This window comes from Actinoplanes sp. NPDC023801 (assembly GCF_040639655.1).
Taxonomy (GTDB): domain Bacteria; phylum Actinomycetota; class Actinomycetes; order Mycobacteriales; family Micromonosporaceae; genus Actinoplanes.
Window position 1 is genome coordinate 167,380 of the sequence record NZ_JBFAAI010000017.1, and the last position, 49,993, is coordinate 217,372.

At 71.6% G+C, this 49,993-nt stretch carries 40 protein-coding genes and 1 riboswitch (1 of these 41 cut by a window edge); of the genes, 19 read left to right on the forward strand and 21 right to left on the reverse strand.

What is annotated here, in order from left to right; all coding sequences use genetic code 11:
• Nucleotides 1-434, forward strand: partial view of a DUF72 domain-containing protein gene (locus tag AB0G04_RS28080; protein WP_360988364.1) — the 3' portion only. The gene continues 340 nt to the left of window position 1, outside the view; the window shows 434 of its 774 coding nt (coding positions 341-774); its start codon lies beyond the left edge, outside the window; its stop codon occupies nt 432-434.
• Between the two features lie 109 nt (nt 435-543).
• Here the strand turns inward: AB0G04_RS28080 and AB0G04_RS28085 are convergent, their stop codons facing one another.
• From AB0G04_RS28085 to AB0G04_RS28110, 6 genes are all read right to left on the reverse strand, one after another.
• On the reverse strand, nt 544-966 hold the full coding sequence (locus AB0G04_RS28085) for a TraR/DksA C4-type zinc finger protein (protein ID WP_360988366.1): 423 nt from the start codon (nt 964-966) through the stop codon (nt 544-546).
• 198 nt (nt 967-1,164) lie between these two features.
• Complete coding sequence (locus AB0G04_RS28090; RefSeq protein WP_360988368.1) at nt 1,165-1,797, reverse strand: uridine kinase; 633 nt, start codon at nt 1,795-1,797, stop codon at nt 1,165-1,167.
• Nucleotides 1,798-1,995: 198 nt separating this feature from the next.
• The gene (locus AB0G04_RS28095; RefSeq protein WP_360988459.1) at nt 1,996-2,478 is read right to left on the reverse strand and encodes a winged helix-turn-helix domain-containing protein; all 483 of its coding nucleotides are present in this window, start codon (nt 2,476-2,478) and stop codon (nt 1,996-1,998) included.
• Nucleotides 2,479-2,846: 368 nt separating this feature from the next.
• Entirely contained in the window at nt 2,847-5,138 is a 2,292-nt protein-coding gene (secA2, locus tag AB0G04_RS28100; RefSeq protein ID WP_360988370.1) for an accessory Sec system translocase SecA2, read from the reverse strand.
• 57 nt (nt 5,139-5,195) lie between these two features.
• Nucleotides 5,196-6,281, reverse strand: coding sequence for a zinc-binding alcohol dehydrogenase (locus tag AB0G04_RS28105; protein ID WP_360988372.1), 1,086 nt, complete (start codon nt 6,279-6,281; stop codon nt 5,196-5,198).
• Nucleotides 6,274-7,248 (reverse strand): Gfo/Idh/MocA family oxidoreductase, encoded by a 975-nt coding sequence (locus AB0G04_RS28110; protein ID WP_360988374.1) that lies wholly within the window; start codon nt 7,246-7,248, stop codon nt 6,274-6,276. Before AB0G04_RS28110 ends, AB0G04_RS28105 begins: the two co-directional genes overlap by 8 nt.
• Nucleotides 7,249-7,404: 156 nt before the next feature.
• Between AB0G04_RS28110 and AB0G04_RS28115 the strand changes: the two genes are divergently transcribed.
• The 7 genes from AB0G04_RS28115 to AB0G04_RS28145 all read left to right on the forward strand — a co-directional run bounded on the left by AB0G04_RS28115 (nt 7,405) and on the right by AB0G04_RS28145 (nt 13,989).
• The gene (locus AB0G04_RS28115) at nt 7,405-8,403 is read left to right on the forward strand and encodes a glucosyl-3-phosphoglycerate synthase (RefSeq protein ID WP_360988376.1); all 999 of its coding nucleotides are present in this window, start codon (nt 7,405-7,407) and stop codon (nt 8,401-8,403) included.
• Complete coding sequence (locus tag AB0G04_RS28120) at nt 8,400-9,515, forward strand: glycosyltransferase (protein ID WP_360988378.1); 1,116 nt, start codon at nt 8,400-8,402, stop codon at nt 9,513-9,515. Before AB0G04_RS28115 ends, AB0G04_RS28120 begins: the two co-directional genes overlap by 4 nt.
• A 107-nt stretch (nt 9,516-9,622) precedes the next feature.
• Entirely contained in the window at nt 9,623-10,363 is a 741-nt protein-coding gene (locus tag AB0G04_RS28125) for an ATP-binding protein (RefSeq protein WP_360988380.1), read from the forward strand.
• A complete protein-coding gene (locus AB0G04_RS28130) occupies nt 10,360-11,019 on the forward strand; it encodes a chemotaxis protein CheB (RefSeq protein ID WP_360988381.1) in 660 nt (219 codons plus the stop codon). The genes AB0G04_RS28125 and AB0G04_RS28130 overlap by 4 nt, the downstream gene beginning before the upstream one ends.
• A complete protein-coding gene (locus AB0G04_RS28135) occupies nt 10,998-11,357 on the forward strand; it encodes a hypothetical protein (RefSeq protein WP_360988382.1) in 360 nt (119 codons plus the stop codon). Before AB0G04_RS28130 ends, AB0G04_RS28135 begins: the two co-directional genes overlap by 22 nt.
• Before the next feature lie 11 nt (nt 11,358-11,368).
• On the forward strand, nt 11,369-13,207 hold the full coding sequence (locus AB0G04_RS28140; protein WP_360988384.1) for a CheR family methyltransferase: 1,839 nt from the start codon (nt 11,369-11,371) through the stop codon (nt 13,205-13,207).
• A gap of 53 nt (nt 13,208-13,260) precedes the next feature.
• Nucleotides 13,261-13,989, forward strand: coding sequence for an ATP-binding protein (locus AB0G04_RS28145; protein ID WP_360988386.1), 729 nt, complete (start codon nt 13,261-13,263; stop codon nt 13,987-13,989).
• A gap of 31 nt (nt 13,990-14,020) precedes the next feature.
• On the opposite strand, the gene AB0G04_RS28150 is transcribed toward AB0G04_RS28145, so the two are convergent.
• Both AB0G04_RS28150 and AB0G04_RS28155 read right to left on the reverse strand, forming a co-directional pair.
• On the reverse strand, nt 14,021-15,157 hold the full coding sequence (locus AB0G04_RS28150; protein WP_360988388.1) for a SigB/SigF/SigG family RNA polymerase sigma factor: 1,137 nt from the start codon (nt 15,155-15,157) through the stop codon (nt 14,021-14,023).
• Nucleotides 15,158-15,524: 367 nt separating this feature from the next.
• The gene (locus tag AB0G04_RS28155; protein ID WP_360988390.1) at nt 15,525-16,640 is read right to left on the reverse strand and encodes a hypothetical protein; all 1,116 of its coding nucleotides are present in this window, start codon (nt 16,638-16,640) and stop codon (nt 15,525-15,527) included.
• Between the two features lie 2,686 nt (nt 16,641-19,326).
• On the opposite strand from AB0G04_RS28155, the gene AB0G04_RS28160 reads away from it, so the two are divergent.
• Both AB0G04_RS28160 and AB0G04_RS28165 read left to right on the forward strand, forming a co-directional pair.
• Entirely contained in the window at nt 19,327-19,848 is a 522-nt protein-coding gene (locus tag AB0G04_RS28160; RefSeq protein WP_360988392.1) for a hypothetical protein, read from the forward strand.
• Between the two features lie 180 nt (nt 19,849-20,028).
• A complete protein-coding gene (locus tag AB0G04_RS28165; RefSeq protein WP_360988394.1) occupies nt 20,029-21,513 on the forward strand; it encodes a glutamate--cysteine ligase in 1,485 nt (494 codons plus the stop codon).
• 76 nt (nt 21,514-21,589) lie between these two features.
• On the opposite strand, the gene AB0G04_RS28170 is transcribed toward AB0G04_RS28165, so the two are convergent.
• The 6 genes from AB0G04_RS28170 to AB0G04_RS28195 all read right to left on the reverse strand — a co-directional run bounded on the left by AB0G04_RS28170 (nt 21,590) and on the right by AB0G04_RS28195 (nt 29,596).
• Complete coding sequence (locus tag AB0G04_RS28170; protein WP_360988395.1) at nt 21,590-21,976, reverse strand: cobalamin biosynthesis protein; 387 nt, start codon at nt 21,974-21,976, stop codon at nt 21,590-21,592.
• Nucleotides 21,973-23,313 (reverse strand): cobyrinate a,c-diamide synthase, encoded by a 1,341-nt coding sequence (locus AB0G04_RS28175; RefSeq protein ID WP_360988397.1) that lies wholly within the window; start codon nt 23,311-23,313, stop codon nt 21,973-21,975. The genes AB0G04_RS28170 and AB0G04_RS28175 overlap by 4 nt, the downstream gene beginning before the upstream one ends.
• Complete coding sequence (gene cobO, locus AB0G04_RS28180) at nt 23,307-23,906, reverse strand: cob(I)yrinic acid a,c-diamide adenosyltransferase (RefSeq protein WP_360988399.1); 600 nt, start codon at nt 23,904-23,906, stop codon at nt 23,307-23,309. Before cobO ends, AB0G04_RS28175 begins: the two co-directional genes overlap by 7 nt.
• Before the next feature lie 208 nt (nt 23,907-24,114).
• The gene (locus tag AB0G04_RS28185; protein ID WP_360988401.1) at nt 24,115-26,292 is read right to left on the reverse strand and encodes a VWA domain-containing protein; all 2,178 of its coding nucleotides are present in this window, start codon (nt 26,290-26,292) and stop codon (nt 24,115-24,117) included.
• 33 nt (nt 26,293-26,325) lie between these two features.
• A riboswitch (cobalamin riboswitch) is annotated at nt 26,326-26,455 on the reverse strand.
• A gap of 169 nt (nt 26,456-26,624) precedes the next feature.
• Nucleotides 26,625-28,175: a gluconokinase gene (locus AB0G04_RS28190; RefSeq protein ID WP_360988403.1), complete on the reverse strand. Its 1,551-nt coding sequence runs from the start codon at nt 28,173-28,175 to the stop codon at nt 26,625-26,627.
• 137 nt (nt 28,176-28,312) lie between these two features.
• On the reverse strand, nt 28,313-29,596 hold the full coding sequence (locus tag AB0G04_RS28195) for a citrate synthase (RefSeq protein ID WP_360988405.1): 1,284 nt from the start codon (nt 29,594-29,596) through the stop codon (nt 28,313-28,315).
• 172 nt (nt 29,597-29,768) lie between these two features.
• Here AB0G04_RS28195 and AB0G04_RS28200 point away from each other — a divergent pair, with 172 nt between their 5' ends.
• Together AB0G04_RS28200 and AB0G04_RS28205 are read left to right on the forward strand one after the other, a co-directional pair.
• Nucleotides 29,769-30,578: a universal stress protein gene (locus AB0G04_RS28200; protein ID WP_360988407.1), complete on the forward strand. Its 810-nt coding sequence runs from the start codon at nt 29,769-29,771 to the stop codon at nt 30,576-30,578.
• Between the two features lie 29 nt (nt 30,579-30,607).
• Nucleotides 30,608-32,938 (forward strand): EAL domain-containing protein, encoded by a 2,331-nt coding sequence (locus AB0G04_RS28205; protein ID WP_360988409.1) that lies wholly within the window; start codon nt 30,608-30,610, stop codon nt 32,936-32,938.
• Between the two features lie 5 nt (nt 32,939-32,943).
• Here the strand turns inward: AB0G04_RS28205 and AB0G04_RS28210 are convergent, their stop codons facing one another.
• Nucleotides 32,944-33,576 (reverse strand): hypothetical protein, encoded by a 633-nt coding sequence (locus AB0G04_RS28210; protein ID WP_360988411.1) that lies wholly within the window; start codon nt 33,574-33,576, stop codon nt 32,944-32,946.
• Nucleotides 33,577-33,661: 85 nt separating this feature from the next.
• Between AB0G04_RS28210 and AB0G04_RS28215 the strand changes: the two genes are divergently transcribed.
• From AB0G04_RS28215 to AB0G04_RS28230, 4 genes are all read left to right on the forward strand, one after another.
• Nucleotides 33,662-34,435 (forward strand): exodeoxyribonuclease III, encoded by a 774-nt coding sequence (locus tag AB0G04_RS28215; protein WP_360988413.1) that lies wholly within the window; start codon nt 33,662-33,664, stop codon nt 34,433-34,435.
• A gap of 65 nt (nt 34,436-34,500) precedes the next feature.
• Nucleotides 34,501-36,174, forward strand: a complete 1,674-nt coding sequence (locus tag AB0G04_RS28220; RefSeq protein WP_360988415.1) for a PP2C family protein-serine/threonine phosphatase — start codon at nt 34,501-34,503, stop codon at nt 36,172-36,174.
• Nucleotides 36,171-37,226, forward strand: a complete 1,056-nt coding sequence (locus AB0G04_RS28225) for a cobalamin-dependent protein (RefSeq protein WP_360988417.1) — start codon at nt 36,171-36,173, stop codon at nt 37,224-37,226. The genes AB0G04_RS28220 and AB0G04_RS28225 overlap by 4 nt, the downstream gene beginning before the upstream one ends.
• Nucleotides 37,227-38,074: 848 nt before the next feature.
• Nucleotides 38,075-38,317 carry a hypothetical protein gene (locus tag AB0G04_RS28230; RefSeq protein ID WP_360988419.1) on the forward strand — a complete coding sequence of 81 codons (243 nt, stop codon included), beginning with the start codon at nt 38,075-38,077 and terminating at the stop codon, nt 38,315-38,317.
• Nucleotides 38,318-38,721: 404 nt separating this feature from the next.
• Here AB0G04_RS28230 and AB0G04_RS28235 read toward each other — a convergent pair whose 3' ends face one another.
• From AB0G04_RS28235 to hrpA, 3 genes are all read right to left on the reverse strand, one after another.
• The gene (locus tag AB0G04_RS28235; RefSeq protein ID WP_360988421.1) at nt 38,722-39,456 is read right to left on the reverse strand and encodes a LamG-like jellyroll fold domain-containing protein; all 735 of its coding nucleotides are present in this window, start codon (nt 39,454-39,456) and stop codon (nt 38,722-38,724) included.
• 57 nt (nt 39,457-39,513) lie between these two features.
• Nucleotides 39,514-39,900: a DUF6401 family natural product biosynthesis protein gene (locus AB0G04_RS28240; protein WP_360988423.1), complete on the reverse strand. Its 387-nt coding sequence runs from the start codon at nt 39,898-39,900 to the stop codon at nt 39,514-39,516.
• An 81-nt stretch (nt 39,901-39,981) separates the two neighbouring features.
• Nucleotides 39,982-43,896 carry an ATP-dependent RNA helicase HrpA gene (gene hrpA, locus AB0G04_RS28245; RefSeq protein WP_360988425.1) on the reverse strand — a complete coding sequence of 1,305 codons (3,915 nt, stop codon included), beginning with the start codon at nt 43,894-43,896 and terminating at the stop codon, nt 39,982-39,984.
• Nucleotides 43,897-44,024: 128 nt separating this feature from the next.
• Between hrpA and AB0G04_RS28250 the strand changes: the two genes are divergently transcribed.
• Nucleotides 44,025-44,396, forward strand: coding sequence for a response regulator (locus AB0G04_RS28250; RefSeq protein ID WP_360988427.1), 372 nt, complete (start codon nt 44,025-44,027; stop codon nt 44,394-44,396).
• Here the strand turns inward: AB0G04_RS28250 and AB0G04_RS28255 are convergent.
• Both AB0G04_RS28255 and gsmA read right to left on the reverse strand, forming a co-directional pair.
• Nucleotides 44,393-46,747 (reverse strand): ATP-binding protein, encoded by a 2,355-nt coding sequence (locus AB0G04_RS28255; RefSeq protein ID WP_360988429.1) that lies wholly within the window; start codon nt 46,745-46,747, stop codon nt 44,393-44,395. The two genes, AB0G04_RS28250 and AB0G04_RS28255, sit on opposite strands and share 4 nt — an antisense overlap.
• A gap of 19 nt (nt 46,748-46,766) precedes the next feature.
• Nucleotides 46,767-47,864, reverse strand: coding sequence for a sporangiospore maturation cell wall hydrolase GsmA (gene gsmA, locus AB0G04_RS28260; RefSeq protein ID WP_360988431.1), 1,098 nt, complete (start codon nt 47,862-47,864; stop codon nt 46,767-46,769).
• Between the two features lie 173 nt (nt 47,865-48,037).
• On the opposite strand from gsmA, the gene AB0G04_RS28265 reads away from it, so the two are divergent.
• Nucleotides 48,038-48,946, forward strand: coding sequence for a phosphatase PAP2 family protein (locus tag AB0G04_RS28265; RefSeq protein WP_360988433.1), 909 nt, complete (start codon nt 48,038-48,040; stop codon nt 48,944-48,946).
• A 263-nt stretch (nt 48,947-49,209) separates the two neighbouring features.
• Nucleotides 49,210-49,674, forward strand: coding sequence for a general stress protein (locus AB0G04_RS28270; protein WP_360988461.1), 465 nt, complete (start codon nt 49,210-49,212; stop codon nt 49,672-49,674).
• 190 nt (nt 49,675-49,864) lie between these two features.
• On the opposite strand, the gene AB0G04_RS28275 is transcribed toward AB0G04_RS28270, so the two are convergent.
• Nucleotides 49,865-49,993: sigma-70 family RNA polymerase sigma factor (locus AB0G04_RS28275; RefSeq protein ID WP_360988463.1), on the reverse strand; the 129-nt coding region annotated here is incomplete at its 5' end.

Consider the following 49,993-nt stretch of genomic DNA (forward strand, 5'->3'; position numbering starts at 1 on the left):
TGCTGCAGCTGCCGCCGACGATGCGTGCCGATCTGCCGGCGCTGGACGCGACCCTGCACGAGTTCCCGGCCGGGGTGCGGGTGGTGGTCGAACCTCGGCACAGCAGCTGGTTCACGCCGGAATGCGAGGAATTGCTGCGGCGGTACGGGGCGGCACTCTGCTGGGCGGATCGGTGCGGGCGGCCGGTGACCCCGTTGTGGCAGACCGCCGATTTCGGATACCTGCGACTGCACGAGGGAGCCGCAAACCCGTGGCCGCGTTACGGAACCGCCGCGTTGCGGTCGTGGCTCGATCGCATAGGCGTACCGGAAATGTTCGTGTTCTTCAACAATGACCCCGGCGGTGCCGCGGTCATCGACGCCGGTGTGATGGCGGCGGAAGCCGGCCGTCGTGGCATGAACGCCGGACCGGTCCCGCGGATTCGGCCGCGCTGATTAGCAGTCCGGCCCGACAATTCTTCAGTAAAGCAAGTTTTCTGCCGGCAATACACCGCGGAGCGAATTGCGATTACCGGGCCCGCCCGTCCGACGGGCCCGGACCGTGTCAGCTGGCCCGGCGCTCACGCACCTGCTTGCAGTTCACACAAGTGGTCGCCGACGGGAACACCTCGAGACGCTCCACCGGGATCGGGTTGGAGCAACCCTCGCAGTTGCCATACGTTCCCTCGTCGAGCCGGTGCAGCGCGTGTTCCGCCTGGGTGCGCCGGTCCAGCAGCGTCCTCAGCAGCGAGGTCGCGGCGTCCCGCTCGGCCGTCTTCGATCCGCTGTCGGCCTGGTCGTCGCCGGCGGCGTCGCCGATCTCCACCAGCCGCAGCCGGGTGTTCTGAGCGACGGCCTCCTCGTACTCGCGGTCGAGATCCTCGAACCGGCTCCGCAGGAGCACCCGGATCTGCTCGATCTCCTCGGTCGAGCGCCCCCTGGCCGTGCTCGCGCCCTTACCCGCAACAACCGCTCCGTTGACGAGCATGCAGTCCCCCTGCCCTTCACTCTGCCCCGACCGGTGGCCATCCCGGGTCACCCTCGTCCCGGTCCGGCTCGGCATGTGGAGCCGGACGATACCCACCGCCGGAGATCCCAAACGGGACCCCCGCAAAAAAGTAACCGGAGCATAACTGTCGGTGTTCGAATCCGCCACGGACTCGGCACGCGGGTCTTGTGCCGGACGTCACCAGGTGGACACCACGAGCGCCGGACGCCGTGGATCGTCCACACGAACGACCACGTCAGCGAAGGTTTCCGGGGCCACCTCGGCGGTGTAGCGGTGGTACGCCGGAAGTGTCCATGCGAGATCGGGCGGGGTTCTCCGGGCGAGCGCGGCCGCCGACAGCTCAAGGTGGACCGAGAAGTCGAACGGACACCCCGATCCGAGCAGCAGCGGGCCGCTGACCAGCACAATCGTGCCCGGCGGCAGTTGGCGGTACGGCACCCGGGCGGCCCGGTCCACGTCCGCGTCCCACAGCCGCTCCAGGATGCGGCCCGACCCGTCCGGGCCGGACGGGGACAGAACCTCGCGGATCAGGCCCGCCTCGTCGAACCAGCCGGTGTAGAAAGAGTCCGGATTGGTGCGCCCGAACTCCAGCCGCAACGAGGCGGGACGGAGGAAATGCCTGGTGTCCACCCGGACGGCGGGCCGGCCGCGGACCCGTAGCGGATCCACCAGCGCATCCGCCAGGCGACCCGGATCGGCCGCGTCGGCGCCGTCGACGGCCACCCGGAGGTGGCTGTCGGATTCCCGACTCGCCAGCCGTTCGGCGAGATCGTCGACGAGAAGAGGAAAGGAGACGGGACGGACCTGCATGGATCAATTGAACCCTTGCCGGCCCGGCATCGGGCCGACGCCTCCCGCCCGCCGGCCCACGCCCGGCAGACGGGCCTCGCGGTGAACTCGCCGGCCCACCCCCGGCGGACGGGACTCACCATGATGAACTCGCCGGCCCACGCCCCTTGTGGTGAACCCGTCGGCCCGGCAGGCGGGCCGTCGCCACGCCGGAAAGGGTCAGTCGTGCGGCAGGATGCTGATCCGCGCGTCGTCGGCCAGCCGGTAACCGACCCCGTAGACGGTCGTGATCAGCGGCAGGTGATTGCCGAGCTTGAGCCGCAGGCGGCGCACGTGGACGTCCACGGTGCGCTCCCCGGCCCGCTCGTAACCCCAGACCGCGGCGAGCAGCTGTGCGCGGGTGAACACCCGGCGCGGGCGCTCGGCGAGGTACTGCAGGAGGTCGAACTCCAACCGCGTCAGCGGCAGCGCCGCGCCGTCCAGAAGCGCCTGACGCGATGAGGTCAGCAGACGCACCTCCGGGCCCTCACAGGCGTCCTCAGCGGCCTCCACGGGCGTTTCCGGCTCGTTGCCGGCGAGCGCTGGGGCCTGTTCGACCGTCACCGTCCCCTTGCTCAGCTCGACCAGCTCCCGGACCGCGGCGAGGAGCCGGTGCGCCTGTGGAGACACCACGTCCCCGGTGAGCGGAATCGCGAGCGTCACGGTCAGCGCGGGCTCGGCGGCGCGGCGGGCGGCACCCCGGCCCGGTCCGGCGGAACGACGATCGGCACGCGGCGACAATGCGCTGACCGGCATTGATTCATCTCCCAGAATTTGCTGCGGCAAGCGAATATGATTATTCACTCTGCGTAAATGCCCGAACGATATTTCCCGGCCGCCGGTGAGCGGGTCAAGTCGCCAACCACACTGTGGGAAAGACGTTCCATATTGTCGCGCGGCTCGCTAATTCATTCCGGGAACGCTCTCTGTCAGCCTCATTAAGCATTGCCGAACGTCATGGGGATGTAAGACAACCGGGGATGCCGCCGTCAAGGCGACACCCCCGGATTGAATCGAAATAATGTGTGACCTCAGCCGCCGGACGTCAGTCGCCGGCCGACCGCGGCAATGAGCCGGTCCAGCTCGGAACCGAACGGGTTGTCGTGCACCAGGTAGGTCCAGGTGGCGCTGGGGCGTACGATCTCGGCCCGGTCCGGCTCCCAGCCGTCGGCCAGGTCGACCTCCTCGAACGTCTCGATGGTCCGTGCCTCGACCTGGGTGAGCAGCTCCTGGAAGGCCGGCACGGCCGCACGGTGGAACTCGTCGAGCGGGTCCAGCTTGCCCAGCGCGCGCAGGTGCACCCCCTCACGGACCTCGGACAGGTACGCCAGGTGCTCGGCCCACAGCCGGTCCAGGTGGAACAGCGCGATCGCCCGGGCCGCCTCGGACAGCACGTCCTCGTCGGTCTCCTTCGCCTTCTCCGGCGACTTCTCGAGCAGCATGATCGCCGCGACCTCGGAGGTCAGCAGCCGCTCGCGGCGCTCGGCCAGCAGCAGGCGCTGCTGCTCGGTCACCACGCTGTAGCGCCAGGTGTTCTTGTGGATCTCGTGGTTGACACCCTCGGCGACCCGCTGGGCGTGCTCCACGGCGTATTCCACCTGGGAGTCGTGCACGACGCCGTCGATGTCCATCCGCGGCGACGCCGGGAGGATGTCACCGGCGTGCCGGAAGACCAGCTCGTCCTCGAGGCTGACGAAGAAGACCGAGCGGCCCGGGTCGCCCTGCCGGCCGGCCCGGCCACGGAGCTGGTCGTCGACCCGGCGGCTGTCGTGCCGGCCGGAGCCGATCACGTAGAGGCCACCCAGCTCGACGACCGCGTCGCGGTCCTTCTCGTCGCTGCCGCCCAGACGGATGTCGACGCCACGGCCGGCCATCTGGGTGGAGACGGTGACCGCCCCGAGCGCGCCGGCCTCCGCGATGATCGCGGCCTCCTCGGCGTCGTTCTTCGCGTTCAGCACGTTGCACGGGACACCGGCGTCGGCGAGCTGCTGAGCCAGCCGCTCGGACGCCTTCACGTCCAGGGTGCCGATCAGCACCGGGCGGCCCGACTCGTGCGCGATCTTGATCTCCTCGACCAGCGCCTCGTCGCGCATGTCGTGCGCCGAGTAGATCCGGTCGACGTCGTCCTCACGGATGTTCGGCGTGTTCGGCGGGATCACCGCCACCTCGAGCTTGAAGTACTCCCGCAGCTGCTCGCCGACGTGCACGGCGGTCGCCGTCATGCCGCAGACCGTCTTGTAGAGCGCGATGAACGCCTGCACGGTGATGGTGTCCAGCACCTCGCCCTCGGCGGTGGCGGACAGGCCCTCCTTGGCCTCCACGGCCGCCTGCAGGCCGTCCGGCCAGCGGCGGCGCTGGGCGACCCGGCCACGCATCTCGTCGATCAGCTCGACGCCGCCGTTGCGGACGATGTAGTCGACGTCGCGGCGCAGCAGCGCGTGCGCGTGCAGCGCCACGTTCACCGCGGACAGCTGCTCGACCTGGTCGTCGGCATACAGGTCGACGCCGCCGAGCTTCTCCTCGACGTTCTTCAGGCCGTCCTCGGTGAAGGCCACCGAGCGGCCGTCCTCGGCGACCTCGTAGTCCTTGCCCCTGCGCAGCTCCCGCACCAGGGACGCGGCCTCGTGCACCGGGTCGCTCTCGGCCGAGGTGCTGCCGGCCAGCACCATCGGGACCCGGGCCTCGTCGATCAGGATCGAGTCGGCCTCGTCCACGATGCAGGTGGCGAGGTCGCGCTGCACCCGGTCGGCCACGTCGGTGACCAGCTGGTCGCGCAGGTAGTCGAAACCGGCCTCGCTCACCGAGACGTAGGTGACGTCGGCGGCGTACGCCTCACGGCGCTCCTCCTGCGTCATCGACTCGGTCACCGAGGCCACCGTGAGGCCGAGCAGCGTGTAGATCGGGCCCATCCACTCGGCGTCACGCCTGGCCAGATAGTCGTTGACGGTGAGAACGTGCACCGGGCCGTTGCCGAGGCGGGTGTGGCCGTACGCCGCGACGGCCGCGGTGAGGGTCTTGCCCTCACCGGTGGCCATCTCGGCGACCCGCTTGTCGAGCAGGGCCATGGCACCGAGCAGCTGGACGTCGTACGGCCGCTGGCTGATCGCCCGGCGGGCGGCCTCCCGCCCGATGGCACAGATCTCGACGTAGTCGGTGGCCTCGCGCGCGGCTTCGGTCAGCGCCGCGTCGTCCTTCTCCTGCAGCGCCTCCTCGCGCGCCTCGATGGCGGCGAGCCGCTTCGAGAGCGGGCCGAGGTCAACCGTCGTGCCCGGACGCTGGAGAAACTTGCGGAACCGGCTCTTCAGCCGCTGCGACACACCCATGGCGCGCAACGGTACTGCATTTTGCCCGATCTCAGGCGACGGACTCCCGCCGTACCGTCAGAAGGTGATGACCGCCTGCAACTCACTCCGGCGGCGCTCGGCGAGATCGGTGAGCAGCGCCGGCGCCTCATCGAACGGCACCATCGCGGTGACCAGGTGTTTCCGGATCGCGTCGCCGTCGGTGCGGAGCAGATCCAGGGTGGCGGCGGAGAGCCGCTCCCGGTCCCAGGCGTGCGCCAGTCCGCGCGGGACCCGGCCGATCTGTGCGCAGCGCACCGCGAGGCCGTTGTGGTGGAACTCCTCGCCGAGGCGGACCTCGTCCGCACCGCCGGGATAGAAGGCCAGGTCGATCACGGTGCCCTGCGGGCGCAGCAGCCGCAGCGCGAGATGCAGGGCGGCGGCCTGCCCGCGGCACTGGAACACCACGTCGGCACCGCGGTCGCCGTCGGCGTGCCGCCAGCGGGTCTTGAGGGTGACCGCGGCGTCGCCGGCCTCCGGGTCGAGGGTCTCCAGGCCCAGCGCCTCCGCCACCTCGCGGCGCGCCGCGGTGGGATCGACCACGACCACCGAGGCGGCCCCGTGCGCGCGGGCGAACAGGGCGGTGAGAAGGCCGACCACGCCCGCGCCGACGACCGCCACCCGGCAGCCGGAGACGCCGTCGGCGAGCGAGCGCACCGCCGGGCCGAACCGGTCGGCCGCCGCGTGCAGCAGTCCGTTGGCGCAGATCGGTCCCATGTGCGCGGCGTAGATGCCGAGCACCGGGTCGAGACCGGCGGGCAGCGGCACCACCCGGTCGCGCAGCGGGTCGGCGGCATATCCGGTGCGGTGCCCGTAGGTCATCGCCACGATCGTGCCGTCCGGGACGGCCGGGGTGCGGCTGTGCTCGACCCGGGCCACCTCCATGTAGCCGAGCCGGGTCACCGGGTACGCCTGGTCCGGCGGGGCGCCGAACAGTCCGAGAGCCGGGTCGAAACCGGCGTGCAGGGCCGGGTTGGTGCCCTTCAGAAAGGTCAGTTCGGTGCCGGCGGAGACTCCGCTGAACAGGGTCCGGGCGTGGAAGCCGCCGTCCGGCACGTCGTCGCCGGGTACGTCGGTGATCTGCACCTGGCCGGGTGCGGTGACGATCAGGTTGCGGTCAGGCACGGGCCACCCCCGGGGTCACGACGCGGCCCTCGGCCGCGGACTGGGCGACGGCAAGAGCAAGTTCGTGGGTACGGAGTGCCTCGGCGTAGGGCACGCGGATGTCGTCGCCCTCGCCCCGGACGGCACGGACGAACGCCTGGTCCACCGCGACGTGGCCGTCGGCCGGGTCGCAGGTGACCGTTTCGGTACGCTCGCCGTCGCGGATCACCAGCTCGGTCTCGGTCAGGGCGAGGGCCAGCCCGTCGGCGTAGACCTCCAGCCCGGCGCGCTGCTTCCAGCCGAGCACGCAGGTGGCCGCCAGGTTGCCGACCGCGCCGCTCGCGAACCGCAGCACCGCGGTGGTGGCGCCGTCCACGTCCGCGCCGTCGACCGGCGGTGGCGTGCCGTTGCCGTAGGCGAACACCTCGTCGACCTCACCGGCCAGGTGCCGGGCCAGGTCGAGGACGTGCGCGGCCTGCTCGACGACCGGTCCGCCGGATCGCCCGCCGATCGGCCACCAGGCCACCGGGGGAACCTTGTCCAGCCAGGAACCCGTGATCAGCCGGATCGGCCGGCCGTCCAGCACCTGCCGGGCCTTCTCCACCACGGGCAGGTAGCGCCAGTGGTGGCCGACCGCGGTGAGCGCCTTGCCGGCGTCGACGAGAGCGGCGATCTCGGTGGCGATGCCGTGGTTGATCGCGATCGGCTTCTCCACGAACATCGGCAGCCCGGCCGCGAGGACGGCCCGTTCAGCGTCACCGTGTGCGAACGGCGGCACGCAGACGTAGACCGCGTCCGGCCCGTCGGCGAGCAGGTCGCCGACGGTGTCGTAGGTCCGTGCCCCGTGCTGCCCGGCGAGACGCTCCGCGGCCTCGGGCACGACATCGGTGACACCGCTGACCTGTACTTCCGGCAGTCCCGACAGCACCCGCGCGTGCCGAGCCGCGACGCCGCCCGCGCCGATCAGGCCGATTCTGGTGGTGTTCATGTGCTCCCCTGTCCCTCGTCGGCCGCATCTGTTACCAGCCGGCCGAATGCCAAACATCGACGAAAGAGGGATTCGTCACGCCCCAGATGGATTGATCACGGTGAAGTTCGGGAAAGGAGGCGGAGCCGACAAGATCGCGCAACTGGGGGACAGCCGATGTGGCAATCGCACACGACCACCTCACCCGTCGTCGAGGCATGGACGACCTACCGGACCGGCCATGCCGGTCGATGGACACCCGAGGCACTGCTGAGGGCGAAGAACCGTAACCGGGTCAGCGTCGTCATCCCGGCCCGCAACGAGGAGGCCACCATCGGTGCGATCGTCGCCACGATCCGCCGTGACCTGCTTGAACGCGTGCCGCTGGTGGACGAGATCGTGGTGGTGGACTCGCGCTCCACCGACGCCACCGCGACGGTGGCCCACCAGGCCGGGGCCCGGGTGGTCAGTCAGGACCAGATGACCCGCGGACTGCCCCGGATGGAGGGCAAGGGCGACGCGCTGTGGGCGGGGCTCGCCGCCAGCAACGGTGACGTCGTCGCCTTCGTCGACGGCGACCTGCACGAGTTCTCGTCGCACTTCGTGACCGGACTGATCGGCCCGCTGCTCACCGACCAGTCGGTCGAGTTCGTCAAGGGCTTCTACCACCGGCCACTGAACGGGCCGGTGAGCGTGGAGGCCGACGGCGGCGGGCGGGTCACCGAACTCGCCGCCCGGCCACTGATCAACCTGTTCTTCCCGGAGCTGGCCGGATTCGTGCAGCCGCTCGCCGGTGAGTACGCGGGACGCCGCCGCACCCTGGAACGGGTGCCGTTCGTCTCCGGGTACGGCGTCGAGGTCGGCATGCTGATCGACCTGGTGGACCTGGTCGGCCTGGACGCGCTCGCCCAGGTCGATCTCGGCGAGCGTAAGCACCGGCACCAGAACAGCGAGGCCCTCGGCCGGATGGCCGCGCAGATCATGGTGACGGCCTGGTCGCGGATGTACCGGCGCGGCCTGGTGACCGAGCCGCTGCCGCCGTCCACGCTGCTCACCCAGTTCCGCCGGGGCGGACAGGACGCGTTGCCGAACCTGGACCGGCAGATCGCCGTCACCGACACCGGCGTGACCGAGCGGCCGCCGCTGGCCTCGCTCCGCAGCGCGGTCGCCGCATGAAGGTCCTGATGAACGCCGGGCCGTGGCTGGCGGTGCCGCCGGCCGGGTACGGCGGGATCGAGAACGTCATCGCCACCCTCGTGCCGGAGCTCCGTGCCCTCGGCGTCGAGGTGGTGCTCGCCAGCGTCGGCGAGAGCACCATCGAGGTCGACGGCCGGGTGTCGGTCTTCGAACGCGGTCAGTTCGGGCACATCCAGCGGCCCTACAACCAGGCGGTCGGGATCGTCCAGGCGCACCAGCACGCGGTGGCCCGGGCGGTCGCCGCGGGCGGGTTCGACGTGCTGCACGACCATGTCGAGGCGGCCGGGCTGGTCACCGCCGCGGCCCTCGGCGACGGCGCTCCGCCGGTGCTCCACACCCTGCACTGGGACCTGCACAAGCATCCCGAGCTGTACGGCAACTTCGACGGCGGCGGACGGGTCCGGGTCAACGGCGTGTCCGCGTCGCAGCTGGCCCGTGCCCCGGAGGCGCTGCGCCGGCACTCGATCGGGCACGTCCATCTGGCCACGCCGCTGGCCGACCGTCCCGTGCCGGAGATCAGCCGCGGGTCGTACGCCGTGGTCCTGGGCCGGATCAACCCGGGCAAGGGACAGGACCTGGCGGCCCGGCTCGCCCACGAGGCCGGGTTCGACCTCGTGCTGGCGGGGCCCGTCGGGCCGTACCGCAACCCCGCGGAGCTCGCCGCCGCGGAGGGTGACCGGACCGCCGACGGCAACCCCGACGTGCGTTTCTGGCGGGAGAAGGTCTCCCCGCACGTGGACGGGACACGGGTGCGCTGGGTCGGCACGGTGACCGGCCGCGACCGGGACCTGCTGGTGGCCGGGGCCCGCGCCGCGTTCTTCCCGCTGCGCTGGGAGGAACCGGGCGGCACCGCCGTGGTCGAGTCGCTGGCGCTCGGTACGCCGGTGGTCGGCATCGCCCGCGGCTGCCTGCCCGAACTGATCGACGACGGCGTGACCGGCCTGCTCACCACCGACGAGGAAGCCCTCGGCGAGCTGGTCCACAAGGCCGGCGCCATCGATCCGGGAGCCTGCCGGGCGGCGGCCGAGAGCCGGTTCACCCCGGCCGTCATGGCCGCTTCCTATCTCGCTCTCTATGAGCAGCTGCGCTGACGTGGCGATGAACAGCCGCGCTGACGTTTGCCCCGGCCGGGCGACGGGCACCTGGAGTGCCTGACGCCCGGCCGGGCGTCGTGCGCAGACAGCGGGAGGGGACGCCGATGCCCAGCCAGCTCGTCTGCCGGCCGGAGCGTGACCTTCCGGTGGGAGTGCTGCGGGTCAGCGGCACTCTGGACCGTTTCACCGGTGGTGCTCTCGGTGCCGCCGTACGCCGGAGTCTGTCGGTGCAGCCGGCGAAGGTGCTCCTCGACGTCACCCGGCTCGACGTCAGGGATCCGGGGGCCCTGGACGGGCTGGGCGCCGTGGTCTGTCAGACCGAGGATTTCCCGGCGGTGCCGATCGTGGTGTGTGGCGCCGACCCGGCTACCCGCGACGCGCTGGCCGCCGACCGCGACTGCGGCCGCCTGGAGATCGCCGAGGACTGTGACACGGCGATCGCCGAGGCGGAGGCCCAGCCCGGCACCCCGTCGATACGGGTGCGCCTGCGGCCGGTCCCGGAGGCCTGCCGGCAGGTGCGCCATCTGGTCAGCCAGGCCTGCACCACGTGGCAGCACACCGACGTGACGGCCACCGCCACGCTGGTCGCCACCGAACTGGTGGCGAACGTGGTCCGGCACGCGCACACGACGATGGAGTTCACTCTGGGCCTGCGCGACGGACGCCTGATCATGGCGGTCCGGGACCGCAGCCGGGTCATCCCCCGCGCAATGGATCCGTCCGTCAACGACGCCGGCGGGCGCGGTCTGCGCCTGGTCCGCGACCTCACCGACACGTGGGGTGTGCTTCCGGTTGCCGACGGTAAGGTGGTGTGGTCTCAGCTCACGACCGGAGCCGCCGTGTGACCCAGGCCGCACCGGCACAGCACCGGGATCTCGTCGCCGTCGGAGCGTCCGCCGGCGGGGTCGAGGCGCTGCGTGCGCTGGTCGCGGGACTGCCCCCGGCGTACCCGGGCGCCCTTCTGGTCGTGTTGCACGTGCCCCGGTCCGCGCCGAGCGCGTTGTCCGGCATCCTGTCGCGTAACGGCCCGCTGCCCGCCACCACCGCGGCCGACGGCGAGCCGGTGATGCCCGGGCGGATCTATGTCGCCCCCGCCGATCATCACCTGCTCCTGCTCGACGGCCATCTGCGGCTGAGCCGGGGCCCGGCCGAGAACGGGCACCGCCCGGCCGTCGACCCCCTGTTCCGTTCGGTGGCCCGCGCCGCCGGGCGGCGGGCCGTCGGGGTGGTCCTGTCCGGTTCCCGCGACGACGGCGCGGCCGGCCTGGCCTCGATCGCGGCGCGCGGCGGGACGACCGTCGTGCAGGAGCCCGGCGAAGCACTGCACCCGTGGATGCCGCGGGCCGCCCTGGACGCGGTCCAGGCCGACCATGTGGAGCCGGCCGCCAAGATCGGCCCGCTGCTGGACAAGATCGCCAAGGGACCTTTGCCGCCGGGCCCCGACCAGCGCCGGACGGCCTGCTCGATGCCGAGGTGGCGATGTCCGACTTCCGCCCGCTGAGCTCCGACCACCTGGCCCCGCCGGTCGGATTCGGCTGTCCCGCGTGCGGCGGAAGCCTGTTCCAGCTCGAGGGCCGGCCGAGCCCGCGGTTCCGCTGCCGGGTCGGCCACGCGTGGTCGCCGGAGACCCTGCTGGCCGAGCAGGCCGAAATGCTCGAGGGGCACTCTGGATGGCGTTGCGCGTTGCGGGAGAAAGCCGACCTGAGCCGCCGGATGGACGCCGGTGGACGGGACCACTACCTGGCACGGGCCGAGGACGCCGAACTCGCGACCGCCACCCTCCAGGAGCTGCTCGCCGGGCCGGTGCCGCTGCCGCAGCCGACGACTGAGGTGGGGTAGCGTTCCGGATCGTGCAAGCCACCGACCCGGATTTCGAGGCGCTGCTGGTCTACCTGAAGGAGTCGCGAGGCTTCGACTTCACCGGCTACAAGCGCTCGAGCCTGATGCGGCGGTTCAATCGGCGGATGAGCCAGGTGCACGCCGCCACGTACCTGGACTACCTGGATCACCTGCAGGTGCACCCGGACGAGTTCACCGCGCTCTTCAACAACATCCTGATCAACGTGACGGCGTTCTTCCGCGATGCCGACGCCTGGGAGTACCTGCGGTCCGAGGTCCTGGAACCGATGCTGGCGAGCAAGCCCGCCGGCTCGACGATCCGGATCTGGTCGGCCGGCTGCGCATCGGGTGAAGAGGCGTACACGCTGGCCATGGTGCTGGCCGAATTGCTCGGTGTCGACCGGTTCAAGGACCGCGTGCAGATCTACGCGACGGACGTGGACGAGGAGCAGCTCAACGAGGCCCGGCAGGGTTCCTACGCGGAACGCCAGATCCTGGAGCTGCCGCCCGAGCTGGTGGAACGGTACTTCGAGCAGTCGGGCGGCCGTTATACGTTCCGCAAGGACCTGCGACGCTCGGTGATCTTCGGCCGCAACGACCTGGTGCAGGACGCCCCGATCTCCCGGATCGACCTCCTCACCTGCCGCAACACCCTGATGTATTTCAACGCCGAGACCCAGGCGAAGATCCTCGGCCGGTTCCATTTCGCGCTTGCGAACTCCGGCGTGCTGTTCCTCGGCAAGGCCGAGATGCTGCTCAGCCACAGCAACCTGTTCACCCCCGTCGACCTGAAACGGCGCGTCTTCCGGCGGGTGCCCCTGCTGTACGCGCCGCCCGGTGAGGTCTTCGCCGACCCGTCGTCGCCCGGCACCACCGGTGTCACCGGCCTCGACGAACTGCGCAACGAGGCCTTCGCGGCCAGCCCGCTCGCCCAGTTGACGCTGACCCCGGACGGCCTGGTCGCGCTCTCCAACCGGCAGCTGGACAAGATGTTCGGCGTTTCCGCACGCGACATCGGCCGGCCGTTCCGCGACCTCGACCTCTCCTACCGGCCGGTCGAGCTGCGCCGCTACATCGAGCAGGCGCAGCGGGAGCGGCGCACCCTCCGCGTCACCGACCTGGAGTTGCACCGTGGCCCCGACGTGACCCACCTGGTGGTGCAGATCAGCCCGCTCAGCGGTGGCGACGGCAGCCTCCTCGGCGTCAACCTGGTCTTCCACGACGTGACCGCGGCGCGCCGCCTGCAGGACGACCTCGAACACGCCAACCAGCAACTCGAGGCGGCGTACGAGGAACTCCAGTCCACCAACGAGGAACTCGAGACCACCAACGAAGAACTCCAGTCGACCGTCGAGGAACTGGAGGCCACCAACGAGGAACTCCAGTCCACCAACGAGGAACTGGAGATTATGAACGAAGAGCTCCAGTCCACCAACGACGAGCTGCAGAGCATCAACGACCAGCTGCGGATCAGCACGAGCCGGCTCGACGAGGCCAACGCCTTCCTCGAGACGGTGCTGACCAGCCTTCAGGCCGGCGTGGCGGTCGTCGACCCGGACCTGCGGATCCGCATGTGGAACGGGCACGCCGAGGACCTGTGGGGACGGCGTTCCGCCGAGCTCATCGGCGAGCACTTCCTCAGCCTGGACATCGGGCTGCCCATCGACCGGATCCGGCCGTTGCTGCGCGGCGCGCTCGGCAGCGACGGCGAGTCGGGCGAGGTCCGGCTCGAGGCGGTCAACCGGCGAGGGCGATCCATTACGGTACGGGTGGCCTGCGCCCCGCTGCGCGGCCGGGACGGTGGCGTACCCGGGGGCGACGGGGCCATCATCGTGATGGAGACGGCCTGACGTTTACCCGGCAGCCACCGGGGAACCCCTCGACAGGTCGGAAGGGCGAAGCCATGTCGATCCGGTACGAGGTGAACAGCAACGGGGCGAACCTGATGGTCGCGCTGTCGGGTGAGCTGGGCCTCGCGAACAGCACCCAGGTCCGTGACCGTCTGCTGAAGTGTCTCGCCGAACAGCCGGACTCGTTGCTTGTCGACCTGTCCGCGATGCGGGTGCAACAGCCGCTGGCCCTGGCGATCTTCCCGGCGGTAATGCGGCAGGCCGCCCGCTGGCCCGGGACTCCGGTCCTGTTCTGCTCGCCCACCGCGGACACCCGCGAGCACCTGTCCGGACAGGCCTTTCAGCGGCTGCCTGTCTTCGACGGCCGGGACGCCGCACTGGCGCATCTGCACGACAGGCGGTTGATCATGCCCTCGATCAGCGAGGAACTACTGCCCGTCAGTGGCTCCAGCCGACATGCCCGCGACGTCACCACCGATGCCTGCCTGCGCTGGGACCTCCCCGAGCTGATAGCCCCGGCCAGCCTGGTCGTCACCGAACTCGTCGCCAACGTCGTCGACCACGCCGGCACCATGATGACGTTGCGGCTGTCGTTGCGGCCGCGATACCTCAACGTCGCTGTCCGCGACGGATCACACGATCCACCGGTCGCCGCCGGCCCGGCAAGCCTGGAAGCCAGCCGGGGACGCGGGTTGCTGCTGGTCACCGAACTCGCGTACCGGTGGGGCTATCTGCCCTCGCAGGACGGCAAGGTCGTCTGGGCGGCTCTGCGCCGCACCTGACGGTTCAGATCACCGGTGTCCGGATCGGCGGTCAGGCGCGGCGCAGCACTCCGGCCAGGCCCGACACTGCCAAAATCCTGGCGACGTACGGCTGAGCGTCCGTCACGCCGAATTCCATCCGCGCCGCCGCCGCGGCCTCAGCGGCCTCCAGCAACACGGACACGCCACCGGCATCGACGAGGGGCACCGCGCTCAGATCCACCAGTACCGCCGACACACCGTGACCCTTCATCGCGTGCCGCAGCCCGATCCGCAGCCGATCGGCCGTGTCCCGGTCCACCTCGCCACGCACCCGCACGAGCAGCGTGTCACCGTCCCGGCCGACCGACACCTGCATACCGGGGCGGCCACCCCGCGTCTCGCCCTCCCAGTGCGGGGGGTTGTCGCTGAGCATCGCCTCGCGAAGCCAGGTCAACGCCCGGCTCAGCAACCGCGACACGTGCATCTGCGAGATTCCGAGCTCCTCGGCGATCTCCGCCTGGGTGCGGTTGCCGTAGAAGCGCAGCGCCAGCATCCGCCGTTCCCGCGCCGGCATGCGCATCAGCAGATCCGTCACCGTCAGTTTGTCGGTCACCGACTCCAGGTCGCCGTCGACGCCACCGAGCAGGTCACCGAACTCCATCGCCCCGTCCTCGGCGACCGGCGCGTTCAGCGAGGCCGGCGAGTAACCGGCGGCCGACTCCAGCGCCTCCAGCACCGCGGCCTCGGTCACCCCGAGCCGCTCGGCCAGCTCACCGACGGTCGGGGTACGGGCGAGCGCGCTCGTCAGCAGCATCGAGGCGTGACCCACCTCGAGGCTCAGGTCCTGCACCCGGCGCGGCACGTGCACGCCCCAGGTGCGGTCCCGGAAGTGGCGCTTCAGTTCACCGGAGATCGTGATGACCGCGTACGCCGTGAACGACCCGCGCTCCGGGTCGTACCGGTCGACAGCCTTCACCAGGCCCAGCCGGGCCACCTGCTCCAGATCCTCCAGGTACTCGCCGCGTCCCCGATAACGGCGGGCCAGCCGCCCGGCGAACGGAAGGCAGTAACGCACCAGATCCTCCCGCGCCGCGTCGAGTTCGGCCCGCGACGCACCGGCACGTCGCTCCGCATACTCGAGCGCTGCCGCGTCCAGATCCTCGAGAGTGTTCTCGGCCGGTTCCCCGACCTGGCCTCGCGAGGGCATGGTCACCCCTTTCGGAAACGGAACCCGGGCAGCACCGAAGACCCCGGCGTCCACCCGTCAACAGCGGCTGATGCCCGTTCGGGCCACGTCCAAACACCTTCAATCCCCCGCCGCCGAATGAATTTCGCAAACCACCGCTCGCGCCGTCACGACCGCGGACCCCCAGGATCACCCCATCCCCCTCGGCCTGTACGCCGGACCGGCCGACAGTCAATCCAAAGCGCGACACGGTCCCCGCCCACCAGCGCGTTCTCCCGAGTCCCGCGCGGTGCCCTGCGACGGGAGGGCAGTTCGTGGGGCCGGAGGTCCGGCGGTACGGCCACCCGCATCCTGGGTCGCCGGCCGGATGTGTGGAATTCATGGCGGACTACTGCCTCGGGCTGCGGCCGGGAAGGCCACTGGGCGCGCTCGACGGATCCTCCAGTCCTTCGGGCAAGGCGGCGGGTTCGGGGCGGCTCAGGTTGACACCGGCGCGGGACGGCAGCCCGGACGGCACGTTCTCGTCGTCGGCCGGGGCACCTTCGGGCAGGCCGGATGCCGATTCCGAGCCACCGGCCAGGGTCGCCGGGGCGGCGGCCGACGGGGCGTTGTGCTGGCCCATGTCCGGAGCCTGCAACGGACGCGGCGCGTTGTGCTGACCCATGTCCGGCGCCTGCAACGGCGAACGACCAGCGGGACGCTGCGCAGCCAACCCCTCCGCGGACGGCACCGGCGCATTCTGCTGCCCCATGTCCGGCGCCTGCAACGGACGCGGCGCATTGTGCTGACCCATGTCCGGCGCCTGCAACGGACGCGGCGCATTGTGCTGACCCATGTCCGGCGCCTGCAACGGCGAACGACCAGCGGGACGCTGCGCAGCCAACCCCTCCGCGGACGGCACCGGCGCATTCTGCTGCCCCATGTCCGGCGCCTGCAACGGACGCGGCGCATTGTGCTGACCCATGTCCGGCGCCTGCAACGGCGAACGGGCCGCGCCCTGGGGACGCGACGCCCCGGCGGACGGCGCCGCGGCGTTGTGCTGGCCCATGTCGGGAGCCTGCAACGGCGAGCGCGCACCGGCCGCGGGCTGCGCCGGTGGATTGTTCTGACCGGCACCGGCCGGGGGCACAGGAGCGCCCGGCTGACCCATACCGCCGGGCGGCACAGGAGCGCCGGACTGGCCCGAACCGGTGGCTGTGGTCGGCATGCCCGAGCCCGGGTGCGGCATCGGCGCGTTCTGCCCGCCCGGGTCAGCGGGCTGCAGCGGCGGCAGGGACTGGCTCTCCTGATAGCCGGGCGGCATCGCCGGTGGTGGCAGGGTGCCGGCCTGGTCCGCCGGGTTGCCCGGCGCGCCGCTCGGTGCGGGACCACCGAACCCGCCGGGCATCGGTGGCATCGCCGGAGCCGGGCGAGCCGAGCGGTTGAACCGGGGCGCGTCGAGCGGGCTGTTCTGCTGGCTGTAGAGCGGCGGGCGCCGCATCAGCTCGTCCAGGTCGTCGGTCATCGGGACGCTCGCCGGCGGCATGGCGCCACCGAACGGCGGTGTTGCCGGTCCGCCTCCCACCGGGCCCGCGGGGCCGGGCATCGCCGGCACGGCCGGCATCAGACCGGTCGCCTCCGGACCGCCGGGCATCGGCCCGTCCGGAGCACGCCCGAGTGGCGTCTCGGGAGCCTGTGTGACACCGCCCGGCACAGACCCGCCGGGCACGGGGCCACCCGGCACGAATCCGCCCGGTACAGGACCACCCGGCACGAATCCGCCCGGCGCCGATCCGCCGGGCACAGGACCACCGGGCCCGAACCCGCCAGGCACGGGACCGCCAGCCACAGGACCGCCAGGCACGGGACCACCCGGCCCGAACCCGCGCGGCATGGGGCCGCTGGGCAGCTGAGCATCCGGAACGGCTCCTCCGTACAGCTCACTCACGGACGGCGTCGGACCGGACGTCGCCTCGCCGGACCAGCCAGTGACCGGTGGGGATCCCGGCAGTCCACCGGGAACACCGGTGAAGGCAGGTCCCGGCACACCGCCGCCCGCAGTGCTGCCCTCGCCGGGCACCGGGCCTGGCATGCCACCCGTCGCCGGGCCGGCACCGGCGTACCCGGGAACGGACATCCCGCCGGCCGCCGTCTCACCGCCGGAGGCCTGTGCGGGCATGCTCCCACCGGGAATGTCGCTCTCCGCCCAGGCAGAACCCGGCGAACCGGTACCCCCTCCGGCCGGAGCCGCACCGCCGGTTCCTGGGCCGGACATGCCCGCACCCGCGAGTCCGGGTACGCCACCGCCGGCCCCCGCGAATCCGGGCACGCCACCGCCGGCCGCCGCGAATCCGGGCAGGTCGCCGTTGGCGATCCCGGAGCCGTCAGCAGGCGAGGGCGAGCCGGGCCGGCCGGTACCAGGGGCGGACGGAACGGACGAACCACCACCGGTCGGGGCCGGACCGGGCGTCCAGCCGGCCGGCGAGGCGGATCCGGGCAGGCCGCCGGATGGGGCAGAACCGGGCAGGCTGCCGGATGAGCCCGCTGGGGCCGAACCGGGCAGGCTGCCCGGTGAGGGCAGACCGGGAACCGCGGTGGCCGGGAACACGGCGCCCGGTATGGACGCGCCCGCCGCGGAACCGGCGTCACCATGACGGGGCACGCCGCCGTCCGTCCAGGAGGGCCCCGGCCCGGTGCCGGAACCCGAACCTGCGCCCGCGCCCGGAAGGCTGCCGCTCTCCGGTGCGGAACCCCTGAACCCGCCGCTCTCGCCGGGCCCGGGAACACCGGCCCGGCCGATCGCACCCTCCCCCGGCGTCCCGGCGGGGAACGCACCGGAAACCGCGGCACCCCCCGCCGGTACGGGCCGGCCGGAGACGTTCTCACCGGCCATCGGGAACGGTGAGTCGCCGCCCTGGGCCGGGGCACCGGGTTGACCGGCCGTGGGATCGCTGCCGCCGGTCACGCCCGGCAGACCGGTGGCGGAGAGATCAGGACCGGCCCATCCCGCGCCGGGCGTAACCACCCCGCCGGTAAAGCCGCCCGGCACCGAGATCCCGGACGCCGCGCCACCCGGCGAGATTCCGGACGCCGCGCCACCCGGCGAGGTGCCGGAGCCGCCCGCTCCGGAGAACCCGGATCCGGGCTCACCCGTACCCGGAAGCCCGGAGACGTCGGTCGTCCCCGATCCGGAGTGTCCGGGTGCCGTGATGCCGGATGGCCCCTCGCCGGGCACGCCGGACCCGTGGGTCAGCCAGGGCGGCCGGGAGTCCGGGGACGTTCCCGCACCGCCGGCGGTGGACCATGCACCGGTCTCCTCGACGGCCCAGCCCGGGGCAGACGGTTCGGGAGCGGACGGTTCGGCCGGTGGCCACATCCGCCTCTGCCCGGTGGGCGGCGGCCAGCTCCCGCCGGCGAGGCCCGCATCGGGCCGGCTCGGCGGCGAGGGAGCGAAACCACTGCCGGAAGCCGGAGCGGACGGGCCGCCCGCCGGTGGCATCGGGGCTGTTCCGCGGGCGGGCGCGCCGGTCGCCGTACTGCCCAGTGGGTCGCCGGCCAGATCGGGAGCAGAGGGACCAGGGACAGCGGAAGGATCAGAACCAGCAGGATTGTCAGTTCGGCCATGTGACGGGGACTCCTCGACCGCCCAGGGCGGTGGTGACGGGACGGCGGACGGCATGAGGCCGGACGCCGACGGGAACGGTGTGCCGGGCGGGCCGGACGGGGCCCAGGCGGGACGGGTGGCGGCGACGAGGCCGGAAGCTTCGGCTAGACCGGCGGCGGCAAGGACCTCACCGGCGGCCTGGGCGGTACGGCAGGGCAGCGGCTCACCGCAGGCCGGACACTCGGTCATCCCGTCGTGCGGCCCGAGCCCACCGCCGTGTGCCTCGACCATTCTGGTCGCGGTTCGCGCCAGCACACTCTCCGGTTTGACGTAAGTCGATGCCATCGCCTTGTCGCCCCCATCCCCCGCCTGTCCACCAGCCGGGACGACACGACGGTCCCGCCGGTTGGCTCGGCTCCGCTCCAGTTCACCCCTTCGGGGGTCCTCGGAGGGCGGATTTCCCCAGATCAGTGCAGATCCGGGTGCCGGATGCCGGAAAGCGGGACGGAGGGGGAGGCCGAGCGGTATGCAGTGAGAGGAAATTCACTCACGGTATTGAGGCGCGTTCGCTCCGTAGCATTGATGTACTTCCAGGAGGTGACCCCCCATGGACGACACCGAACTGCACCGCGAGCGGATCCTCCGGCACGTGAGCCCCATCATCACCGGCCGCTTCGTCGGCTTCCAGACGTCCTACACCCGCGAGGTGCGCATCGGCCGGCCGGTCGCCCTCGCCGTCTTCCTGCTCGCCGGGATCGCTCAGCTGATCGGTTCGCTGATGCGGATGAAACCGGCCCGGCGCACCCTGAAGGAGCTGCGCAAGGGCCCGGAGTTCCTGGTGACGCCGGTCCGGCTGCGCGACGACCTCGGGCAGATCTACGAGATCGAGATGCACGGGCAGTTGCCGCAGTCGGCGTTGCACCGCGGCGACCTGGTCCAGGTGCGCACCGAGCCACAAGCCGATCCGACCCTGCCGGTACGGCTGACGCAGGTGGTGAACCTGACGACGATGCAGCCGCTGACCCCGCGCATCCCGACGCAGTGGTCGCACCTGGGCCCGGCGATGCTGGTCCAGGCCGCGGTCGGGATCACCATCTTCGGCGCGGTGATGGCCTTCTGGCTGGGATGAAATTCCGGCCGACCGGGTAGGAACAGCGCCCATGGAAGATCGTTTGAACATCTGGCGAGAATGGACGGTCGGCACCGGGCGCTCCGCCATCGACAACCGTCATCATGAGGGAGGGGGATGGCGGCTACGGCGCCGCGCTGTCTCCTGGCGTCTCTAAGACGGCTCGAAAGGTGGTGCGCGGTGGGCGAGAAAGTCGACCAGACCAATTTCACCCGCGAGGACCGAACCCGCTACCGGCAGAAGATCCGCCGCAGTCTCGACGTGTTCGCGACGATGCTGCGCGAGGCACGCTTCGAGTTCGAGCGGCCTCTGACCGGCATGGAGATCGAGCTCAACCTGATCGACGACCACGGCGACCCGGCGATGCGCAACGCCGAGGTGCTCGGTGCGATCGCCGACCCGGACTTCCAGACGGAGCTGGGCCAGTTCAACATCGAGATCAACCTGCCACCACGGCGGCTGGCCGGTGACGACTTCGCCGAACTGGAGCGGGGCCTGCGGTCCAGCCTGAACCAGGCGGAGCGACGGGCCCGGGCGGCGGGCGCGCACATGGTGACGATCGGCATCCTGCCGACGCTGCGGCGCGAGCACCTCACCGGCGAGGCGCTCACCGTGAACCCGCGGTACCAGCTGCTCAACGAGCAGATCTTCGCGGCCCGCGGCGAGGACCTGGACATCCGCATCGACGGGGTGGACCGGCTGGCGGTCACCACGGACACCATCGCTCCGGAGGCGGCGTGCACCAGCACCCAGTTCCATCTGCAGGTGAGCCCGGCCCAGTTCGCGGCGTACTGGAACGCCTCGCAGATCACCGCCGGCATCCAGGTGGCGCTGGGGGCGAACTCGCCGCTGCTGTTCGGCCGCGAGCTCTGGCGTGAGACCCGGATCCCGCTGTTCGAACAGGCCACCGACACCAGGTCGGAGGAGATAAGAGCACAGGGTGTACGCCCACGCGTGTGGTTCGGCGAACGCTGGATCACCAGTGTCTTCGACCTGTTCGAGGAGAACGTCCGCTACTTCCCGGCCCTCCTGCCGATCTGTGACATCCACGATCCGGCCGAGATCCTGGAACGCGGTGAGATCCCCGAGCTGAGCGAGTTGCGGCTGCACAACGGCACGGTCTACCGCTGGAACCGGCCGATCTACGCGGTCGTCAACGGCCGCCCGCACCTGCGGGTGGAGAACCGGGTGATGCCGGCCGGGCCGACGGTCGCCGACACGATCGCCAACGCCGCGTTCTACTACGGCCTGGTGCGGACCCTCGCCGAGGCCGACCGGCCGCTCTGGACGCAGATGAGCTTCCGGGCCGCCGAGGAGAACTTCCACAACTGTGCCCGGCACGGCATCGACGCGACCGTGTTCTGGCCGGGTCACGGCACCCTGCCGGTCACCGAGCTGGTGCTGCGGCGTCTGCTGCCGCAGGCGGCGGACGGCCTCGACCTGTGGGGTGTCTCGCCGGCCCAGCGCGATCGGCTGCTCGGCATCATCGAGCAGCGTTGCCTGCGGCATCGCAACGGCGCGGCCTGGCAGGTGGAGACGCTGCACGCGCTGGAGGCCCAGGGGCACGACCGGCAGGCGGCCCTGCACGAGATGGTGCGCCGCTACGTGCCGCTGATGCACGACAACATCCCGGTGCACGAATGGCCGGCCGCCGGCAAGGGCTGATCACGGCTCAGTTCCCGGGACGCTCGATGTTCCCGGGACGCTCGATGTTCCCGGGACGCTCGGGGATCCCGGAGGCTCAGGGATTCCGGGACGCCTCGGGGGTCCGGGATGCGGCGATCGCCACGGTCACCCCGTCCCGGGCCTGTTTCGGCAGCAGCAGAACCGCGCCGGGACCGGCCGCCAGCAGGGCGGCCGCCTCGGCGACACTCGGGCTGCCGACCGCCGCCGCAGCCGCGCGCCCCGGATTCGGCACGGGCTGAGCGGCCAGGACGTCCGCCGGATATCCGGCCAGCCGCCACCCGTACTCCCCGGCCAGCGCCCGCACCCGGTTCTCCGCGGCCCGCCGGTCCAGGGTGGCGAGCACGCCGACCTCGGCGGGGGTGAGGCCCGCCCCGGCCAGAGCGGCGAGCACCGGGGCGGTCACCGCGGCACCGCTGCGCGCGCCCAGCCCGAGAACGATCACCGGACCGCGGCGGCGACCAGGTTACGGGCCAGCGCCGGCGTGCCGGCCCAGTGCAGATGCAGGTAGGACGCGTGCAGCCGGGAGCCGGCGAACCCCTCCGGGTCGGCACCGCGCCACGCCCAGGCGGCACCGCCGGCCGGGGACAGCAGCAAGCCGGACCTCGGGTGTACGGCGGTCCGGTGGAACTCGTGCCCGGTGACCCGGGTACCGGCCGGGGCGAGCGGACTGTCCGACAGTGCCACCGCGTCCCGGTAGCCGAGGGTCAGCGACGGTGTCATGGCCGCGTCGGCGTCGAGCACCCCGCACATCGGTTCGCCGTCCAGGGTCCGGCACAGCCACAGCAGGCCCGCACACTCCGCCGCGATGACACCACCGAAGTTCCGGACATCGGCCAGCAGCTCGGCGTTCCCGGACAGCGCGGACGCGTACACCTCGGGGAAGCCACCGCCGACCACCAGTGCCCGTGCCCCCGCGGGCAGTGCCGGATCGTGCAGCGGGTCGAACGGGACGACCGTCGCTCCCGCCCCGGTCAGAAGTTCGGTCGTCTCGGCGTACGAGAAGGAGAAAGCCGGACCACCGGCGACCGCGACGACCGGACCGCCCGGCACCGGGTCCTCGATGAGGGGTGTCCACGCGGTGGCCGCCAGCGGCGGGACCGAACGCGCCACCGCGGCGACCGCGTCCAGGTCGACCGACGCCGCGATCAGCGTCGCCATGGCGTCCACCGAGGCCAGCGCCTCGGCGTGGCGTTCAGCCGCCGGGATCAGCCCGAGATGCCGGGACGGCGCCGCGACCGCGTCGGCGCGCCGCAACGCACCGAGCACCGGTGTGCCGACCTCCTCGCAGGCGTCGCGCAGGATCTGCTCGTGCCGGTCCGACCCGACCCGGTTGAGGATCACCCCGGCGATCCGGGCGTTGCCGAAACTGCGGAAGCCGTGCACCAGCGCGGCGATCGACCGGCCCTGCGCCGCCGCGTCGATCACCATGATCACCGGAGCGTCGAGGAGCGCCGCGACCTGTGCCGTGGACCCGGCCTCACCGGCGCCGGTCCGCCCGTCGTACAGGCCCATCACGCCCTCGACGATCGCCAGGTCGGCACCCGCCGAACCATGCGCGAACAGTGGGGCGACCAGGTTCTCCCCCACCATGACCGGGTCCAGGTTGCGTCCCGGCCGCCCGGCGGCGAGCGCGTGATAGCCCGGATCGATGTAGTCCGGCCCCACCTTGAACGGCGCCACCCGGAGGCCGCGCCGCGCGAACGCCGCCAGCAGCCCGGTGGCCACGGTCGTCTTGCCGTGCCCGCTGGCCGGAGCCGCGATCACCACCCGGTTCACCACTCGATGCCCTGCTGCCCTTTACGACCCGCGTCCATCGGGTGCTTCACCTTCGTCATCTCGGTCACCAGGTCGGCCGCCGCGATCAGATCCGGATGCGCGTCCCGCCCGGTGATCACCACATGCTGCGTACCGGGCCGGTTCGCGAGCGTCTCGATCACGTCGGCGACGTCCACCCAGCCCCACTTCATCGGATAGGTGAACTCGTCCAGAACGTAGAACCGGTAGGTCTCGGCAGCCAGGTCCCGCTTGATCTGCGCCCACCCCTCGGCGGCCTCCACGGCATGGTCGCGCTCGGTGCCGGCCCGCTGGATCCAGGACCAGCCCTCACCCATCTTGTGCCAGGTCACCGGAGCTTTCCCGGCCTCCCCGAGCGCCTTGAGAGCGGCCTCCTCACCGACCTTCCACTTCTCCGACTTGACGAACTGGAACACCCCGATCGGCCAGCCGGCACTCCATGCCCGCAACGCCATCCCGAACGCCGCCGTCGACTTGCCCTTGCCCGGCCCGGTGTGCACCGCGAACACCGCCTGCCGCCGGCGCTGCCGCGTCGTCAGCCCGTCATCGGGCACGCTGGTGACTTTTCCCTGCGGCACAACCCCTCCTCGAACCACCACTCGTTACGCATCGCTGACTGCCGCGATTCGCCGGTACGGCCAGCCGGTCCCGCCTCGCGTCTCGACCGGGAGCCGTACCCCCGAACGGGTTTCGGGGGCGCGAGCGCGTGTCCGGACCGCCGGCCGGCTTTTGGGTCGGCGAAGACTTGCTGAGCTACGCCTCGGGGACGTCCCGCGGCTGTACGGATCACGCAGCGCGCCGGTAGGCGCGATCCGGGGCGTGGCCGGGCCCCGGCGGGGGCGACGACGGACCGCGGCGAACACTCGTGGCGTCCAGCTGTTCCAGGGGCATGACGTCTGCCGACAGCGCGGCGGCGAGCCGGCGGGCCAGGCCCAGCCGGATCGGCCCGGACTCGCAGTCAACGACCACGGTGGACACACCGGCCAGCGCCGATGCCAGCCGTAGCGGGTCGGGCCCGCTGGTGACGCGGCCGTCGGTGACGATCACCAGCAGCGGACGGCGACGCGGGTCGCGCCGGCGTTCGGTGGCGATCGTGGCGACGGCGGCCCGCAGTCCGGCGGCGAGCGGCGTGCGGCCGCCGGTCCGCAGGGCTGCCAGTCGCTGCACGCCCACCTCGTGGCTTGATGTCGGGGGCAGCACCACCTCGGCGTCGCTGCCCCGGAAGGTGATCATCCCGATCCGGTCCCGCCGCTGGTAGGCGTCTCGCAGCAAGGACAGCACGGCCGTCTTGACCAGTGTCATCCGCTTGCGTGCGGCCATCGAACCGGAGGCGTCCACGACGAAGAGCACGAGGTTCGCCTCCCGCCCGACGTGCACCGACTCGCGCAGGTCCCGCGGCTCCACCCGGATCCCCCGTACCGCACCGGCGGCGCCGGCCGCGCCGCCCTCAGAAGCACCGGCACCGTCGAGGGCGGGTCGGTCCAGGGCGGCTCGGTCCAGGGCGGCTCGGAGGGTGGCGAACAGGTGCGGAGCGCCGGAGATCTTGCCCTGCGGCAGCCGGGCACCCACGACGCGGCCGCGCCGGGCGAAGGCCGGGGAGCGCCGGCCGGCGTGACCGCCCTCGCCACGGGCCGCGATCCGCAGCGTGCGCGGACGGTACGCGGTTCCGGCGGCGGCCACCGCCCCGGACGGTGACCGGCCGGTGGCGGGGTCGTCGGTGGACGCCGACGGATCAGGTCCCGGCGAGGGTTCCCGGCCGGGGCCGGCGGGCATGTCGGACTCGCTCGGCGGGTGGGTGCTCCCGCCCGTACCGCCGGAGGGGTTCTGCGGGCCGGGAGAACCGCCTCCGCCGCCCGGGCCGTCGTCGTCGGGACCGTCGTCGCCGGAGGGGTCCGTGGAGCCCGGGACGCCCGGCGTCTCCGGTGGCGCGGCGTCCTCCTCCTCGGCCTGGCGTTCGGCCTCGGCCAGGGCATCGTCGAGTTTCTGTTCGTCGGTGCCGGGCGGGTCGAGCGGGTCGGTACGGCGCCGGTGCGGAAGGGCCAGCCGGGCCGCGTCGCGGACGTCGTCGGCGGTGACCCGGTCGCGGCCGTGCCAGGCCGCAAGCGTCACCGCGCAGCGGGCCACCACGATGTCGGCACGCATGCCGTCGACACCGTAGGCGAGGCAGACGCGGGCGATCCGATCGAGTTCGGCGTCCGGCAGATCCACCGACGGCAGAACGGCGCGGGCCGCGGCGATGCGCGCCGCGTAGTCACGTTCCTGCTGCTCGTAGCGGGCGGCGAAACCGGCCGGGTCGGCCTCGTAGGCGAGCCGGCGCCGGACCACCTCGGCGCGCTGGCGGGCGTCGCGGGGCGCGGCGACCGTGACGACCAGGCCGAACCGGTCGACGAGTTGCGGGCGGGGCTCGCCCTCCTCCGGGTTCATGGTGCCGACCAGCAGGAACCGGGCGGCGTGCTTGACCGAGACGCCGTCCCGCTCGACGTGGGCGCGGCCCATCGCGGCGGCGTCGAGAAGCAGGTCCACGAGGTGGTCGGGAAGGAGGTTGACCTCGTCGACGTAGAGGACGCCCCGGTGTGCGGCGGCCAGCAGTCCCGGCTCGTACGCCTTCACGCCGTCGCTGAGGGCCCGCTGCAGGTCGAGGGTGCCGACGACGCGGTCCTCGGTGGCGCCGACGGGCAGTTCCACGAGGCTCGCGGGCCGGTCGTCCGACGGCCCGCCCGGTGTGTGCGGGCCGTCGGGACAAGCGGGGTCGGGCGCGGCCGGGTCACAGGCGAACCGGCAGCCGTGCACGACCGTAACCTGCGGCAACAGGCTGGCCAGGGCGCGGACCACGGTGCTCTTGGCGGTGCCTTTCTCGCCCCGGACGAGAACCCCGCCGACGGCCGGGGACACCGCGGTCAGCAGCAGGGCGAGACGTAGGTCGTCGAGGCCGACCACAGCCGAGAACGGGTACGGAGTCGTCACCAGGATCCCTTCGGTGCGGGTGTCCACGCCCGCGCGTCGGTTGTCACGAGCGGCCGGAGTTCCTGGCTCCCGGAAAGCCCTGTCGACGAGCCACCGGTCACAGTGGCGGGACCGTCCCGGATTCGCACCGGGTTCCTCCGCTACCGCTCGCCGGTCACTCTTCCCGACCGGCCGGGCACCCGTCAACGCGGGGTCCGTCACGGCCGTCCCGCCGGGGCGAGCAACCGGCTGGGCGGGTTCGGTCACCACCGTCCCGCCGGGACGAGCAACCGGCTGGACGCCACCGTTGTCTCGGCGTCGATGAGACAACGGTGGCGTCCAGCCAGGGTTGATCAGGAGCGGACGGCCTTCTCGGTGCTGGGGAGAGGTTCCGGGGCGAGGCGGTCGAGTTCGGCGACGACGTCCAGGACGGCCAGGGCGGACTTCTCCACGAGCGGCCGCAGCCGGCGGTAGAACTCGGCGTCGTCCGGGTCGGGGCGGACCGGCCGGCCGGTATGCACCAGCGCGGCGGCCTGGTCGAGGTCGGGCAGTTCACCGAGGGCGTGCCGGCCGAGCAGGCAGGCGCCCAGCGCGGTGCCCTCGGGCACGTCGGCCACCGTGACCGGCAGGTCCAGGGCGGCGGCGAGCACGTCGACCCACAGTTTGGAGGCGGCCGCCCCGCCGGTGGCCCGGATCTCGGTGAGCGGGTGGCCCTCGGCGTCGAACGAGTCGCGGACCAGCGCCAGTTGCTGGCAGACACCCTCGACGGCGGCCCGGACGAGGTGCGGGCGGCCGTGCTCGCGGCGCAGCCCGAGGTAGGCGCCGCGCAGGCCGGGCCGCCACCACGGGGCCCGCTCGCCGAGCAGGTACGGCAGGCAGAGCAGGCCCTCGCTGCCGGCGACGACCCGGGACGCCTCCTCCAGCAGGGCCGCGTCCCGCTCGTCGGCGTCCTCGCCGTCGCCGCCGGGCATCAGGGTCTGCCCGGCCCAGCGGACCACCGAGCCGGCGTTGTTGACGGCTCCGCCGATCACCCAGCGGTCCTCGGTGAGGGCGTAGCAGAAGAGCCGGCCGGCGGCGTCGGCGGTGGGAACGCCGACGACGGTACGCAAGGCGCCGCTGGTGCCGAGCGACACCGCCCCGATGCCGGCCGGGGTGGCGCCGACCCCGAGGTTGGCCAGCGGCCCGTCGGCGGCGCCGATGATCAGCGGGGTGCCGGCGTCCAGGCCGGCGGCGGCGGTGATCTCGGTGCTGAGCCGCAGGGACGTGGTCGTCGGCACCACCTCGGCCAGTTGCGAGTGGCGTACCCCGGCGATCTCGACGGCCTCGTCGTCCCACCGCCGGGCGTGGATGTCGTAGAGGCCGGTGCCGGAGGCGATCGACAGGTCGACCTGGAACGGCCCGCCGGTGAGCGCCGCGACGATCAGCTCCTTGACCCCGCCCCAGCGCGCGGCGCCACGCAGCGTGCCGGGGTCGGTCTCGGCCCACCAGGCAAGCTTGGGCAGCGGCGACATCGGGTGGACCGGGGTGCCGGTGCGGGCCTGGAGCTCTCTGGCCCGGCCCTCGGCGACGATGCGTTCGCACTGCGCGGCGGCCCGGTTGTCGGCCCAGGTGACGACCGGCCCGGCCGGCTTGCCGTCGCCGTCCATCGGGACGAGCGCGTGCAGGAACGAGCTGAGACTGATCGCGATCACCCGGTCGCCGCGCTCACGGCAGGCCGCGGCCACGTCGATCAATGCCTTCCGCGCCGCGTCGGCGAGCTGGACCGGGTCGAGCTCGGCGCGGCCCGGAGCGGGCACGGCGAGCGGGTAGTGGACACTCGTCAGAGCGCGGATCTCACCATCCGGCCCCGCGGCGATTCCCTTGGTCGAGGTGGTCCCGGTGTCGATGCCGATCACGACGTCCATACGTCTCCTCCTGCCGCACTTCCCTGCCGTGGGAGCCTTTCATGCCCGCCGGGGCCACCGGCCAAGCCCTCCCCGCGGCGCACACACAGCAGCGCCCCGCCGGGAGTCCGGCGGGGCGCTGCTGAGGTGGATCCGGGTCAGCGCTGGTCGAGCGGCACGAAGTCGCGGACCGGCGAGCCGGTGTAGATCTGCCGCGGGCGGCCGATCTTGTTGGCCGGGTCGAGCATCATCTCGCGCCACTGCGCGATCCATCCGGGGAGCCGGCCGATCGCGAAGAGCACGGTGAACGCGTTGGTCGGGAAGCCCATGGCCTTGTAGATCAGGCCGGTGTAGAAGTCGACGTTCGGGTACAGCTTGCGGGAGATGAAGTACTCGTCGGAGAGCGCGATCTCCTCGAGCTTGAAGGCGATCTCCAGCAGCGGATCCGGCTTGTCCAGGGTGGAGAGCATCTCCTGGGCGGCCTTCTTCACGATGGCGGCGCGCGGGTCGTAATTCTTGTAGACCCGGTGGCCGAAGCCCATCAGCTTGACGCCTTTTTCCTTGTTCTTCACCCGGGTGACGAACGAGTTGACGTCTCCGCCGTCCTTGCGGATCTGCTCGAGCATCTCGAGCACGGCCGCGTTGGCGCCGCCGTGCAGCGGGCCGGAAAGGGCGTTGATGCCGGCCGAGACCGACGCGAACAGGTTGGCCTGCGCCGAGCCCACCAGGCGCACCGACGAGGTCGAGCAGTTCTGCTCGTGGTCGGCGTGCAGGATGAACAGCATGTCCAGGATCTTGGCGACCTTGGGGTCGACGTTGTAGTTGACCGTGGGCAGGCCGAAGGTGAGGCGCAGGAAGTTCTCGACGTAGTCGAGCGAGTTGTCCGGGTACGGCAGCGGGTGGCCGATGGACCGCTTGTAGATGTACGCCGCGATAGTCGGAAGTTTCGCCATCAGGCGGATCGCGGAGATGTCGACCTGCTCCTCGTCGAGCGGGTCGAGCGCGTCCTGGTAGAAGGTCGACAGCGCGGTCACCGCGGACGACAGCACCGACATGGGGTGCGCGTCACGCGGGAAGCAGGAGAAGAAAGTCCGCATCTCCTCCTGCAGCAGGGTGTGCACGCGGATCTTGTCCGCGAAGTCCTGCAGCTGAGCCGCGGTCGGCAGCTCGCCGTTCATCAGCAGATAGGAGACCTCCAGGAAGGTGCTCTTCTCCGCCAGCTGCTCGATCGGGTAACCCCGGTAGCGTAGAATGCCCTGGTCACCGTCGATGTAAGTGATCGCCGACTTGGTCGACGCGGTGTTCACGAACCCCTGGTCGAGGGTTACGTAACCGGTCTCCTTCAGCAGAGCACTGACGTCGATGCCGCCCGGCCCGTCGACGGCCTTCGTGACCGCCATCGACAATTGACCACCGGGGTGGTCGAGCTTGACATCCGTCATGTATTTCCCTCACTTCACCGGCAGATGTCCCAAAGATTTTGCCGTTCACCGTAAACCCTCAACCTGAATGGGTCATCAGGTGGCCACCGGTTGAGGCATTGGTCACCAGTACGTATGGGTCGTTGCGCCATAGACAATGGTCGGTATATTGCGACTTCGTTACGGAGGGCCCATGAAGATCCCGAGTGACGGACCCGTCGTAGTGGGAGTCGGCGATCCGGTGACCGACGCGGCCGCGGTCCGCCTAGCCGCGCGGGAGGCGGCCTCCCGCGGGCGGGTGTTGCAGGTCGTGCACGCTTTCGCCGGCCCCGGCGACGCCGGCTGGGGTCCGGCCCGGCGGGTCGCCTCGCACGTGGTCGACGAGGCGGTCTCCATCGCCCAGCGTTCCACACCCGGCGTCGACGCGCGGGGTCAACTCGTGGATGGCCCGCCTGCGCGGGTCCTTCTGCGCCTGAGCCGCGGCGCCGTCCTGGTCGTGGTGGGTGGTCCGCTCGTCGAGGTGGTGGCCCGGGCCTGGTGCCCGGTGGCGGTGACCCGCACCCCGCGGACACCGTCCGGCCCGGTGCTGGCCGCCGTGGACGGATCACCCTGCTCGGTGCTGGTACTACGGTTCGCGGCGGAGGCTGCGGACCGGCGCGGAGGGCCCGTGCACGTGGTGCACGTGGCGGCGCCGGAACGGGAGGAGGACGGGGAGCGGGTGCTCGACGAGGTGCTCGCACGGGCACCGTGGGCGACCGCCGTACGCCGGCTTCTGTTGACCGGCCCGCCGGATGCCACCCTGGTCCGCGCGTCCGGCAAGGCCGGGATGATCGTGCTCGGGCCGCGCGGCGCCACCGCGACCCGGCGGCTCGGCACGACCGCCGGTGAAGTGCTGCACCGGGCGGCCTGCCCGGCCGTGTTCGTGCACGGAGCGAGCCCCCCGGCAGGTTTCGTGAAGCCCGGTGACGGGGTGCCCGTATTGCTACCGTTGACGCATACATAGGTCTTCGGGCTGTACGGGAGGAATGCCCGGTGCGATCGGTACTTCCGCCGGGAATCGCCCGCCGGCTCTGGCAGGCCATGGCCGCCGCCGGCATCCTCGCCACGGTCGTCTACATCGCCTTCCCGTCGTCGACACTCGGCAGCGCGGCGTTCGCGGCGCTGGCCGTCACAGTGGTGGCGGCCTGCTTCGTCGGTCCGCGCCGCTGGGCCGCCGAACCGCCGGCGGCCTGGCGCTCGATGGCCGCCGCCGCGCTGGTGTTCATGATCGGTGTGCTGATCCGGCCCACGGTGACCGACATGGCGATGCCGTGGCCGCTGCTGGCCGACGCCGCCTCCTTCAGCGGATACCTGCTGCTCGGCGCCTTCGTGCTCATCCTGCTGCAGCGCCGGCGCAGCCTGGACCGGCACGCCGCACTCGACGGGCTGACGGTCTGCCTGTCCGCCGGGGTCGCCAGCACCCTGCTGCTGGCCCTGCCGGCCGCCGCGATCGCCGGCCGGGACCCGGTGCTCTCGATCATCCAGGGCACCTACCCGCTGTTCGACGTCATGCTGGCGCTGCTCACGGTGAACCTCACCTTCACCGCCAAGCACTGGCCGGTCAGCCTGGTGGCGCTGCTCACCATGATGATCGGGATCTTCGTCGGCGACCTGGCCTACGCGATCGAGGGGGTCAGCGGCAGGATCTACGGATCGCCGCTGCTCAACGTGCCGTTCATGCTGGCCTACACCGCTCTCGGGGTGGCCGCGCTGCACCCGTCCGTGGTGGACATGGGCCGGGCCGCCAAACCACCCGTCCAGGCCTGGTCCTGGCCGCGCATGTCGCTGCTGCTGCCCGCGCTGGCCGTACCGTACGTACTGCTGCTCACCCCGGTCTCCCGGTCGGTCACCGGGCGGTCCCTGATCGCGGTCGCCGCCGGGCTGTCGGTCGCGCTGCTGCTGATCCGGGCGATCTCCGCGGTCCGCGCCCAGGTCGCGGCCCAGCTGCGTTCCGAGCACCAGGCCACCCACGACCCACTGACCGGGCTGCCCAACCGGCAGTCGATGACGTCGGAGATCGCCCGCCTGGTCACCGTGGCCGATCCCGAGGGACACGACCGGGTGTGGGTCTACATGCTCGATCTGGACGGCTTCAAATGGGTCAACGACTCGTGGGGCCACGACACCGGCGACCAGCTGGTGATCGAGGTCGGCCGGCGGCTGCGCAGCGCGGTACCCGGCAGCATCCCGGTCGCCCGGGTCGGCGGTGACGAGTTCCTGCTCGCCTTCATCGGTGAGAAGGGCGGCGCGCTGCGCCTCGTCGACGACATCCGGGGCTGTTTCTCCCGGCCGTACACGGTCCGCGACCACGAGGTGGTGATCAGCGCGTCGATCGGCATCTCGCACGCCGAGGCCGACCCGGACAACGCCACGGTCACGGCTGAGGCGCTGATGCGGGACGCCGACACCGCCATGTACCGCGCCAAGGGCGAGGGGCCGGGCCGCTCCACCATCTTCGACACCAGCATGCACGCCCAGGTACGCGAACGCATCGAGCTGGAGGTCGCGCTGCGGCAGGCGCTCGCCGGCGAGCAGCTGCACGTGGCGTACCAGCCGATCGTCCGCCTTGAGAGCGGGATCCCGGTCGGCGCCGAGGCGCTGGTGCGCTGGCTGCACCCGGAACGCGGGCCGATCCCGCCGATGACGTTCATCCCGATCGCCGAGGACGCCGGCCTGATCACCGCGATCGGCACCTGGGTCCGCAAGGAGGCGCTGCGCCAGCTCGGCGTCTGGCGCTCCGAGGGCACCGTCGGCGACGACTTCTACCTGTCGATCAATGTGTCGCCGCGCCAGCTCTCCGACCCGGAACTGCCGCTGATCGTCTCCGGCGAGATGGTCCGCTACGGGGTACCGGCGCAGTGCGTGGCCCTGGAGATGACCGAGTCGGTGATGGTGGACGGTTCCAGCGTCACCTCACGGGTCCTCTTCGAACTGCGCGAACTGGGTGTGAAGCTGCTCGTCGACGACTTCGGCACCGGCTTCTCCGCTCTCGGCTACCTGCGCCGCTTCCCGGTCACCGGTGTCAAGATCGACCGTTCGTTCGTCACCGGTCTCGGGGTCAACCACGAGGACGACGAGATCGTCCGTGCCGTGGTGGCGATGAGTCACGCTCTCGGCCTGTCGGTGATCGCCGAGGGGGTGGAGACGCCGTTGCAGCGCGAGGCGCTGTACGCGGTCGGCGTCGTCAACGCGCAGGGCTGGCTGTGGGGAGCGGCGGTGCCGGCACCCGAGTTCGCCGAACGCTGGCGGGACGTGGTGCTGCGCGGCCCGGAGATCCCGGCGATCGTGTCGAACCCGTCGGGCCGGCATCGCCGGCCCGACTGAGATCGTCAGACCTTGGCGGAGCGGCGTTCCGGCTGGTCGCCCGAGAGCCGGTTCGGCAGCCCGCGCCGCTCGGCACGCCGGAACGGCATGTCGTCCTTCGGGAACTCGTACATCCAGAACGACTGGGCGTCCAGCCGGGTCGGCTGCGCCCGGCCGGCCGACGAGGCCCGGCTCAGGATCATCGCGATCATCCGCGGCAGCTGGTTGCGCTCCTCGTTGAACCCGCAGATGTCGAAGAACACCTTGCCGTCCACCGCCTCGATGGGCGCGTACATGGCCCGCTGCAGGGCCACGAAGACGCCCTGGCCACGGTTACCCAGCGCGGAGCCCGCGAACAGGCAGTAGAACAGGCGGCGCTGCTCGTACAACTCGGGCCAGTGGTATTTGAAGTAGTCCGCCGAGATCAGCGGAACCGACTCCAGGTTGTTCGTGATCGTGCCCATCCCGGCGATGCCGTTCTCGTCCATCGCCACGTGCTTGTCGATTCGCTTGTCGCCCATCACCTCCTCGAACTCGTGCCGGTACATGAGGTGCCGGTTGACCGCGAGGATCCGCAGGTCACTGAAGCAATCCTTGTAGAACTCCCAGGCCTCCTCCATCATCTCGGCCGGCAGTTCGTCCATGATCTCCACGCGCACGTCGTCGCCCCCTCTCGACGACAAACCTTCCAAAGACCCCGCGGCTGTGAGGGCGACTTCGGCGATTCACCGGTAGAAATCGGGTATGCGCTTCGCCACCTGGAACGTCAACTCGGTCAAGGCCCGCCTGCCCCGTCTGCTCGACTGGCTCGCCGGAACCGCCCCCGACGTCGTCTGCCTGCAGGAGACCAAGGTCGCCGACGACGGCTTCCCGGCCGCCGAGGTCGCCGAACTGGGGTACGAGACGGCCGCGTACGGCCAGGGCCGCTGGAACGGTGTCGCCGTGCTCTCCCGGATCGGCCTCGACGACGTGCGCCGCGGCTTCACCGGCGCACCCGGCTACCCCGGCCCGGAGGCGCGCGCCGTCAGCGCCCGGTGCGGCGGCATCCGGTTCATGTCGGTGTACGTGCCGAACGGCCGCACCCCCGACGACCCGCACTACGCCTACAAGCTGCAGTGGCTCGCCGCGCTGCGCGAGGCCCTGATCCCGGATCTGCAGGCCGGTCCGCTCGTGGTCGCCGGCGACTACAACGTGGCTCCCACCGACGACGACGTGTGGGACATCGCCGTCTTCGCCGGGTCCACCCACGTGACCCCGCCGGAACGGGCCGCCCTCGCCGCGATCCGCGACATCGGCCTGACCGACGTCCCGGCCCGGCCGCTCAAGGGTGACCATCCGTTCACGTACTGGGACTACCGTGCCGGGATGTTCCATCAGAACAAGGGCATGCGGATCGATCTGGTGTACGGCAGCGCCGACGTCGCCGGGCGGGTCACCGACGCGTACGTGGATCGCGAGGCCCGCAAGGGCAAAGGTCCTTCCGACCACGCCCCGATCGTGGTTGATCTGACCGATTGAATCGTGAGCAAGTAGGCTGGTGTCGATTCTGAAAGGTCCGGCGGGGGAGAAACGGGGAGCAGACGATGACAGCGCGGACGCCCGCGATCGGCGAGTCGCTGTCGCCTGCGCCGGCTCTGTTGCAGGCCGCCTTCGAGGCGACCCCCGAGGCCGTGGTTTTGTGCTCGACGGCCGGCCGGACCGTGGTGACAGCGAACGCGGCAGCCCGCCGCCTGCTGCCCGCCGCACGCCCCGGCCACCCCGTCCCCGCGCTCCTGCCGCACCACGGCGCCGACTCCTTCCAGGCCGAGCACGAGGGCCGCCAGCTGTACGGGATGCGCCGCGACCTGGACGACGGGCACCACGCCTGGTTCCTCCGCGACCACACCGAGCAACTCGCCCGGACCACCGCCCTGGAGGTCGAGCGCTCCCGGACCGCCTTCCTCGCCGAGGCCGGCCGCCGGCTCTCCGCTTCCCTGCACCTGCGGCGCTGCGTCCGGACCATGGTCGAGCTGGCCGCGACGCACCTGGCCGACGCCGCGATGGTCGTCCTGCCCATGGAACGCCGGCAGAGCACGTGGACCCGCCTGCTGCCGGGCCTGCCGGTCGAGGAGGGCACGCTGCACGAGCCCAAGCTCGGTGAGGTGCCGGGCCTGATCGAGGCGCTCGCCGGCTTCCCGCCCATCCCCAGCCGCTGGCTCGACCCGGCACAGGTGCCCGGCTGGCTGGTGCCGGCCGGGTTCGGCCCGCTCGGGGCACTCCTGGTGATCCCGCTGCCCGGCAACGCCGAGCCGGCCGGGGCACTGATCCTGGCCCGCTGCGGCCCGGACGCCGTCTTCACCACCGAGGACGAGGTCCTGGCCCGGATCTTCGCGGCCCGCGCCGGTGCGGCCGTCTCCGCCGCCGTCCTCTACCGCGAGCAGGTCGACACCACGGCGGTCCTGCAGGCCGACCTGCTGCCGCCGGAGCTGCCCGAGCCCGACGGTTTCGAGCTGACCGGCTCCTACCAGGCCGCCCGTGAGGCACTGCGGATCGGCGGCGACTTCTACGACGTGTTCGGTCCGGCGGGGTCCAGCACCGACACGGTGATCGCCCTCGGCGACGTCTGCGGCACCGGCCCGGAGGCCGCGGTGCTGACCGGCAAGGTCCGCCAGACGCTGCGCGCGCTGCGCCTGGTGCACACCGAGCCCGCGACAATGCTCACGGTGCTCAACGAGGTGCTGCTCCAGTCGTCCCGGCAGCCCCGGTTCGTCACCATGGTCATCGGTTCGGTGCACCGCGTCGACCACGGCCGGGTCCGGCTGGAACTCGCCAGCGGCGGCCACCCGGCGCCCCTGGTCCTGCGGCACGACGGCGAGGTCGAGGAGGTGCCCACCAGCGGCACCCTGATCGGTGTCCTGCCACGCGTCGTCGTCCGGCCCGCCACCGTCGAACTCAACCCCGGCGAGCTGTGCCTGCTCTACAGCGACGGCCTCACCGAGGCCCGCGGCGGCACCACCGGCACCGAACAGTTCGGTGAGAGCCGTCTCCGGCAGGCGCTTTCCGAGTGCCGCGGCATGCCCGGCGCCGCCACCGTCGAACGGATCCGCCAGCTCGTCTCCGACTGGGTGCGCGGCGGCGCTTCCGACGACATCGCCATGCTGGCGGTCCGCGCTCCGTCCCGTACCCCGCTCAGCCTGCGCGGCGGCGGCGCACCGGCCCAGTCGCCCTACGTCATCGCCGCCCGCCGCGGCGACCGCCGTCCCCGGAACCGCTCATGACCTCGCCCGCCGGCACCATCACACCGCCGATCGGCGGTGAGCTCGCCGACCGGTACCTCGGCCTGGTCTCCGACGGCGACGAGCCGGGCGCCACCGACCTGGTCAACGACCTGCTGGACGACGGCGTCCCGGCGCAGCGGATCATCGTCGACCTGATCGGCGGCACCCAGGCCCGCGTCGGCGACCTGTGGGCCGCCAACGAGTGGTCGGTGGCCCGCGAACACGCCGCCACCGCCGTGGGCGAACGCGCGCTCGCCGCCGTCGCCGCCCGCACCACCACGCCTCCCGACCGCGGCCGGATCGCGCTGGCCTGCGTCGACGGCGAATGGCACGGCCTGCCCGCCCGCATGCTCGCCGAGCTGCTGCGCCTCGACGGCTGGCGCGTCGACTTCCTCGGCGCCAGCGTCCCCGGCCGGCACCTGATCACCCATCTGCACCAGACCGGCCCCGACGCGGTGGCCCTGAGCTGCATGATCCCGACCCGGCTCCCCCGCGCCCACGCCGCCATCACCGCCTGCCGGTCGGCCGGCGTACCGGTGATCGCCGGCGGCCGAGGTTTCGGCCCCGGCGGCCGCTGGGCCGAACGTCTCGGCGCCCACGCCTGGGCCCGCACCGGCGAGGAGGCCGTGGCCCTGCTGGCCGGCGACTGGCCGCCCCGCAACGTGACCGACTTCCCGATGCCCGACGGCGAGGCCTTCCTCGGCGACGAGGAGTACACCCACCTGGTCCGATCCCGTCCTCAGTTGATCACGACGGCGATGGGCCGCCTCACGACGGCGTACCCCCCGGCCCGCGACTACGACGACAGCCAGCTCGAGGCCACCACCGAGGACATGGGCCACATCACCGACTTCCTGGCGGCCGCCCTCTACATCGGTGAGCAAGCTATCTTCACCGACTTCACCGAGTGGACGGCGGGGGTACTCACCTCCCGCGGCGTCCCGCCGACCGCCCTGAGCGTCGGCATCGGCCTGATCCGCGACCAGCTGGTCGACTTCCCGGCCGCGACGTCCATGATCGACGCGGCGCTCGCCGCCCTTCCACCCGACTGATTGCTCTTTTGCCCTGCGACGTACGCAGCTTCCGGACGCACGCCACTCGGCATCCACCGGCACTCACCACCCGCCCGGCATGAAGCGCCACCGGCCAACCGGCACCCATCAGCCGCCCTTGTACCCCGCCACGCGGGATTCGAGAGTTTGCGCCGCCGCGACCACCACAGCCCCGGCAAGCCGCAGCTCACCACGCGGGACGGGCCGCCCGCAGCGTGGTGACCCACGCCCATCGGCGAGCCGCAGCTCACCACGTGCATGGGAGGAATGCTGTCCGGGGCGGGTGGCATGCCTTTGGAGAGCTGCCGCGCCCTGGGCAGTCGACGGGCCTGGGATGGCGGAAGTCGAGCGCCACCACCACATCCTCACAAGGTCATCAGGAGAACGGCTGGTGACGCCTGTCGCGGCGTAGGGCCGGAATGGACGGGTGCCGACCGTCGGCGGGAGTCGTGCAATAAATGGGTGGCGCCCAGAAGAGTGCCCGGATTACCGTTGCCGCCATGCTGTGATGCCTTCCCGACCGCTGCCTGCCGCCCGCCGCGTTCACGCGCTGTGGCTGCGGGCCGCGTTGTTCTCCGCTCGCCGCGCCCGGCCGGAGTGGGATGGTCCGCACGTCTCTCCGTTCTGGGTTCCGGCACGTCCGGGCCGGTGCTTCGCACCCCGTCCGGGCCTTCCGGCCGCACTTTCCGTGGTTCCGGTGCAGCGGTTCTCCAGCCGGACACCGGACTTCCGCGTCGCGAGCTCCGGCATCGCGGCCCGGCCGTCGCTGAACGCTGATCACACCGTTGCGCCTCCGTGGCGCGACGTGCCCCGCTCCCGTAGCCGGGAGCCGCAAGGAGGTAATCCTTATGCCTGCCAAACCGTTTTCCGTGCACCTGAACCTCGACGAGATCGCCCAGCGCGACATCGCCGCGGCGTTGCGTCCCGGCACCACGACCGGCGGTTCGGACGACCGGCAGACCGGTACGACCGGCGCACACCACGGCGCCCGCGACGCCCGTCAAGCGGCCCGGGAACGTTCCGGCCGCGACCGCGCGGGCCGTGCCGACCGGGCTTCCGGCGGCCGTTCCTACGCGTTCCGCCGCAGCTGACAGGTAGTGGCACCGGACTGGAGCCGGTCCGGTCCCACCGGCCGGACAATCGCCTGGCCGGCAACGGCGTGGTATCTACACGCCAGTTCAGCGGCCACAGAGGAATGCCGTGGTCATGTCGCGTCGGGAACACATGGAAACGCCCCGGCGCCGCGATCCGCAACGAGAATGCCCGGCGCCGCCTGCGACGCCGGGCATTTCTTCGAACAGCCGCTGCCGGCCACGGCTGGGGCTGCGCGGCGATGACGCCGGATTGCCCGCGCTCCGGCCGGGCCGATACGGCGGCCGAGCCGACGCGCGGACCGGACCGACGGGAACCAGACCGGCGCGGCGGCCGAGCCGATACGGCGACCGGACCGACCGGAACCAGACCGACGCGCCGCCTGGGCCGATACGGCGACCGGTCAGAGGAGCTGGGCGAAGACCTCGTCGAGCTGTCCGTGGTACATGTCGCTGTCCTTGGCGAAGTTGGGTCCGCCGACGCGCAGCGGCATCGCGTTGTCGACCGAGGTGGTGGACGGCAGGGTGACCTTGGCGCCGGCGACACCGTCGACGGAGACCGCGAGGGTGGTGCCGACTCGTTCGCAGACGATGCGGTGCCAGGCGCCGTCGGCGACGGAACGGGCCGAGATGGCGGAGAAGGTCTGGCCGGTGGTACGGGCGACCATCACGCACTGGGCGCGGCCGGTCCGGCCGGTGACCTGCATCTTCCACTGGCTCTCGGCGTTGGCCACGCCCTTCTGCATGACGTTGGCGTTGCCGCTGAGCTGGGCGGTGGTGAGCCGTACGCTTGCGGCCCACCGGAAGTTGCGGGTACCCGGGTCGAGGTCGGCGTCGTCGGGTGCTTCGAGGAGCGCCTTGGCGCAGGTGGTGGCGGTGGCGGCGCAGACGCCGGGGAAGGACGCGAACCGGTTGGCGCCTTCGGAGGTGATGGCGACCTGCCCGTTGGCGGAGCCGCGAATGGTGAGGGCGGTGCCCCGGCCGGACAGTTCGGAGATCTTGCCGGCGTTGGCGCCGCCGTCGAAGTTGTAGCGGGCGACCAGTGCCGGGCCGGTGGGCTCGGCGGCGGCGTGGGCGGGGGCGCCGAGCAGGGGCAGCGTGAGCATGGCGGTCAGGGCCGAGAGCCTGAGGATCTTCATGAGAAAAAGATGACGTACTGGGCGGTTTGGTGCATAAAGTCCGGAAAATGTCGTCCGTTAGAGGAGGCCCTCGGACTCCGCGATCATGCAAACGGCGACCAGTCGCAGCAGCGGGAAGCCGGCGACCAGCCACTCGGGGGCGGTCATCGGCGCGAAGCCGGGCTCGGGGAGCGGGCGGCCGATCCGCACGGCACCCGCCGCGATCGACCGGGCATAGGCGGTCAGGCCCTCGGCGTCGATGATCCGGCCGGCGTCCAGAAGCGCCTCCCGCACGGCGGCGGCGTGCTGGTCGATCCGGGCGAGCAGGGCCGGCTCGGCGAAGGCGGCGGCGAGACCGTCGACACCGACCCGGGCCATCATCTCGTCGAGGTAGGCGCCGGCCGGGCGGGCGGCGGCAACGGCGGCGGCGATCGGGGCGGCGAAGGCGAGGTTCTCGTTCGTCATGCCGAGAACCCTAAGAGGCGCCGTGCGGCCACGACAGGGGCGTGACCGAACGGCACCGGGGCCGCACCAACCTGCAACCGGCTAGAGCGGCAACGCGTCCATTGCCTTGAATATGCGCTTGTCGGAGACGGGGTAGGCGGTACCGAGTGCCTGCGCGAAGTAGTTGATCCGCAGCTCCTCGATCATCCAGCGGATCTCACGCAGCCCTTCGGTGGCCGGTCCGTTGGCGGGTGCCGAGTTGCGCAGTTCCCGGTACTCCGACTCGATCTCGTGAATCTGCGTGGTCAGCTGACGGTCCCGGGCCAGGCTGCCGCCGAGACGGTCCAGCCGGTGGACGATGCCGCGCAGGTAGCGGGACATCTGGTGCAGCTGACGCCACCCGGTCTCGGTGACGAACCCGGCGTGCACCAGGCCCTTGAGCTGTTGCCGGATGTCGGTGAGCGCGGGCAGCCAGGCCGGGTCCCGCAACGACTTGAGGCGCTGTTCCACGTCGTACGCCGTGGACAGCACCGCGCGTACCTGGGTGACCAGGTTGGCGACCGCGTCGACCAGATCCTGCCGGACCGTGTCGCGCAGTGACGCGAACTCGACCGACGACCACACCGGTCCGCCCGCGTCGGCGACGAGCCGGTCCACGGCGGCGCCCGCGCAGTCGTCGAGCAGGTCAGCGATCGAGCGGTACGGGTTGGCGCGGGACAGTTCGAGTTTGGCCCGGTTGTCGAGCCGCCCCTGCAGGAACCGCGCCGCCGGTGGCAGCGTGAGCAGCAGCAGCCGCCGGGTCCCGGCGACCATGGCGACCCGCTGGGTCGCCTCGTCCTCGAACACCCGGATCGCCACGCTGTCGCCCTCGTCGACGAGCGCGGGCCAGACGTTGACCTCGTAACCGCCGCGTACCTGGGCGACCCGGCGCGGGATGGCCCCGAAATCGTTGGCGGTGATACCGCGCCGCTCGATGTTGCCGGCCGCCTTCGAGATGGTGGCCTGCACCTTGGGCGCGAGCTGGCGGCGCAGCACGTCGAGGTCGCGGCCCTCGGCGACGATGTCACCGGCCTCGTTGACGATCCGGAAGTTCATCCGCAGATGCTCGGGCACCTGTTCGGGCCGCCAGGCGTCGCGCGGCACGATGGTGCCGGTGAGCCGCCGCAGCTCGTTGCCGATGGCGTCGGGCAGCGGCCCGCGCCGGACCGGCACCCGGTCGAGGACGGCCTCGGCCCAGTCCGGTACCGGCACGAAGCTGGTGCGCAGATGCTTGGGCAGGGCCCGGATCAGCGCGATCACGACCTCCTTGCGGAAGCCGGGCACCGACCAGCCGAAGTCGTCGGCGTCGATCTTGTTGATCAGGTCGAGCGGCACCCGCACGGTGACGCCGTCGGCCGGCGAGTTGGGCTCGAAACTGTAGGAGAGCGGCAACTTGATGCCGGCGGACAGCCAGGCGTCCGGGAACTGGTTCGGATCGATGGCGTCCCGGCCCGCATTGACCACGTCCTCACGGGTGAAGGTCAGCAGATCCGGCTTCTCGACCCGGGCCCGTTTCCACCAGCCGTCGAAATGGCGTGACGACACCACATCGGCCGGGATCCGGGCGTCGTAGAGGGCGTACACGGTCTCGTCATCGACCGCGATGTCACGCCGCCGTGCCCGGTTCTCGATCTCGGTGATCTTCTCGAGCAGCCGTTTGTTCTCGGCGAAGAACTTGTGGTGGGTCTCCCAATCGCCCTCCACCAGCGCATGCCGGATGAACAGTTCCCGGGACACGACCGGATCGACCTTGCCGTAACCGACGCGACGGCGCGGCACGATCGGCAACCCGTAGAGAGTCACCTTCTCGAACGCCATCACGGCGCCCATCTTGCGGTCCCAGTGCGGCTCGCTGTAACTGTGCTTGACCAGGTGCGGAGCGAGCTTCTCGGCCCATTCCGGCTCGATCCGGGCGTTCACCCGGCCCCACAGGCGGCTGGTCTCGACCAGTTCGGCGGACATCACCCAGCGGGGCTGCCGCTTGAACAGCGCGGACCCCGGGAAGATCGCGAACTTCGCGCCGCGCGCGCCGACGTACTCCCGTTTCTCCTGGTCCTTCATGCCGATGTGGCTGAGCAGACCCGCGAGCAGGGCGGTGTGCACCGGTTGCGGCGCGACTCCGGCTTCCCAATCCTCTTTCAACGACAGATTGAGCGTACGGGCGACCTGCTTGAGTTGTGAGTAGATGTCCTGCCACTCACGTACCCGCAGATAGTTCAGGAACTCACTGCGGCACAGCCGGCGGAACTGGTTGCCGGACAGCTCCTGCTGTTTCTCCCGCAGATAGCGCCACAGGTTGAGGTAGCTGAAGAAGTCCGATTCCTTGTCGACGAACCGGGCGTGTTTCTCGTCGGCCTGCTGCTGTTTCTCGGCGGGCCGCTCCCGCGGGTCCTGGATGGACAGCGCACCGGCGATCACCATGACCTCGGCCAGGCACTCCTGCCGGTCGGCCTCGATGACCATGCGGGCCAGCCGCGGGTCGACCGGGAGCTGGGCGAGCTGGCGCCCCATCGGGGTGAGCTTGCGGTCCTCGAGCGCCCCGAGCTCTTCGAGGAGCTTGACGCCGTCGGTGATGTTGCGCTTGTCCGGCGGGTCGATGAACGGGAACTTCTGCAGGTCGCCGAGTCCCAGGTTGGTCATCTGGAGGATGACGCTCGCCAGGTTGGTGCGCAGGATCTCCGGCTCGGTGAACTCGGGCCGCTGCTCGAAGTCCTCCTCCGAGTAGAGGCGGATGCAGATGCCGTCGGACGTACGGCCGCATCGGCCCTTTCTCTGATTCGCGCTTGCCTGCGAGACCGGTTCGATGGGCAGCCGCTGCACCTTGAGCCGATGGCTGTAACGGCTGATCCGGGCGGTGCCGGGGTCGATCACGTATCTGATGCCGGGCACCGTCAGCGAGGTCTCGGCCACGTTGGTGGCCAGGACGATGCGCCGCTCGCTGTGCCGTTCGAAGACCCGGTGCTGCTCGGCCGAGGAGAGCCGTCCGTAGAGCGGGACGACCTCGGTGCCACGCAGATCCTTCTTGTTCAGCGCGTCGGCGGTGTCGCGGATCTCCCGCTCGCCGGAGAGGAACACCAGGATGTCGCCGTCGCGGGGAAGTTCGTCGACAGCGGCCGCGATGCCGTCGATCTGGTCGATCGGCTCCTCGCGAACCTCGTCGTCCTCGACGAGTGTGGTGGTCAGCAACGGCCGGTAGCGGACCTCGACCGGGTAGGTCCGCCCGGAGACCTCGATGACCGGCGCCGGCTTGCCGCCGGCCGCGGCGAAGTGCTGGGCGAACCGCTGGGTCTCGATCGTCGCCGAGGTGATGATCAGCTTGAGGTCGGGGCGCTTGGGCAGCAGGTCACGCAGGTAACCGAGGATGAAGTCGATGTTGAGGCTGCGCTCGTGCGCCTCGTCGATGATGAGCGTGTCGTACCGGTACAGCATCCGGTCGTTCTGGATCTCGGCGAGCAGGATGCCGTCGGTCATCACCTTGATCATGGTGTCATCGCTCACCTGGTCGGTGAACCGCACCTTGTAACCGACGGTCGAACCGAGCGGCCGGTCGAGCTCCTCGGCGATCCGCTCGGCGACGGTCCGGGCCGCGATCCGCCGGGGCTGGGTGTGCCCGATCTGCCCGCGGACACCCCGGCCCAGCTCCAGGCAGATCTTGGGGATCTGGGTGGTCTTGCCGGAACCGGTCTCACCGGCGACCACGACCACCTGGTGGTCACGGATCGCGGTGGCGATGTCGTCCTTGCGGGCACTGACCGGCAGCGCCTGCGGATAGGTGACCGCCGGCACCGACGCGAGCCGGCTCTCCAGGCGCAACCGGGCCTGCTCGGTCTCGGCCGCGATCTCGGCCAGCACCGCCGAGCGGGCGTCGTCGTCGCGGATGCGCCTGGTCCCCTCGAGGCGGCGCTGGAGCCGGCGCTGGTCACGCGGGAGCAACTCGGAGATCTGGGTGCGCAAGGTGGCGGAAGGCGTTATCGACATGGCGCGCCAAGAATAGGCGCAAGCGGCCCGGAACGCCTGGTGATTAACACCGCCCCGTGTCCCCCGGCAGCGGTCCGTCGATAACCCGGATGACGGGATCGCCGCCACGAACGAAGAAGAGGCCGACAGTGATCGTAGTTGCCGAGGATCACGACGACATCCGGTACGTGCTCAAACGCTCCCTGGAACGTGCCGGGCACCGCGTGGTGGCGGCAGCCGACGGGGCCTCGGCGCTGGAGGCGATCCGGGAGCACCGGCCCGACCTGGTCGTCACGAACGTCGACATGCCCCGGATGACCGGCCTGGACCTGTGCCGCGCGATCCGGGCCGACGACACCCTGCGGCACATCCCGATCGTGGTGGCGAGCGGCTCGCTGATGCCGGGCGACAACCAGGCCGAGGACGCGGGGGCCTCGGCCACCCTGCTCAAGCCGTTCGTCCCGGCCCAGCTGCTGGCGCTGATCGCGCGGCTGCTGCCGCCGAGGGTGAGCGCCGACTAGTCCTGGCGCTGGTGACGGCGCTCCGGGATCGGTGCGCGCAGCCGTCCCGGCGCGGGCTCGTCGGACGGCACGGTGCCGGGCGGCATGACGAGCCCGGCCAGGCTGGCCGCCTCGGTCATCGCGGCCCGTTCGGCCAGGGCCCGTTCCAGGGCCGCGCGAACGGCGTCCTCGTCCTCGGCCGGGCTGCGGTCGGTGCTGGTCATCTCAGGCTCCTCACTGGGATCGGCGGCGGGCAGGGTGAACCAGAAACGCGTACCCCCGCCGGGGTTGTCGGCGACGCCGATCTCGCCCCCGTGCCGCTGGACGATGCGCTGGCAGATGGTGAGGCCGAGCCCGGTACCGGCGTAGCCGGCAGCGGCCTCGGTGCGGTGGAACGTATCGAATATGTGCGGTTTGTCAGCATCCGGGATGCCGATGCCGGAGTCGGCGACCTCGATCCGGACCAAGCCCCGCCCGGCCGGGCCCGCGGCGACCTCGACCCGGGGCGTGCCACCGGGCCGGACGTACTTCATCGCGTTGCCGATCAGGTTGTCCAGCACGTGCCGCAGCATGGCCGGGTCGGCACGCACCATCGGCAGCGGCTCGAGCGACCACTCCGGCACCGGCCGGTCCGGCCCGAGACCGGCGACCCGCTCGTCGATGATCTCCCGGACCATCGCGGCCGGGTCGACGGCGGCCGCGCGCAGCGGGGCATGCCGGGCCGTCGTGTACGCCAGCATCGTCTCGATCAGCGCGTCCATCCGGTCCACGGCGTGCAGGATGCGGCGCAGCCCGTCGCGGATCCCGTCGCTCTCCGGCCAGCCGTCCGGCACGTCCTCGAGGACCAGCTCGGCGTGCCCGCGGGCCATCGACAGCGGCGCCTTCAGGTCGTGGGCCACCACGCCCGCGAAGATCGACAGATCGGTCTCGTAGCGGCGCAACTCGGTGACGTCCCGGCAGACGGCGACCGCGCCGTGCTCGCCTGCGCTCGGGTCGAGCGGCCGCCCGTCGATGCTGAGCAGCACGCCCTCCGGGTGTCCCGGGTTGCGGATGAGCACCTCGACGCCGTCGGTGGACTCGCCGTGGAGTGCGCGGATCAGGGGCATCTCGTCGAGCGGCAGCGGCGTACGGCCGTCCGGGCGGAAAACGCCGTAGTGCTCCTGCCAGTTCTCCGGGCCGACCGGCCGGCCCCGGACCCCGAGCAGCCGCCTCGCCGCCGGGTTCTCCAGCAGGAGCTCGCCGCGTGAGTCGATCACGCTGACGCCGTCGCTGATCGTCGTCATGATCGCGCCGAGCAGCTCGGCCTGCCGGCGGCTCTTGCCCTCGGCCTCGCGCAGGCCCGCGGTGGCCTCCTCGACCCGGGCCCGGGCCCGCGCCCGGCCGGTGGCCAGCACGTGCACCAGCCAGGCCAGCATGCCGGTGAGGATCAGCCCGGCGGCCAGCACGACCACCGGCAGGTACCAGCCGGAACCCACCAGGTGCCGGAAGTCGCCGTGGGTCTCCAGGATCCAGTCCCGGTCGCCGACCCGGACCAGGTCGGAACGGTGCAGGTCCGGTGAGCCGGGGGCGTTCCAGCTCGCGACCTCGTGCCGGCTGCTGTCGGCGTCGACCGACAGCAGTTCCCCGGAGATCTGCCGCTCGCTGACCTTCACCAGGATCTCGCTCAGGAAGTCACGGCCCCGGAGACTGGAGGTGACCCAGCCGCGGAACTGCGGGGTGTTCTCCCTGGTCCAGATCGGGACGGCCAGGATGAACGACTTCTGCTGCTCGGCTACGGGCACGTCGCGGCGGTCCCGGTCCAGGACGTACGCGTCGGAGACGGCCATGTCACGGTTCTCCCGCGCCTTGCGCAGGGTGTCGGCCAGCAGGTCGTTGGCGGCACGGTCGGCACCGGAGAGCGCGGTCGGTTCGGTCTCGTCGAGGTAGCGCAGGAACACACCGAAGTAGTGTTCGTCGAGGCGGGGGTCCGGGTGGAACGTCACGGTGGCGCCGCGGGCCCGCCACAACCGCTCGGCCGCTGTCACATCCTCGGTGCGGACCGGTACGACGTACGCCACCGAGCCGGCGCCGATCAGTCGCGCGTCGGCCAGCGGGCCGGTGGCGCCGTCCCAGTCCTCCCAGGTCAGCTCGGGATCGTTGACCAGGCCGGCGGCAAGCGTGGTGAGCAGCCGGTGATAGCGCTCGGTCTCACTGCGGATCGCTCGCAGCGCCATCTCGTGACGCTGGGTCATCTCGCGGGTGGCGGTGTCCCGCTGGGCGGAGTACAGCGCGGCGGCGGACAACGCGGTGGCGACCAGGCCGGCCACAAGCACGAGAACGGAGAGCAGAGGGCCGGTGACCCGCTGCGCTCCGTTCTCTCGTCGCTCCACCATATGGAGCGTATGCCGCGAATTACTTCCAGGTGTCGTAGCGGTACAAATCGTATTTCGTCATGATCCCGGTGACCTTGGTGTAGTAGCTCGGGTCGGTGGCGTACCCGGCCTTCCACACGGCCATGATGAACTTGTTCGCGTCCTTGGTGTGCGCGAACGCCGGGGCGTACCGCTTGTTGTTCTTGAGGAAATGCCCGTGGTCCCGGAACGACCGGGCCATCGACGCGTACGTCCGGAAGGCGTCCGACGTCTCGAAACACTTTCCGGCCTTGTCGCACTCGGTCGTGCGGTACACGTGGCAGCCGTCGGCGTGCGGGCCGAAGTAGCCGTTCTGGCACTTGATGCCGAAGTAGTTGCGGTCCGTCGCGGAGAGGCTGCTACGGCCCCAGCCGGACTCCAGGATCGCCTGCGCGATGGTGACCGACGCCGGCACCCCGTACTGCCGCCAGCCCTGCTGGGCACCGGACGACGCGGCAGCGATGAACTGCTCCGGGGTCAGCGAGGGCGCCGGGGCGGCCGGAGGCGCCGGGCAGGCCGGGACCGCACCGGAGACCACGTAGGCGTGCGAGAGGTACTGCCCGTCGGACAGCCTGTCCCAGCGGTCGGTGGTACGCACCGTGCCGGCGACCCGGGAACCCTGCACCGAGCAGACGATCTTCACGGTCGCGCCGTCGACGGCCTTGCGCACCACGGCGTTCTTCGCGGAGGGGCCGCTGCGCACGTTGACGGGCCCGTCGGCGGTACGCACCTTGCCGGTCACGTACGTCTGCGAGCTCACCGGCGGGGTGCAGGCCGGGATCCGGACCGAACCGAGGACGTAGGCGTGCGACACGTACCGGCCGCCGGCCATCCGGTCCCACTGGGTGGTGGTACGGACCTTGCCCTGCACCTTCTGACCGGTCACCGAACACTCCACGGTGATCCGCTGACCGTCGCGCAGGGTGCCCACGACGCCCGCGGCCGCGGTGGGCCCGGACCGTACCTTGAGCTCGCTGTTCACGTCGACGGTCACCGAGGTCCCGGCCGCCTGCGCGGCGAGCGGACCGGTCACCGCACCGGCCCCGGCGGCAAGCACCAGCAGCGCGCCGGTGAACAGTCGTCGGGTCTTGTGCCTCATGAAAGCGTCCCCTTCGTCCCGGCAGAGCCGGATAAATCCGTCGGCATCGGATACGAAGGTGCGTCCCGGTCGTTGCGCCCGCGGGGCCCGATCGGGTGCGCTCACGTTGCTGTGCTTGGAAATCGGCCGTACGGGGAAAGCCGTGTCGGCATCGCCAGCCCAGGAGGTCCTCGATGACGGAAGTCGCGTCCCGCCCGGTTCCCGCCGACACCGGCACCCGCTCGCCGGGCAGCACGTGGCACAACCTCAGCCCGCTACTCGCCGCGATCCTCGCCGCGGCCGGCGCCTGGGCCGTGCACCGGCTGTTCGTCGGCACCCCGCTCGGACAGGAGCTGGACACCGCGGCACTACGCGGCGGCGACTTCGACAACCCGAGGGTGAGCGAGGTGCTCAGCCGTACCCTCGATGTCACCCGCCTCGCCGTGCTCGCCCTGGTCTGCGTCGTCGCCGCCGCCTTCGGCGTGCTGCGCCGCCGCCTCGACCTGGCGATCGCCGCGGCCTTCGTGGTGGTCACCGCGAACGTCATCACCCAGCAGCTCAAGGCCGGCCTGGACCGCCCGCTGCTGGACGCCTTCCCGGCGCCCAACTCGTGGCCCAGCGGCCACGCCACCGCCGCCGCCTCGGCCGCGTTCGTGCTGGTTCTGGTCTTCCCGCGGGCACTGCGCGGCACCGTCGGCCTGGTCGGCGCCGGCTATGTCGCGATCGTTGCGGTCGCCACCGTCTGGGCCGAATGGCACCGCCCCAGCGACGTCATCGCCGCCCTGCTGATCGTGCTGGCATGCGGCTGCCTCGCCGTCTTCGGCGTACGCCTGCGCCGCAACGGACCGGCACCCCGCATCCACCTCCCGAACCGCCTCGTCATGGTGGCCCTCGGAGCGGCCGGGGTGCTCGCCACCGCGGCGGGGATCTTCGGCATGGTCGCGGTGGCCCTGTCCGAGAGCGCCCTCCCCGATCTGGTGTCCGGACGGTTCGCGTTCCTTACCGGCACGGCCGGCATCGTCGCCGCCACGGCCGCAACCTTCATCGTCTGGGTCCGGCTCACCGCCGGCGAGCCCGCACCCCTCAACGGAGGCACCAAATGAGCACCCCGCCCAACGACTCCCCCACCGCCCGGATCCCCGCCGACCCGCCCACCAGCCCCATCCCCGGCGCCGACTCCCCGACCGCACCGGTCCCGCCCGTGGCTGTCCCCGCGGCGCCGGCCGACTCCCCCACCGCGGTCATCCCGCCGCGGCCCTCCACCGTGCCCACGGCGTCCTCCGCGGTTCCGTCCGGCGGCACCGGGGTACCGCCGGGCCCGGCAGGCAGCGTGCCCTCGCTCCCCGCCCAGACGACCGGCACCGGCATGACGAGCGGCCCCACCGTGGTGGTCGGCACCTACCCCGACTACGCGCTCGCCCAGCAGGCGGTCGATCACCTGTCCGACAACAAGTTCCCGGTCGAGCGGACGTCCATCGTCGGCACCGACCTGCGCCTGGTCGAGAACGTCCTGGGCCGCCTCACCACCGCCCGGGCCGCCCTCGCCGGCGCGGCCAGCGGCGCCTGGTTCGGTCTGCTGATCGGCCTCTTCTTCGGCCTGTTCAGCGACTCCAGCTGGATCGCCGTACTCCTCACCACGGTGCTCATCGGTGCCGTCTGGGGTGCGATCTTCGGCGCCATCGCGCACGCTGCCACCGGCGGCCGCCGCGACTTCACCTCCCGCAGCTCCCTGCAGGCCGCCACGTACGAGGTGCACGCCGACACCGACGTCGCCGACGAGGCCCGCAACCTTCTGATCAGCCTCAACTGGCGGGCCAGCGGCGCGCAGTGACCAGCGTTCCCTCGCTCGGAAATACCGCTGTACGGGTTTCCGGGCGGCGGCATCCCCGCTGAGGACACCAGCGGTCCGGGCCGTCGGTGACGGCCCGGACCGGTGTTCGCTCAGCCGGCACCCGTCGCTGCCCCGAAAGACAGCGGTGACGCGTTCCCGCACTGCGGCGCGGGAGTGCCGGAGATCCTGCTCAGTCGGCCAGCTGACGGCGGAGCTTGGTCAGTGCCTTGGTGAGCAGGCGGGAGACGTGCATCTGGGAGATGCCGATCTGGTCGGCGATCTGGCTCTGGGTGAGGTTGCCGTAGAAGCGCAGCGTCAG

Bases quoted from the DNA above. Each gene is read 5' to 3' on its own strand.
- AB0G04_RS28145 (WP_360988386.1), top strand. From the start codon at position 13,261: ATGTCGATCCGGTACGAGGTGAACAGCAACGGGGCGAACCTGATGGTC.
- AB0G04_RS28160 (WP_360988392.1), top strand. From the start codon at position 19,327: ATGGACGACACCGAACTGCACCGCGAGCGGATCCTCCGGCACGTGAGC.
- AB0G04_RS28115 (WP_360988376.1), top strand. From the start codon at position 7,405: ATGTGGCAATCGCACACGACCACCTCACCCGTCGTCGAGGCATGGACG.
- AB0G04_RS28150 (WP_360988388.1), bottom strand. From the start codon at position 15,157: ATGCCCTCGCGAGGCCAGGTCGGGGAACCGGCCGAGAACACTCTCGAG.
- AB0G04_RS28135 (WP_360988382.1), top strand. From the start codon at position 10,998: ATGTCCGACTTCCGCCCGCTGAGCTCCGACCACCTGGCCCCGCCGGTC.
- AB0G04_RS28235 (WP_360988421.1), bottom strand. From the start codon at position 39,456: ATGAAGATCCTCAGGCTCTCGGCCCTGACCGCCATGCTCACGCTGCCC.
- secA2 (WP_360988370.1), bottom strand. From the start codon at position 5,138: ATGGGTGTGTCGCAGCGGCTGAAGAGCCGGTTCCGCAAGTTTCTCCAG.
- AB0G04_RS28240 (WP_360988423.1), bottom strand. From the start codon at position 39,900: ATGACGAACGAGAACCTCGCCTTCGCCGCCCCGATCGCCGCCGCCGTT.
- AB0G04_RS28225 (WP_360988417.1), top strand. From the start codon at position 36,171: ATGACCTCGCCCGCCGGCACCATCACACCGCCGATCGGCGGTGAGCTC.
- AB0G04_RS28270 (WP_360988461.1), top strand. From the start codon at position 49,210: ATGACGAGCGGCCCCACCGTGGTGGTCGGCACCTACCCCGACTACGCG.
- AB0G04_RS28230 (WP_360988419.1), top strand. From the start codon at position 38,075: ATGCCTGCCAAACCGTTTTCCGTGCACCTGAACCTCGACGAGATCGCC.
- AB0G04_RS28155 (WP_360988390.1), bottom strand. From the start codon at position 16,640: ATGACCGACGACCTGGACGAGCTGATGCGGCGCCCGCCGCTCTACAGC.
- AB0G04_RS28190 (WP_360988403.1), bottom strand. From the start codon at position 28,175: ATGGACGTCGTGATCGGCATCGACACCGGGACCACCTCGACCAAGGGA.
- AB0G04_RS28110 (WP_360988374.1), bottom strand. From the start codon at position 7,248: ATGAACACCACCAGAATCGGCCTGATCGGCGCGGGCGGCGTCGCGGCT.
- AB0G04_RS28125 (WP_360988380.1), top strand. From the start codon at position 9,623: ATGCCCAGCCAGCTCGTCTGCCGGCCGGAGCGTGACCTTCCGGTGGGA.
- AB0G04_RS28120 (WP_360988378.1), top strand. From the start codon at position 8,400: ATGAAGGTCCTGATGAACGCCGGGCCGTGGCTGGCGGTGCCGCCGGCC.
- AB0G04_RS28265 (WP_360988433.1), top strand. From the start codon at position 48,038: ATGACGGAAGTCGCGTCCCGCCCGGTTCCCGCCGACACCGGCACCCGC.
- AB0G04_RS28220 (WP_360988415.1), top strand. From the start codon at position 34,501: ATGACAGCGCGGACGCCCGCGATCGGCGAGTCGCTGTCGCCTGCGCCG.
- AB0G04_RS28215 (WP_360988413.1), top strand. From the start codon at position 33,662: ATGCGCTTCGCCACCTGGAACGTCAACTCGGTCAAGGCCCGCCTGCCC.
- gsmA (WP_360988431.1), bottom strand. From the start codon at position 47,864: ATGAGGCACAAGACCCGACGACTGTTCACCGGCGCGCTGCTGGTGCTT.
- AB0G04_RS28200 (WP_360988407.1), top strand. From the start codon at position 29,769: ATGAAGATCCCGAGTGACGGACCCGTCGTAGTGGGAGTCGGCGATCCG.
- AB0G04_RS28255 (WP_360988429.1), bottom strand. From the start codon at position 46,747: ATGGTGGAGCGACGAGAGAACGGAGCGCAGCGGGTCACCGGCCCTCTG.
- AB0G04_RS28195 (WP_360988405.1), bottom strand. From the start codon at position 29,596: ATGACGGATGTCAAGCTCGACCACCCCGGTGGTCAATTGTCGATGGCG.
- hrpA (WP_360988425.1), bottom strand. From the start codon at position 43,896: ATGTCGATAACGCCTTCCGCCACCTTGCGCACCCAGATCTCCGAGTTG.
- AB0G04_RS28090 (WP_360988368.1), bottom strand. From the start codon at position 1,797: ATGCAGGTCCGTCCCGTCTCCTTTCCTCTTCTCGTCGACGATCTCGCC.
- AB0G04_RS28085 (WP_360988366.1), bottom strand. From the start codon at position 966: ATGCTCGTCAACGGAGCGGTTGTTGCGGGTAAGGGCGCGAGCACGGCC.